The sequence below is a fragment of the Chryseobacterium piperi genome (genome assembly GCF_002285635.2).
GTDB lineage: Bacteria > Bacteroidota > Bacteroidia > Flavobacteriales > Weeksellaceae > Chryseobacterium > Chryseobacterium piperi.
On the sequence record NZ_CP023049.2, the window covers coordinates 519,043 to 576,713 of the forward strand.

Annotated in this window: 45 protein-coding genes (2 of these 45 only partly in view); 25 read left to right on the plus strand and 20 right to left on the minus strand. The window is 35.1% G+C overall.

Features of this window, described 5'->3' with window-relative positions; genetic code table 11:
* From CJF12_RS02305 to CJF12_RS02315, 3 genes are all read left to right on the plus strand, one after another.
* On the plus strand, positions 1–1,284 hold the 3' portion of the coding sequence (locus CJF12_RS02305; protein ID WP_034684058.1) for a M20 metallopeptidase family protein. Its footprint begins 24 nt before the window's first position; only the last 1,284 of its 1,308 coding nucleotides appear in the window; its start codon lies beyond the left edge, outside the window; it ends in the stop codon at positions 1,282–1,284.
* Positions 1,285–1,660: 376 nt separating this feature from the next.
* The gene (locus CJF12_RS02310) at positions 1,661–2,752 is read left to right on the plus strand and encodes a lactonase family protein (protein WP_034684061.1); all 1,092 of its coding nucleotides are present in this window, start codon (positions 1,661–1,663) and stop codon (positions 2,750–2,752) included.
* A gap of 104 nt (positions 2,753–2,856) precedes the next feature.
* Positions 2,857–4,893: a sulfatase-like hydrolase/transferase gene (locus tag CJF12_RS02315; RefSeq protein ID WP_034684063.1), complete on the plus strand. Its 2,037-nt coding sequence runs from the start codon at positions 2,857–2,859 to the stop codon at positions 4,891–4,893.
* Here CJF12_RS02315 and CJF12_RS02320 read toward each other — a convergent pair.
* From CJF12_RS02320 to CJF12_RS02330, 3 genes are all read right to left on the minus strand, one after another.
* Positions 4,890–5,981, minus strand: coding sequence for a formylglycine-generating enzyme family protein (locus tag CJF12_RS02320; protein ID WP_034684065.1), 1,092 nt, complete (start codon positions 5,979–5,981; stop codon positions 4,890–4,892). The genes CJF12_RS02315 and CJF12_RS02320 overlap by 4 nt on opposite strands.
* Positions 5,982–5,986: 5 nt before the next feature.
* Complete coding sequence (locus tag CJF12_RS02325) at positions 5,987–7,498, minus strand: sulfatase family protein (protein WP_034684068.1); 1,512 nt, start codon at positions 7,496–7,498, stop codon at positions 5,987–5,989.
* A 226-nt stretch (positions 7,499–7,724) separates the two neighbouring features.
* Positions 7,725–8,291, minus strand: coding sequence for a cysteine hydrolase family protein (locus tag CJF12_RS02330; protein WP_034684072.1), 567 nt, complete (start codon positions 8,289–8,291; stop codon positions 7,725–7,727).
* Positions 8,292–9,559: 1,268 nt separating this feature from the next.
* On the opposite strand from CJF12_RS02330, the gene CJF12_RS02335 reads away from it, so the two are divergent.
* The 4 genes from CJF12_RS02335 to CJF12_RS02350 all read left to right on the plus strand — a co-directional run bounded on the left by CJF12_RS02335 (position 9,560) and on the right by CJF12_RS02350 (position 14,178).
* Positions 9,560–11,224 carry an FAD-binding dehydrogenase gene (locus CJF12_RS02335; RefSeq protein WP_034684106.1) on the plus strand — a complete coding sequence of 555 codons (1,665 nt, stop codon included), beginning with the start codon at positions 9,560–9,562 and terminating at the stop codon, positions 11,222–11,224.
* A 13-nt stretch (positions 11,225–11,237) separates the two neighbouring features.
* A complete protein-coding gene (locus CJF12_RS02340; RefSeq protein ID WP_034684075.1) occupies positions 11,238–12,041 on the plus strand; it encodes an SDR family oxidoreductase in 804 nt (267 codons plus the stop codon).
* Positions 12,042–12,687: 646 nt separating this feature from the next.
* Positions 12,688–13,287: an NAD(P)H oxidoreductase gene (locus tag CJF12_RS02345; protein ID WP_034684077.1), complete on the plus strand. Its 600-nt coding sequence runs from the start codon at positions 12,688–12,690 to the stop codon at positions 13,285–13,287.
* 294 nt (positions 13,288–13,581) lie between these two features.
* The gene (locus CJF12_RS02350) at positions 13,582–14,178 is read left to right on the plus strand and encodes an NAD(P)H oxidoreductase (RefSeq protein ID WP_034684081.1); all 597 of its coding nucleotides are present in this window, start codon (positions 13,582–13,584) and stop codon (positions 14,176–14,178) included.
* Between the two features lie 85 nt (positions 14,179–14,263).
* Here CJF12_RS02350 and CJF12_RS02355 read toward each other — a convergent pair whose 3' ends face one another.
* Positions 14,264–14,794, minus strand: a complete 531-nt coding sequence (locus CJF12_RS02355; protein WP_034684108.1) for an SRPBCC family protein — start codon at positions 14,792–14,794, stop codon at positions 14,264–14,266.
* Positions 14,795–15,619: 825 nt separating this feature from the next.
* On the opposite strand from CJF12_RS02355, the gene CJF12_RS02360 reads away from it, so the two are divergent.
* Positions 15,620–17,167 carry a tetratricopeptide repeat protein gene (locus CJF12_RS02360; RefSeq protein ID WP_034684083.1) on the plus strand — a complete coding sequence of 516 codons (1,548 nt, stop codon included), beginning with the start codon at positions 15,620–15,622 and terminating at the stop codon, positions 17,165–17,167.
* A gap of 158 nt (positions 17,168–17,325) precedes the next feature.
* On the opposite strand, the gene CJF12_RS02365 is transcribed toward CJF12_RS02360, so the two are convergent.
* The 3 genes from CJF12_RS02365 to CJF12_RS02375 all read right to left on the minus strand — a co-directional run bounded on the left by CJF12_RS02365 (position 17,326) and on the right by CJF12_RS02375 (position 22,982).
* Complete coding sequence (locus CJF12_RS02365) at positions 17,326–18,531, minus strand: MFS transporter (protein WP_034684084.1); 1,206 nt, start codon at positions 18,529–18,531, stop codon at positions 17,326–17,328.
* Positions 18,532–18,621: 90 nt separating this feature from the next.
* The gene (locus CJF12_RS02370; RefSeq protein ID WP_034684085.1) at positions 18,622–19,536 is read right to left on the minus strand and encodes a helix-turn-helix domain-containing protein; all 915 of its coding nucleotides are present in this window, start codon (positions 19,534–19,536) and stop codon (positions 18,622–18,624) included.
* Between the two features lie 104 nt (positions 19,537–19,640).
* A complete protein-coding gene (locus CJF12_RS02375; RefSeq protein WP_034684087.1) occupies positions 19,641–22,982 on the minus strand; it encodes a DEAD/DEAH box helicase in 3,342 nt (1,113 codons plus the stop codon).
* A 306-nt stretch (positions 22,983–23,288) separates the two neighbouring features.
* Here CJF12_RS02375 and CJF12_RS02380 point away from each other — a divergent pair, with 306 nt between their 5' ends.
* Positions 23,289–23,465, plus strand: coding sequence for a histone H1 (locus tag CJF12_RS02380; RefSeq protein WP_034684091.1), 177 nt, complete (start codon positions 23,289–23,291; stop codon positions 23,463–23,465).
* Between the two features lie 123 nt (positions 23,466–23,588).
* Here the strand turns inward: CJF12_RS02380 and CJF12_RS02385 are convergent, their stop codons facing one another.
* On the minus strand, positions 23,589–24,926 hold the full coding sequence (locus CJF12_RS02385; protein ID WP_095591046.1) for an IS1182 family transposase: 1,338 nt from the start codon (positions 24,924–24,926) through the stop codon (positions 23,589–23,591).
* Positions 24,927–25,236: 310 nt separating this feature from the next.
* Here CJF12_RS02385 and CJF12_RS02390 point away from each other — a divergent pair, with 310 nt between their 5' ends.
* A complete protein-coding gene (locus CJF12_RS02390; RefSeq protein ID WP_034682001.1) occupies positions 25,237–26,808 on the plus strand; it encodes a M20/M25/M40 family metallo-hydrolase in 1,572 nt (523 codons plus the stop codon).
* 34 nt (positions 26,809–26,842) lie between these two features.
* Here the strand turns inward: CJF12_RS02390 and CJF12_RS02395 are convergent, their stop codons facing one another.
* The 5 genes from CJF12_RS02395 to CJF12_RS02415 all read right to left on the minus strand — a co-directional run bounded on the left by CJF12_RS02395 (position 26,843) and on the right by CJF12_RS02415 (position 32,354).
* On the minus strand, positions 26,843–27,424 hold the full coding sequence (locus CJF12_RS02395; protein WP_034681998.1) for an RDD family protein: 582 nt from the start codon (positions 27,422–27,424) through the stop codon (positions 26,843–26,845).
* A gap of 9 nt (positions 27,425–27,433) precedes the next feature.
* Positions 27,434–29,557 carry a Tex family protein gene (locus CJF12_RS02400; RefSeq protein ID WP_034681997.1) on the minus strand — a complete coding sequence of 708 codons (2,124 nt, stop codon included), beginning with the start codon at positions 29,555–29,557 and terminating at the stop codon, positions 27,434–27,436.
* A gap of 263 nt (positions 29,558–29,820) precedes the next feature.
* Positions 29,821–30,384, minus strand: coding sequence for a DUF6705 family protein (locus CJF12_RS02405; protein WP_316930821.1), 564 nt, complete (start codon positions 30,382–30,384; stop codon positions 29,821–29,823).
* A gap of 52 nt (positions 30,385–30,436) precedes the next feature.
* Positions 30,437–31,000, minus strand: coding sequence for a DUF6705 family protein (locus CJF12_RS02410; protein WP_131329489.1), 564 nt, complete (start codon positions 30,998–31,000; stop codon positions 30,437–30,439).
* Between the two features lie 19 nt (positions 31,001–31,019).
* A complete protein-coding gene (locus tag CJF12_RS02415) occupies positions 31,020–32,354 on the minus strand; it encodes a hypothetical protein (RefSeq protein WP_034681991.1) in 1,335 nt (444 codons plus the stop codon).
* 266 nt (positions 32,355–32,620) lie between these two features.
* On the opposite strand from CJF12_RS02415, the gene CJF12_RS02420 reads away from it, so the two are divergent.
* From CJF12_RS02420 to ychF, 7 genes are all read left to right on the plus strand, one after another.
* On the plus strand, positions 32,621–33,298 hold the full coding sequence (locus CJF12_RS02420) for a YceI family protein (RefSeq protein WP_034681989.1): 678 nt from the start codon (positions 32,621–32,623) through the stop codon (positions 33,296–33,298).
* A 166-nt stretch (positions 33,299–33,464) separates the two neighbouring features.
* Entirely contained in the window at positions 33,465–34,013 is a 549-nt protein-coding gene (locus CJF12_RS02425; RefSeq protein WP_034681988.1) for a type 1 glutamine amidotransferase domain-containing protein, read from the plus strand.
* A gap of 127 nt (positions 34,014–34,140) precedes the next feature.
* A complete protein-coding gene (locus CJF12_RS02430) occupies positions 34,141–34,398 on the plus strand; it encodes a DUF1294 domain-containing protein (protein ID WP_084675595.1) in 258 nt (85 codons plus the stop codon).
* A 189-nt stretch (positions 34,399–34,587) separates the two neighbouring features.
* Complete coding sequence (typA, locus tag CJF12_RS02435) at positions 34,588–36,393, plus strand: translational GTPase TypA (protein WP_034681986.1); 1,806 nt, start codon at positions 34,588–34,590, stop codon at positions 36,391–36,393.
* Between the two features lie 132 nt (positions 36,394–36,525).
* A complete protein-coding gene (locus CJF12_RS02440) occupies positions 36,526–38,133 on the plus strand; it encodes a glycoside hydrolase family 10 protein (protein WP_034681983.1) in 1,608 nt (535 codons plus the stop codon).
* Positions 38,134–38,380: 247 nt separating this feature from the next.
* Positions 38,381–38,932 carry a ferritin gene (locus tag CJF12_RS02450; protein WP_034681979.1) on the plus strand — a complete coding sequence of 184 codons (552 nt, stop codon included), beginning with the start codon at positions 38,381–38,383 and terminating at the stop codon, positions 38,930–38,932.
* Between the two features lie 114 nt (positions 38,933–39,046).
* Entirely contained in the window at positions 39,047–40,138 is a 1,092-nt protein-coding gene (gene ychF / locus CJF12_RS02455) for a redox-regulated ATPase YchF (RefSeq protein WP_034681976.1), read from the plus strand.
* A 93-nt stretch (positions 40,139–40,231) separates the two neighbouring features.
* Here ychF and CJF12_RS20010 read toward each other — a convergent pair whose 3' ends face one another.
* A complete protein-coding gene (locus tag CJF12_RS20010) occupies positions 40,232–40,393 on the minus strand; it encodes a hypothetical protein (protein WP_165569111.1) in 162 nt (53 codons plus the stop codon).
* Between the two features lie 120 nt (positions 40,394–40,513).
* Entirely contained in the window at positions 40,514–40,669 is a 156-nt protein-coding gene (locus CJF12_RS19830) for a bacteriocin (protein WP_117590852.1), read from the minus strand.
* Positions 40,670–40,827: 158 nt separating this feature from the next.
* On the opposite strand from CJF12_RS19830, the gene CJF12_RS02460 reads away from it, so the two are divergent.
* The 3 genes from CJF12_RS02460 (at position 40,828) to cls (ending at position 44,308) form a co-directional block, all read left to right on the plus strand.
* On the plus strand, positions 40,828–41,766 hold the full coding sequence (locus tag CJF12_RS02460) for a helix-turn-helix domain-containing protein (protein WP_034681975.1): 939 nt from the start codon (positions 40,828–40,830) through the stop codon (positions 41,764–41,766).
* 85 nt (positions 41,767–41,851) lie between these two features.
* On the plus strand, positions 41,852–42,616 hold the full coding sequence (locus tag CJF12_RS02465) for an SDR family NAD(P)-dependent oxidoreductase (protein WP_034682037.1): 765 nt from the start codon (positions 41,852–41,854) through the stop codon (positions 42,614–42,616).
* A 225-nt stretch (positions 42,617–42,841) separates the two neighbouring features.
* Positions 42,842–44,308 carry a cardiolipin synthase gene (gene cls, locus CJF12_RS02470; RefSeq protein ID WP_034681973.1) on the plus strand — a complete coding sequence of 489 codons (1,467 nt, stop codon included), beginning with the start codon at positions 42,842–42,844 and terminating at the stop codon, positions 44,306–44,308.
* Positions 44,309–44,323: 15 nt separating this feature from the next.
* Here the strand turns inward: cls and CJF12_RS02475 are convergent, their stop codons facing one another.
* From CJF12_RS02475 to CJF12_RS02495, 5 genes are all read right to left on the minus strand, one after another.
* Positions 44,324–45,472 carry a methionine aminotransferase gene (locus CJF12_RS02475; protein ID WP_034681970.1) on the minus strand — a complete coding sequence of 383 codons (1,149 nt, stop codon included), beginning with the start codon at positions 45,470–45,472 and terminating at the stop codon, positions 44,324–44,326.
* Positions 45,473–45,759: 287 nt separating this feature from the next.
* Positions 45,760–47,004 (minus strand): hypothetical protein, encoded by a 1,245-nt coding sequence (locus CJF12_RS02480; RefSeq protein WP_131329485.1) that lies wholly within the window; start codon positions 47,002–47,004, stop codon positions 45,760–45,762.
* A 143-nt stretch (positions 47,005–47,147) separates the two neighbouring features.
* Positions 47,148–47,876 (minus strand): LytR/AlgR family response regulator transcription factor, encoded by a 729-nt coding sequence (locus CJF12_RS02485; RefSeq protein ID WP_034681967.1) that lies wholly within the window; start codon positions 47,874–47,876, stop codon positions 47,148–47,150.
* Positions 47,845–50,298: a sensor histidine kinase gene (locus tag CJF12_RS02490; RefSeq protein WP_034681963.1), complete on the minus strand. Its 2,454-nt coding sequence runs from the start codon at positions 50,296–50,298 to the stop codon at positions 47,845–47,847. The genes CJF12_RS02485 and CJF12_RS02490 overlap by 32 nt, the downstream gene beginning before the upstream one ends.
* Positions 50,299–50,309: 11 nt before the next feature.
* Positions 50,310–50,777: a hypothetical protein gene (locus tag CJF12_RS02495; protein ID WP_034681960.1), complete on the minus strand. Its 468-nt coding sequence runs from the start codon at positions 50,775–50,777 to the stop codon at positions 50,310–50,312.
* A 141-nt stretch (positions 50,778–50,918) separates the two neighbouring features.
* Here CJF12_RS02495 and CJF12_RS02500 point away from each other — a divergent pair, with 141 nt between their 5' ends.
* The 5 genes from CJF12_RS02500 to CJF12_RS20110 form a co-directional block, all read left to right on the plus strand.
* Positions 50,919–52,802, plus strand: a complete 1,884-nt coding sequence (locus CJF12_RS02500; protein ID WP_034681957.1) for a DNA topoisomerase IV subunit B — start codon at positions 50,919–50,921, stop codon at positions 52,800–52,802.
* A 66-nt stretch (positions 52,803–52,868) separates the two neighbouring features.
* Positions 52,869–53,345 (plus strand): hypothetical protein, encoded by a 477-nt coding sequence (locus CJF12_RS02505; protein WP_034681954.1) that lies wholly within the window; start codon positions 52,869–52,871, stop codon positions 53,343–53,345.
* Between the two features lie 9 nt (positions 53,346–53,354).
* Entirely contained in the window at positions 53,355–55,937 is a 2,583-nt protein-coding gene (locus CJF12_RS02510; protein WP_034681951.1) for a DNA gyrase/topoisomerase IV subunit A, read from the plus strand.
* Between the two features lie 14 nt (positions 55,938–55,951).
* On the plus strand, positions 55,952–56,593 hold the full coding sequence (locus CJF12_RS02515) for a rhomboid family intramembrane serine protease (protein WP_034681949.1): 642 nt from the start codon (positions 55,952–55,954) through the stop codon (positions 56,591–56,593).
* Positions 56,594–56,624: 31 nt separating this feature from the next.
* Positions 56,625–57,671, plus strand: the 5' portion of a protein-coding gene (locus CJF12_RS20110) for an SDR family NAD(P)-dependent oxidoreductase (RefSeq protein ID WP_051887184.1). Its footprint extends 123 nt past the window's final position; only the first 1,047 of its 1,170 coding nucleotides appear in the window; it begins with the start codon at positions 56,625–56,627; its stop codon lies beyond the right edge, outside the window.

Sequence of the window (57,671 nt, forward strand, 5' to 3'; positions counted from 1 at the left end):
ATAGGGTTGGCTATTTCTGTTGTTTCTGCACAAGGTGTAAAAAACAAAGATCATATTCCCAAAAAGGTAAGAAAACACTCAGTATATACTGCTACTGAGCTTGAGGCAGATCGTATCTTTAATAAACTGGTAAAGGTCAGAAGAAATTTGCATGAGAACCCTGAACTGGCAGGTCATGAAGAACATACGCAGGGACTACTTAAGCAATATTTACTTGATTTAGGCCTTGAGGTTCAGACGGACATTGATGGCTATGGCGTTATCGGTATTTTAAAAGGAGATAAAAAAGGAAAAAAGATAGCATGGCGATCGGATATGGACGCTCTACCTAATGATTTCCCCGGCGAAACAGCCTTTCTCTCGAAGACCAAAGGAATAGGGCATGGTTGTGGTCATGATCTCCATATGGCCATAGGCTTGGGAATCGCTGAGGTTTTAGCCAAAAATAAAGACCTGTTAAAGGGAACAGTTTATTTCATATTCCAGCCGGAAGAAGAAACCTTTGTCGGAGCAAAAGAAATGATTAATAACGGACTGCTTTCCAGGATTCACCCTGATCAAATATATGGACTCCATGTAAGCGCTTTGCCAGTCGGTCAAATTATGGTAAGACCCAACGAAATGTTTGCTTATCAGAAAAGAATAAGAATCCAGTTAAAAAATGAATTATCAAAAGAGGATATCAAAGACTTAACAAAGAAAATCCGGAATTCTTTAGTTCGTACAGCTAAAGGTAGTAAACCTTGGGAAATACAGCAAATGAGTAATCCTGAAATGGGACTGACCAATCCTAATACGATGTTTAAAGATTACCTCATTATGGATGAGGAATTTAATGCTTATTCTAAAAATAATCAGTTTTATTTGGAGGCCTATTTGTATGAGACTGATTCATCCAGGGTAAAAGATATTATTCCTAAAGTGAAGAAAGAGGTGGAAAACAGTGGATACAAAGATCAGTTGCTTTCCGTTTCATTTTCACAAGAAAATCCAACCGTTATCAACGATGAAAAGCTAACAAATAGTGCCATAAAAGCACTTGAGAGTGTATATGGAAAAAATGTTATTACTCCTGATTACGGGCAGGTTCCCTATTTCAATGATGACTTTGCCTATTTTCAGCAAAAGATACCTGGTGTTTACTTTTTTCTTGGTGGATCCAATATCGAAAAAGGAATGAACGCGATGAATCATACACCTAATTTTCGGGCAGATGAGGAAAGCATCAGAACAGGAGTTAAATATTTTTCTTCGTTAATTCTGGAACAACTCAATAACCATTGATTTTATTGATAAAAAGGAAATGAAAATCATAAAAAATACATTTATGATTACGATCATAAATCAAAATAAAAACTGTTTTTATATTTGACATGACAACCTAATAATAATTCATTACTTACTATCTTAAAGCTTCCCTTTGTTGGGAAGCTTTTACCTGAAACACTTTTAATATTATACAGCCCCTGGAGTCCTTCGCTTTTTGAGGGGCTCCTTTTTGTGAAGCCATTTTGTTTATCTATATAGGATTGAGCGTAAAAAATAATATTATATTTTTTTCAATGTATGAAGACAAAGTGTAAATTTGTGTGTTATCAATATAAATACTTAAAACCTTTCCCTAAAACCTTAAAACCAATTGAAAAAAACATTAAGTTTAATGGTTATTCTATTAACCTGTACTCAATTATATTCCCAGAATACTTATGTCTTTTTTGGTTCCTTTAACTGGGATAAATCAACCGAAGGAATTTATGTTTATAAGTTGGATACGCTCTCGGGAAAACTATCTAAAATAACATCTGTTAAAGGGGTTGTTAATCCTTCATTTCTGACCCTATCTCCCAACGGGAAATATCTTTTTGCTTGTACCGAAAGTAAAACCCCCAATGCCGGAAGTGTCAGTAGCTTCGAGTTCAAAAATGAAAAACTGACTTTTATAAATACACAAAAGAGTGGTGGGGAAAATCCGGTTTACGTCACGGTTCATCAAAATGGGAAATGGCTGATTAACGGAAACTATACGGAAGGAAGTGTTTCGGTGTATCCATTGTCTGAAGATGGTGCCATACAACCGGCTGTCCAAAACTTTCAATTTTCAGAAGGAAGTATCAATAAAGCCAGACAGGATCGTTCGCATATTCATTCAACCGTATTTTCACCCGATTTTAACTATGTCTTTTTGCCTGATCTTGGAGCAGACAAAATAAGAGCCTATCAATTCAACAATGGGGAAAAAGAGCCTTTGGAAATTACTGAACAACCTTATCAATCTGTTTTAGGAAGTGGTCCCAGACATTTTACTTTTCATCCTAATGGCCACTTTGCGTATTGTATTGAAGAATTATCCGGAACTGTGAGTGCCTATACCTATGAAAATGGAAAATTAGAAAGCATTCAGAGAATTAATACCCATACTGACCGGTACAAGAAAGGTTTTGAAAGTTCTGACGTCCACATTTCACCGGATGGTCATTTTTTGTATGCATCTAATCGAGGAAAAGAAAATAATATAGCCATTTTCTCTATTCTTAAAGACGGAAGGTTGAAAAATGTAGGCTACCAAAAAACTTTTGGAAAACAGCTGAGAGTATTTGATATGGATGAAACAGGAAAGTTTCTGATCGTTGCCAATGCCTTTAGTGGAGATGCTTTTGTTTTTAAACGTGATCCGAATACGGGATTATTGAAAAGAGTGGGAAGAAAGGTGAAAATAGAAGGAGTCTCTAGTGTAAAAATTAAGAAATATTAGCCTTGAAATAGAAGGAACAGATGATACTTAATTTTATCTTTAAACACTTGGCCAATTGATTTGCTTTTTATATTTTGTGAGATGTATCTTAAATACAATCAAGTGTGAACAAGCTATTCCTCCGCCTTTTGTTGTTGATATTCCCTTGTCTGTTAGAAGCACAAGGGCAGAAAGTTCAACGGCCTCCGAATATTATTTTTATTCTGGTAGATGATCTGGGATATGGTGATGTCGGTATTTTGAATCAGAATAAAAGAAAAAAAGAAGGGAAACCTTATTTAGTGACACCTTCTTTAGATAAAATGGCAGCCCAAGGTGCTGTGCTTAACCAATCTTATTCTAATGCTCCGGTATGTGCACCATCGAGAGCTTCATTACTAACGGGTCGTACACAAGGCCATGCTGAAGTAAGAAATAATCAGTTTGATAAGGCACTGGAAGATAATTATACGATGGCTAATACTTTGCAAAAAGCAGGCTATACTACAGTTGCGATTGGAAAATGGGGATTACAGGGACTAGATGATTCATGGCCTTCTCATCCGCTCAAAAGGGGATTCGACGATTATTTTGGATATATACGTCATGCTGATGGACATGAACATTATCCGAAAGAAGGAAAATATAGGGGAAGAAAAGAAGTGTATGACGGTTATACCAATATAACAGAAGATCTGGACAGATGTTATACAGGGGATTTGTGGACAGCTCGGGCAAAAAAATGGATAATCGAGCAAAGTCAGGCTCAAAAAAAGCAACCGTTTTTTATGTATTTAGCCTATGATACGCCTCATGCTATTCTTGAGGTACCCACACAAGCCTACCCAAAGGGCAACGGTTTGCATGGAGGTCTACAATGGGTAGGTCAAAAAGGACGAATGATCAATACTGCTTCCGGAGAGATTGATTCATGGTATGCTCCGGAATTTATAGGAGCGACTTACAGAGATAAGGATGGGAGTGAACAACCATGGACAGATGTAAATAAAAGATATGCTACAATAGTACAACGTTTGGATGCTCAAATAGGAGATATACTTCAATTGTTAGAAGATCTGGCTATTGATGATGAAACATTAGTGGTGTTCTCTTCGGACAATGGTCCCCCTCTGGAATCTTATCTAAAAGAACGTTATACCCCTGAATTTTTTGAAGGTTATGGTCCTTTTGATGGGATCAAAAGAGATTTGTGGGAAGGAGGGGAACGTATGCCGGTATTGGTACAATGGAAAGGTACCGTGAAACCGGGACAGCAAATCAATTTGCCTAATATGCTTTCCGATTGGCTTCCTACATTTTTGGATGTTGCCGGTTTACCCGCACCTCTACGAGTAGATGGAATATCGATTTCACCCACGCTTACCGGAAAGACTAAACAGGTAATAAAACCTATGGTGTATGCTGAGTATTTTGAAGAAGGGTATACACCGGACTATCCCGATTTTGAAGCCAAAAGGAGAAAGAGATTACGACGCGAAATGCAATTGGTCCGTATAGGAAACTATAGTGGTGTACGTTATGATATAAAGAATGCTCAGGATAATTTTGAAATCTACGATGTCGTCAATGATCCCAAACAAAAATATGATCTTGCAGCCACTCTACCTGGGATGCAACGACAAATGAAGGCCAGAGCTTTGCAGATGCGTCGTCCGGATTCAACATCGATTCGCCCGTATGATGATGCTTATGTACCGGGTATTAATGATCAGCCTTCAGTCAAAGGTGTACAATGGAGTAGTTATAAAGGTGGCTATCCTTGGCTTCCGAATACAAATAATCTTAAATCTGTAGATAACGGGAAACTAAAGATTCCTATTGTAACTGAAAATATAGGTAAAGGGAACGTAGTTTCTATAAAAGGCTATATCAACATACTGAAAAATGGAGTCTATACATTTTATATTAATGCTCCGGGAAAGGCCTTTTTAAGGATACATGATGCAGCATTGATTGATGCAGATTATCATTATGTTTCAGGGACTGATAAAAGTGGAAGTATTCGTCTGGAAGCAGGGTTACATCCTTTCACACTTACCTATAGAAAACCTCTTAATCACAAAGGCGATAAGCCTCTTGTTTTTGAGTGGCGCAGTGAGCATTTTGAGAGAAAGGCTTTTACTCCAAAAGATTTTTACTAAAAAGGTTTTTCAATATCTTGTACGCAGCGAAATCCCGTGTGTTCCAGACTGGTATCCGGTGTGTTTTTCATACGTCTGGCAGCACGATAACCACTGCAATAGCTGTCATTACACAGAAAACTACCGCCACGTAAAACCCGTTTGGCCGTATGGGGATCATCAGGGTCATAGCTCTTTTGAGGACCTTGTGGATTTTCTGTAGAAGAGGATTTGTAATAAGCTGCATCATACCAATCACTGTTCCACTCCCATACATTTCCCGCCATATCATATAAGCCATACCCATTGGCTGGATAAGATTTTACAGGTGCTGAGGTTAGAAATCCGTCTTTTTTTTCGTTATAATAAGGAAACTTTCCTTCCCAGCTATTGGCTTTAGATTTTCCCATATTGATAGGTTCATTTCCCCAAGGGTAGATATTGTCTTTTAAACCTCCCCGTGCGGCAAATTCCCATTCAGCCTCTGTCGGAAGTCTTTTTCCTGCCCATTGACAATATGCTTTAGCATCATACCAACTCACATGTACAACTGGATAGTTTTCTTTACCCTCAATATTACTGTGAGGTCCTTGCGGGTGCTTCCAGTCAGCTCCTTTTACCCAGGTCCACCACTGGCTATAATCATTGAGCTCTACAGCACCTGTAGTAGGTTTGAATACCAACGATGAGGCTACCATAACACTATCTGGAGGTTTTGGGGTTCCAGGAGGTAAGGATTGTTTTAGTTCTTCCCAGTCCGGCTTTTTTTCCGCTGTAGTTATATAGCCTGTAGCTGTTACAAACTTTTTAAATTCTGCATTGGTAACTTCAGCTTCATCAATCCAAAAAGGATCTAGAGTGACCTTATGCTTTGGATATTCATCATCAGATGCCTGATCGTTGTCTCCTCCCATAGAGAATGTTCCCCCCGGGATATATTTCATGCCGGAGGTCGTTGAATTTTCACTTATTTTAATTTGATTAGTAGCCTGTGATTCTGTAAAGCGCTGAGGAGTATTTGCACAATGTGATTTTTTCTCTGTCGTTTTAGTACAAGCTATTAAAAGTAGAGCGAATAGAATAGCATTGCATTTTTTGAATGGACTCATCTCTATCAATTAGATTTTTCTTTTATTGTATTCAATAAGACTTCCATTTGTTTTACTTTTTCAGGGTATTTTTCTGCAAGATTATTGTTTTCGCTTATATCATCTTTTAAATAAAATAATTGAGGCTGCAATAAGTTTCCTGTTTCGATATTGGTGAGGGAGGACCCTGTATTAGCAGGACCTTTATTAGGAGGTATCATTTTCCAATCCCCTAAAACTATAGCTAATGTACTGCCTTGTTCTACATAACTGTCCCTGCCTTTATCGGTTTTCCCTAATAATGTATTTAAATGATTCTCACTGTCAATAGCTTCGTTGGGAGGAATAGCGATATGAAACATTGAAGCAAACGATGCGAGTAAATCCATCTGGCTAACTAATGCTCCTGAAATACGTGGAGAGGTCTTTCCTTTCCAGCTGATGATAAAAGGAACTCTTGTCCCGGCTTCTAAGGTACTGTATTTACCACCACGCAGGTTTCCGGAAGGGGTATGTCCATTCAGCTCGGTAACAGCACCGTCTTCATAGCCGTCATCGAGGACAGGGCCATTATCGCTGGTGAAGATAATAATCGTATTATTCTCAATTCCTGAAACTTTCACTTTTTGCATAATTTCACCTACGAGCCAGTCCAATTGCAAAATGGCATCTCCACGGTATCCGAGACCACTTTTTCCTTTGAATTGAGTGGCAGGCATACGGGGAACATGAGGTTCTGTAGCGCCGAAATAAAGAAAGAAGGGTTCTTTTTTATGATCCTCAATAAATCTTTTTGCCTTTTCTAGAAAAGTAAAAGAAATCTCTTCGTCTACCCATCTTGCTTTTTTTCCACCGGTCATATAACCGATACGACCAATCCCATTTACGATCGTTTGATCGTGTCCATGATTGGGCGTGGATTTCATTTTTAATAATTCAGGGTGTTCTTTTCCGGTAGGTTCGTTACCAATTTTTTTTAAGTAGTCTACAGCAATGGGATCTATATCATCTAATCCGACAACGAGTTGATTTTCCATAAAAATAGTGGGAACACGATCAGCCGTAGCAGGAAAGATAAATGAGTAATCAAAACCTGTTTCATTAGGACCGGGCTTTATTGGGGAATTCCAGTTTTTTTCTACTGTGTTTCCTAATCCAAGATGCCATTTTCCGACAATACCCGTACTGTAGCCAGCCTGTTTAAAAACTTTTGGAAGAGTTATTTTATCCACAGGAATTATTAATGCGGCATCGCCTGCTAAAATTGAGGTACCTTTTTGTCGCCATGGATAACGTCCGGTCATTAATGCATAGCGGGAAGGAGTACAGGTTGCCGATGTGGAATGTCCATTAGTAAAGCGGATACCCTGCTTTGCCAGTGCATCAATATTAGGTGTTTTTATTTTGGTAGCTCCATAAGAACTAACGTCACCATATCCGATGTCGTCAGCATAAATGTAAATAACATTAGGTTTTTCCTGTGCGTACCAGAATACTGGCAATAAAAATAGGAAGAGAAGGCAATAAAACTTTTTCATTTCAACTTTGTGTTTTTTGGATAGAGTGCTTTTATTCCTTACTGTGAATTAATAAAAGTTTTAATTATAATTAACCTGAATTCACATTAACTAATATAAGAAAAAAGGAATAATAATCGTGAATACAGTGTATCCCTCTAAAAATGGGGTGAATGCTGTCTGTGGACTATTCAAAAAGTATTATGCAATCACTGAAATAGAAAGCTAAAAGAAACAATTTTTTTATTTACAATTCCTTCAGTAATTTTTCAGAATTCCAAATAGTTGCAAATTCATCATTGAGATTGGCCAGTGTAGTATAATGTATTATTTCTGCATCGTATTTTTCTCCATTGATTCCAATTCTGTCAAAAGCTGCCGTTGCATCAGAAATCACATACGTTTCATATCCATAATTTCCGGACATTCTTGTTGTGGTTGAAACACAGTGATTGGTAGTAATTCCTACAATGACAAGGGTGTTAATGTTTTGATTATCAATTCGATCTTTTAAATCGGTTCCAATAAAAGCGCTATTTACGTTTTTTGTGATGATGACCTCATGGTTTAATGGTAGAACATTTTCATTAAATTCAAATCCCGGATTAGATTCATGAAGCTTTGAATTGGGATTGTCGGAACTGTGTCTTATATGGAAAATAGGTAAACCTAACGCTCTCCATTTTTCTAATATGTTTCTACAAATTTGTTCAGCATTTTTGTTGTTACGATTGCCTCCCCAATAATTTTCTTCAAGAAATCCTTTTTGAACATCGATAAGGATCAGAGCCGGTTTTTTATCTCTCAATTTCATTAATATATGATTTTTAAGAATGTTTAATCAACTATCAAATATACATAAAATGATTCCTTAATTCTGATGAATTAAGAATAAAAAACACTGATTCAATAGAAGTGAAGTTTTTTATTTTTTAATTGATTATAGTGACGTAAAAAGGCCTTCCGAAGAAGACCTTGAAAAAAACACAAATGCGATTATAAATCACAAGATACTCAAATGTAATAAAAAATATATAACCTCGAATGAAGACAGAAATATATTTTTATGACCTTCCTGAATTTTAGAATGACAAGCATAATGATCAGGTTGGTATAGTGCTACCTATTAAAATCTGGATGAAATCTGTTGAGCTTTATATATAATGATCTGCTCGATAGCCAAACCTTCCAGAGAGCAATAAATCTCGCCGATTAAGCAGATCAGGTAGATTAGATTTGTTGCAAAATAATCAGAAGTCAAAACCGAAAAACGCTCAGCATATTGGTTTTGGAGAGAGCTGTAAATGAAAAATCCTCAACCGAGGTTGAGGACAAAACTAATAACCATGAAAACTCAAATTAAACATGAGTCTTTGTGTATGATAAACGGAGTAAATACAATAATATTTTGTACAGGTTTAGATAAAAATAAAAATGTGTATAAGTACTGCAATCTTGTCCTTTGAAATGAACAATATTGCAGTTGGATATTTTTATTGGTTGAATAAATATTTCGATTCTTTTTCAGTATTATAATCCTTCATCTTTTACCATAATGTGCACCTAAAGTATCATTTTTCTCCTCGTAGAGAAATTATGTGACCATTTTTAGACGCTTTATTCATCCTTTTATTGGAAAATGGCTATTTAATAAATTGATGGTTTTTATTGATAAAAAAGAATGCTTTGAACTTTTGATCTAATTTTATTCTATCAATTTGAGATTTACTAGAATTAATTACAAAAAAAGCCTTCCGAAGAAGGCCTAAAAAAACACAAATGCGATTATAAATCACAAGATTCTCAAATGTAATAAAAAAACTTTAAAGTTGAGTAATCCTTGAACTTTAATATAAATACTTTTTCCTCCCAAGGTGATATTTCCCTTTGTACAGGGCGTTTTCACACAAAATAAAAATTATTTTTTTACAAATAATGGTGAGATGATTATCGTTTATTAAATGATATTTAATACATATTGAAAATAAAAGAAAATTGATAAATAATAAAGATGAATCAGGTGAGTATAATCCTAAAATCTGCTATATTAGTTTAAATAAATTAAGACTGATAAAAAATACAATGAACAACGAGTTTCAACCTGATGCGATTATAATAGGATCCGGATTGGCAGGTCTTACAGCAGCCATGGAAATTACCAATGCCGGGAAAAAAGTATTGCTTTTAGATCAGGAGACCGAGCAAAATATCGGAGGACAAGCGTTCTGGTCATTTGGAGGGCTATTTCTAATCAACTCACCTCAACAGCGAAGACTGGGAATTAAAGATTCTTATGAACTGGCAAGACAGGATTGGATGGGTACGGCAGGTTTTGATAGGGAAGAGGATTACTGGCCTAAACAATGGGCAGAGGCTTATCTTAAATTCGCGGCAGAAGAAAAGTATGAATATATTTCTAAAATGGGAATCAAGCTGATGTTTATGGTAGGTTGGGCAGAGCGGGGTGATGGGTCTGCTGATGGTCATGGAAATTCAGTTCCTCGCTTGCATGTAAGTTGGGGAACCGGAACAGGCGTAATAAAACCATTTGTAGAAAAAGCCTATGAAGCTATGCAAAAAGGACTTCTTCAGATGAAATTCAGACATCGGGTAACCCGTTTGACAACAAATAATGGAAGGATTACAGGAATCGAAGGAGATATTCTCGAAAATGATCATAAAGAAAGGGGGGAAGCAACCAACAGAAATGTTATTTCGCAGTTCGGATATCAAGCAGACCATATTGTCATTGCTTCCGGAGGGATTGGCGCTAATCATGAGCTGGTCCGTAAAAACTGGCCGGAAAGGCTAGGGAAAGCACCAGAAAGTATGGTGTGTGGAGTACCTGCATATGTAGATGGGAAAATGGTCGGAATTGCCGAGCAGGCAGGAGCTCACATCATCAACAGAGACAGGATGTGGCATTATACGGAAGGTTTGCAGAATTGGAACCCTATCTGGCCGGATCATGGAATAAGAATATTACCCGGTCCGTCTTCACTTTGGTTTGATGCTAAAGGAAATCGGCTTCCGGCTCCTTTTCTTCCAGGCTTTGATACATTGGGTACGCTGAAATATATTCAGGATACGGGCTTTTCGTATTCCTGGTTTATCCTGACACAGAAAATTATCAAAAAAGAATTTGCACTTTCCGGATCTGAGCAAAATCCGGATATTACAAATAAAGATTATGTGCTTTTTCTGAAAAGAATTTTTGGTAAAAAAGCACCTGGACCGGTAGAAGCATTCAAGGAGCATGGGGAAGATTTTATTGTGTCTGATAACCTCAAAGATCTGGTTCAGAAAATGAATGTACTATCAGGAGATCATCTTTTGGATTATGATACGATAAAATCTCAGATCGAAGCCAGAGACCGTGAACTGGATAATTCGTTTTCGAAAGATACTCAGATCAACTATATTCGAAGTACCAGAAAATATATAGGTGATCAACTTGGACGTGTGGCATCTCCACATAAAATACTGGACCCTAAAAACGGACCATTGATAGCTGTGAAGCTTAATATTCTGACACGTAAAACATTGGGTGGAATAAAAACCAATTTGAATGGGCAGGTTTTAAAAGAAGACGGATCTATACTTGAAGGATTATATGCAGCTGGAGAAATTGCAGGTTTTGGGGGTGGAGGTATGCATGGTTATCGTGCTCTGGAAGGCACTTTCCTTGGTGGTTGTATATTTTCCGGAATGAAAGCCGGAAAGTACATTGGAGGGTTAGAAAGATAAATATAAGGAAAACATGAGTAAGTATTTTAATGATAAAACAGTGTGGATCACAGGAGCATCATCCGGGATAGGAGAGGCATTGGTTATGGAGCTGGCAGCGAAAACTACTGCTACGATTATCCTTTCATCAAGAAACGAAGGAAAGCTTGAGGAGATTGCCCAAAAAGCAGGTCTTGGTAAGGATCGTTATGCTGTACTGCCTTTAGATCTTTCGGATTATAAGAGGATGCCGGAAGTCACAGCAAAGGCAATGGAGAAGTTTGGGCATATTGATATTCTGATCAATAATGCGGGCTTGTCTCAGAGGTCTCTGGCTATGGACACGGATATCGAAGTAGATAAGCATTTAATGGATGTGGATTATATAGGGACAGTTGCTCTTACTAAAGCCGTAATTCCTTACATGATCAGAAATGGAGGTGGGCAGATTGTTGTGGTTTCCAGTCTTATGGGAATATTCGGAGGACCGATGCGAAGTGGATATGCCGGAGCCAAACACGCATTGCACGGATTTTTTGATTCTCTTCGGGTAGAACTCTATAAGGAGAACATTTTGATAACCATCATTTGTCCCGGGTTTATACAAACCAATATTTCAATCAATGCGGTTACAGGAGATGGCTCATTACAGGGAACAATGGATGATGCTACAAACAAAGGAATGCCTGTCGGTATTTTTGCAGAAAAAATGCTCAGGGCTATTGAAAAAAAGAAATATCAGGTTGCTATAGGAGGACGTGAAGTTCTGGGGGTATATCTCAAGCGATTTTTCCCTTCATGGCTGGCTAAGATTACCCGTAAGGCAAAAGTGGTTTAAAACTCAGATCAGCTATTTCTGTATTGGGAGGTGCTGATTCCTGTGTATTGCTAAGGGTTCTGGGAAGATGACTTCTTTCATTTTTTGAGTGAAACGCTTTTGCATCTTAAAAGCGCATTGTTTTAAATTCCTTCGTGCCTTTGCGATTAACTAACTTCAGTTGTTTTTGAGTTTTGTTAAACTTAAACCATACAAGGGATTGAAGTATATTGGTAAAAAACCTCTCAGTTTGAGAGGTTCCAACTTTTCAGGTTGTGAAACTAACTAAGTTTTTTTAGTGGAATAAAAACCTCCCGTATTAAACGAGAGGTTAATAAACTGTTGTGATTGTAATAACACAGGTTATTAGATTATAAAGATATAAAGATTTTGACTAATTATTTTATAATTTTTATAATCAGTAGTGATCTTTTTTGTAAGAGGCAGTATATATTTACTTCTATCAACCGAAATGATTCTTTTTCTGCCAATCAAAAAGATTTATTTTTTAGAAATAAATAAATCTTTTGCCCATTATTCATTCATTAATTTTTCTCTATTAATCCAATACTTCCCTTATTGTTAGTATGTAACAATTGGTTTATTGCTTATTTTTTTAGGGTGTATTATATATCTTTGTAATTAATTATTAAAAATTATATTTACAATGAATAAAAAAATGTATTTAGTTTGGGCACATCCTAAAAAAGATTCCTTAACTGCTCAGATTGTTGATTCAATAAAGAAGCATAGTATAGAAAAAGGGTTTGAAGTTACTGAGTTAGATTTGTATCGTTCTGGTTTCAATCCTGTTTTACAAGCAAATGAAACACCTGATTGGAGTAATGAAACTCAGAATTTTTCGCAGGAAATATACGATTTATTTAATGAGTTAAAGGGAAATGATACTTTAATTTTGGTTTCTCCAATTTGGTGGTTTTCTTTTCCAGCTATCTTAAAAGGCTATATAGACAGAATTTGGAATTATGGATTAGCTTACGGAGACGGAGTTAAGTTACCTGTCAATAATGTTAGATGGATAGCTTTAGCTGGTGGAGCAGAAAAAGTATATATAAAAAAAGGAAATGATGTATATGTTAAACATTACTTTAACAATGGTATTTCTTCCTTTTGTGGTATTGAAGATTCTGAAGTTGAAATCCTTTATAATACAATTGGCTTTGATGAGGAAATTGAAAGTGATGAACATTATAAAAAATTATTTAAACAGGCGAATTCGGTAATAGATAATCTGGATTTATCATAACAAATACGATAAACACAAATCATAAGTCAAGCCATAACTATTATTGCTATGGCTCTTTTTTATATTTATGCAATTGCTTCATTTTGTTTTTTAAACTAACCGTTTTCTAGCCTTGAAAATCTAATCTTAATAATGGCTCACTATAAGTTGTTTGTACTTTCTATAACAATTTTTTCTTCTGTTGATCCAATACTTACAATTTTGTTAGTATCTAACATTAGGTAGGAAAGCTTTTTTTAAAATGTTAAATTGCTTATTTTTGTATTGCAAATGTTATAAAAAATTATATTCACAATGAAGAAAAAAATGTATTTCGTTTGGGCAAACCCCAAAAAGGAGTCATTAACAGCAAAGATTGTTAACTCAATGAAAAAGCAAGGTCTGGAAAATGGGTATGAAGTGAGCGAGTTAGATTTGTACCGTTCTGGTTTCGAGGGATCTTTAGAAGTGATGGACCATCCTGTGTGGGATAGCAAAGAACAAAACTATTCTCAGAAAGTATATGATTTATTTGATGAGGTAAAAGGAAGTGATACGGTAGTTTTCGTTTTCCCAATCTGGTGGTATTCTTTTCCTGCTATTTTAAAAGGATATATTGATAGAGTCTGGAATTATGGTTTGGCTTATGGCAATGGAAGTAAGATACCTGTCGAGAAAGTCCGTTGGGTTGCTTTGGCCGGAGATACGGAACAGTCTTTTAAAAAAAGAGATAATGATAAGTATCTTGAACATTTCACAATAAACAGCATATCCTCTTATTGCGGGATTACTGATGCTAAACTTGAAATTATCTACGATACGCTTATTTTTGATAAGGAACCAGCGGGGTCAGAGGCTTATAAAACATTATTTAAGCGAGTGAATACAATCATTGATGACCTCGATAAATAAGTAATAAAAACAAACCACAGCTATGCATACGGGCTGTGGTTTGTTTTTTATTATAATAATTATTGATTCAAAATAACAGATTCAATTATTTTTCAGCTTCTGTTTTTAAATTTCTCAACCATACCTGCAGAGATTGCTCCAATACTGTCTGAAATTTTTTATGCAGTAAGGAAACGAGCCATCCTTCCATACTTTCTTCTACGATTAATTGGGTATATCCGTTTTTTTCCGGGACAAATGTCCAGTTGTGGATAGCAAACGCTCCGAAAGCAGGGCCAGACCATCCTATTTTGTAGGGTGGTATTGCTGTGTGTAAAGTAGAGTGGACCGTTAATCCCCCGCTTTTCCAGTCAAAACTATTTCCTTTTTTGAAAGGTTCTTTCATGATTGGGTCTTGAACGTCCTTATGCCATACAGACCAATGATTAACATCACTCATGATATGGTATAGTTTTTCAGGAGAAGCGTGAATGGTAATTTGCTGTCTGGTTTGTACCGGTACGTTTCGATTGATGTTTTCCGAGGTTTTATAAGAACTGGTGAGCTCAAGTATACCAACGGTAAAAAGTACTATAATAATAATGACGGTGATAATGCTTAAAAGGATCTTTTTCATAATGACAATAGTATTATTTTGTTCTCCAAAATTATGATATCCCGGCTCATTCAAATTGTAAGAAAACGAAAATAAGCTACATGATTATATGAATAATTTCTTCTTTCTAAAAATAGAAGTTAAGTATTTTTTCAAGTGAAAAAAAATGATTAATTTCCGCTGCAGAAAAAAGTCCGAAACCATTTGGTTTCGGACTAAAAAAAACAGTTTAAAACTATTAACACTAATAAACGACTATTTTAAAGTTGTAAAAATTGTAATCAATCTGAAATCGAAAATTCTTACGCCCTTTTCTTGGATTTAATTTTTTTCTCCATTTGTGTTTTTTATATAAAAAGAAATTGAATTTTGGGCTTTTTAACATTGAAGACAGTGATCAAAAATGTTTCTATCAAAATAGTCTGTTATTCCTTTTTGTTTGTGTTTTTTTAGGATATGATCATACGATCATGTTGTCAATAGATTATTTTATCTGATCTGTTTTTTTGTTATTCCTTTTATCTTGCATTATCTGTTTGGAACTTAATGTTTATCCTCCTGATTTTGTTTTATGATTTAATATTTTCGTACTGCAAAACTACCATGAAAAATTATACGAACAAATAGTGGGAGGTTTATTGTGAAGAGATGTGTTTATTTATGTATGTTTGTGTATGTGTAATTCTTTTATTGTGCTTGTTGTAAAAGAAAAATAAGGTTTTGTGTGCCAAAAAACTCATAAATACACAAAGTGGAAATAGGGTGAATCAGAGTAGTAAAAATCAAAATATATACCTTTAAAGTAATTCCCAATTTGTATATATTTGTTAAAATAATTAAAAGACAATGCATAACGACAAAATATTAAAAACATCTATATTCTTTATTGTTTTTTTTATTTTTTATCTGGATGTCAGAGCACAGAATTCTAGTAGAGAGATAGACAGTATAAGCCAATTATTGGAGAAAAACTACAGAAATGGGGATACCAATCCGGGGCATACTCTTAAAAATGCTACGATTCTTTATTATTTATCCCGGGAAAAAAAATTCTATCCGGGTCAGATTAATTCTATTTTTGAAGAAGTTAAACTCAGTCAGTTGAATGGTGATTTTGACTCGGCGCTTACAAAAATTAATGAAGGGATAGACTTAGCCAGATCTCAAAATGACTATAATATGGTCTGCCGTATTTTGCTTTTGTATCAAAAAGTACTTTTACAATTAGATCATTTAAGTACAGCAAAACATATTTTAGAGAGAGCTGAGAGTTATAATCACCTTGTGAAAAACAAAGAGGATAAACTAATCAACGGTATTTACATTACACTGGCAAAAGCAGATTTGTTGACGATTAACGAAAGTTTTGATGAAAACAGAGTAAAAGAAGTTATAAAATTAAAAAAACAAGCTTATTCAGAATGTTTGAAAATCAGTGATACCCATAAGTTTAAAAAAGCAACGGTGATCTATACCCTTGGTTCTTTGGCTGATTCTCTTGCTTGTTTCAACAAAATTGATGAAGCTAAATCGTACTTGGATATTATCGACCGGTTCCTGATCTCATTTCCAGATGATACCTTTATTATACAGAATCTAATCACAAAAGGAGTTGTTGAAAAAGCATTAGGAAACTATCCTACCGCTATTGGTTATTTTTCAAAGGCTATTGCAGATTCAGAACATGATCATAATCGGTCCAGACAAAATGAACTCTATTCAATGCTTGCTGATACGTATGACAAAATGAAAGATTTTGAAAAAGCGACTTCTTATTCAAAAAAATATATGCGTCTCGTAGATAGTGTTGATTTGGTAAAGAAAAAATCCGGAGATGTTAACTTTATTAATAAAATAAATCTCAAGGTCTCTGATAATAAAGAGACAAGGAATATAGGGATACTGAATGTAGCTGTAGGGGTAGGTCTTGTTATTCTTGCGGGACTTGCAATATTCTTTTATCGTAGAAAATCCAAGAATAAAAAAAATGAAGATGTTGCTGAATATAAAGTGAAAGATGAGATTCAGGATGATATTCGTCCCGAAAAATATGAACCGGAAATCAATATGAATGAAAATAATTCTCTAAATACAAAATCTGAGAATACGAAAGAATTAATCCTTTTGGCCAAAGAAGATATTAATGCTTTTTATATAGAATTCCAAAAAGTCTATCCTCACTTTTATACATCACTCAAAAATAAATATCCTGATCTCAATATTTCTGATATTAATTTCTGTTCGCTTGTGAAAATGAATTTTGGGATTAAGGAAATATCCCAGTATACCAATTCTACAATTCGGGCAGCTGAAGCCAGACGATATAGAATTAACAAGAAAATGGAATTGAAAAATCAGAATGAATTGTATATGGTGTTGTCATCGTTCAACTGATGCATAATTTTCATATAATGAAAATATAGCCTTAGCTTTAAAAGAGAGATTACTTCTTTTTTTGTTGGAGCCACGAATGCACGAATAGAAAAATTCGCGCATTCGTGGCTAAAAATGTATTGAATGAACCATTTAAGGTTTCCTATTATTAAGCTGGATCAGTCCTGAGCTTTCTCTCTTTTTAAAGTTTGATTCATTGTCATGATGATCCCTAAAAGAATAATGGCGATAATAAGATAGCGCCATGCTAAATCCTTTTGTTCGGCCACTGTTCCGCTTACTGAAATAATGAAGCTGGTGATAGAGGTAATAATATAGACCAGGCCTCCCATCAACCCACCTGCCGTACCTGCATTTTTAGGAAAATACAACATGCTGGTAGTAAAGAATGATGTAAATAAAATCCCAGAGCATATATGAATAAAAAAAGCAAAAGGGATCATAATAAACAGGCTTTGCGAAAAGTAACTTACCACTATTAAAGATACAATGAGCGTTAATTGTAAGATAATAGGCTGAAGAATGCGGGCTTTAAATCCTAAGGAAACTCTTTTCTTTCCTATAAATCCTCCAATCATCCAGGAAAATCCTAAAATCAAAGTACAGTATCCGATGACAACCGGAGTGAAATGAAAGGTATTCTCAATGATGAATGGACCTGTAATATTGAATAGCATAACGATAGAGTAGCTAAGTCCCAGAATGATAATCCCCAACATAAAAATCCTGTTTTTCAGCATCATGGTGTACAAACTTATATTTTCTGAAAAGTTCAGCTTCTTTTTTTCAGGCAGGCTTTCTCCACTGAAAAACCATTCAAACAGGAATATAGCTCCTGCATAGAAAGCCAGGAAATAAAAATTAGCATGCCAGTTAAATAACTTTTCCAGATAGCCGCCAAGAAAAGGAGCTAAAATAGGACCAAGGGACCATACGATGGTAAAATAACTCAAATAATGTTTTACTCTATCTGCATCGTAAATATCCACAAAAATAGCACGGGTAGCTACTACCAGAACAGACACGGCTATTCCCTGAAGGATACGGAGTAGACATATCAGTAAAATATTGTTGGTCATCGTGATTAAAATACTCGTCACTACCAGAAGGAGTAAGGCTGCCAATTTCGGACGATAACGTCCTATGCTATCCAGGATGCCTCCCACAAATAACTGTGAAATTCCATAACTCAACAGATAGGAAGTCAATGTAATCTGGATGTCTTTTTCTGATACCTGCATTCCTTTGGCCATTGAAGGAAATGAGGGCAAATAGATGTCGGTAACGAACCCTGAAAGAGGGATCGAGATAAAGGCCATAATGGTAATTAATCTGATGCGTTGTTCAGATGCTGCGCTCAACATAATTCATTCTTTTTTAACGATACAAAAATAGAACAAGAATCCGTATGATGTATTTTAAAAGACAAAGTAAAAATTACAAAATTCAAAGATTTAAAAAGTGTGTTTGAATTTAAGAGGGGAGGTGTTAGCATATTTTTTAAAGAAATTATTGAAATGAGAAGGCTGATCAAAGCCTAATGTATAACCGATTTCAGCAATATCCCAGTTTGTATATTTCAGAAGGTTTTTAGATTCTTCAAACATTCTTTCCTTAATAATTTGCGTTGTGGTAAGATTCGTTACAGATTTTACCGAAGAGTTCAGATGGTTAACATGTACATTGAGGTGCTCTGCAAAGTCGGATGCTGTTTTTAAAGCCAAAGGATATGCCGGGGAATCCAATGGAAACTGTTTATTGAGCAGTTCATCGAAAAGCCTGTAAAGACGTACGTTGGCAGAGAGCTCGTCCAGATCTACATCTTCTACCCGGTTTTCAAGAGCCAGATGTAAAACGGAGGCCAGATGGCTTTTTATGCTGCCACAGCGAAAAGGATAAGCCGAATTATTTAACTTATACATCTGTTCAAAATAGACGGTAACAAGCTGGGTCTGCTCTTCTGTCAGAAAAATAACAGGCATGCTCCATTCTTTGAAAAGGGATGTTTTTTTGAATAGTTTAAATTCTGAATTTCCATTAAAAAACTCCTGATTGAAAAGACAGAAATATCCTTCCTGTAAATCACCGTCACACTCCCATGAATAAGGAATATTGGGTGAAGGAAAAAACAGGGCCGGACGATCTATATATAACTTCTGCTGACCATACTGAAAAGTTCCTTTTCCTATAATGAAGCTGATTTTATAGTAATCACGACGATTGTATGGGCTTTTGAAACTGCAGTATCGGCGCATAGATATATTGAAATGCGATTTTCCGATTTCAAACTCATCAGAGTCAAACATCCTTAATTGGCTTTCCCTAATTCGTTTATAATAATCTCCGATAGTTTCTAGCTGATCACTCATGACATGAAAATTATAAAAATCAAAGATACGGAAAAGCTATTATTTTTCTATGTTAATTGTTTTTAGATTTTTTCCGCTGGTTAGGCTTTTTGTAAAATATGATTTTAGGCAAGAAGATCCAGTAGGTCAGTCTTGGTCAGTTTTTGTAATTTCGTTTCTTCTGTCCGGATTAAAATCTGGGCGAGTTTGCTCTTTTTCTTTTGAAGATTGATTATTTTTTCTTCGATGGTACCAGAACAAACCATTCGGACCGCAACAACATTTTTGGTCTGTCCGATTCTGTAGCTTCGGTCAATGGCTTGATTTTCGGCTGCCGGATTCCACCAAGGATCTACCAGATAGACATAATCAGCTTCTGTAAGATTAAGCCCTACACCACCGGCCTTTAAGCTGATGAGAAATACTCTTATATTTTCATCGGTTTGAAATTGTTGGACTTTTGTTCCCCGGTTTTTGGTTTGTCCTGTAAGATATTCGAAAGGGATATTTTTACGCTCGAGTTCAGTCTTGATGAGATCCAGCATGCCTACAAATTGAGAAAATACAAGAATTTTATGCTCTTTTGATTGAGTTTCAATTTGTTCGGTTAAAATTTCGATCTTCACGGAATGATCCCCGGAATGGCCTTCCTTTAATAATACCGGTGAATTACAAATCTGGCGAAGCTTGGTGAGTCCGGTTAAAACATGCATGCTGTTTTTTAATGTTTCATCGTCTGTGGAAGCAGAAATGAAATCACGTAGTTCACGTTCATAAGCATCATAGATCTTTCGTTGTTCTGCGTTCATTTCACAATAGATGACCATTTCTGTCTTTTCAGGAAGTTCCTTGGCTACCTGCTTTTTGGTTCTGCGTAGAATAAAAGGTTTTATTTTCTGCTGAAGTTCCAGCGTTCGTTTGGTATATTCAAATTTATCAATAGGGATTGCATAGGTATCCTTAAAATATTGTTTACTTCCCAATAATCCGGGACATGCAAATGAAAGCTGCCCGTACAGATCAAATGTGTTATTCTCAACAGGAGTTCCTGTTAATACAATTTTGTTTCGTGATTGCAGAAGACGGGCTACCTTATATTTTTCCGAATTGGGATTTTTTACTGTTTGTGATTCGTCAAGTAAAACGTAATTAAAACGAAAAGTCTTAAGAAAACGAATATCTGAAAGTAGCATTCCATAGCTGGTAAGCACGACTTCATAGGAAGACATGAGATCTATGTTTTTCTGCCGGTCTGGACCATAATGAAGCAATACCTTGATCGAAGGTGCAAATTTTGCAATTTCTTCCTGCCAGTTAAACAGTAGGGAAGTGGGAACGACGATCAGGTTGGTGGTATGCCCGTACTTTTCTCTTTGATATAGAAGAAAAGCAATAATTTGTATTGTTTTACCAAGTCCCATATCATCAGCGAGACATCCTCCGAAATTCAGGCTGTCCAGAAGTCCCAGCCAGTTCAGTCCTTCCTGCTGGTAATCTCTAAGCTCCGTTTTTAATTCGGCAGAGACAGAGATTTCAGGAGCTTTTTTAAGGGTTGAAAAACGATGGGAATATGAGCTGATTTCTGATTGCACTTCTTTGCTGAGTACCTCTTTTTCAAAAAGAGAAGAGATTTCCGTAAAATTAATTTTAGGAATTTTCAATAACTCTTCATCGATATCACCTGCCTGAAAGTATCGTGTGATTTTGTTGATCCATTCATCAGGAAGAATACCCTGTGTTCCATCATCCAGCTGAACAAATTTGGTCTTGTTACGAAGGGCACGATGTACCTGTTTTAGAGAGGCTTCCTTTTTTCCGAAACGGACACTGAGCTTGGCATTAAACCAATCGATTCCACTCGTCACCTGGATATTGATTTTTGCCCGATGAGGATTAAGTTTGTTATTCTTGAGCTCATTAAAGCCCAGGATGATAATACCTTCATGTCTCCAGGCTTCAAAAGCTTTTAAAAACCAGTCTGCATCAAGAAATTTATCTTTATGTAAATAGAAGTATTCGTGTGCTTCCAGTTGGTCTTTAAATTCCGGATGTTGCTGCATGACGACGGAAGTTAGGGCTGTTTCGGCATTATAATTTCGCTCTATTTTAAACAAGTTTCCATTCTGATCCGTATCATACAATTGTTTACGTGAATAGACGGCTACCTCTACAGGACCGTACTTCATTACCGGAGTAATGGAGATATAGTTGCCCTCCTGGTGGAGATAAATGATCTTTTCTATCCCTGAACTCTTCTCTTCAAGCTGTACAGGAGTAGCAGGATGGATATAACTGTAATTGATATGAATATACTGCTCCAGTGAAGATAAGGCGGTTTTTAAAAAATGGTCATATTTGGAACTGTGTATCAGAAGTATTTCATTATTGGATTTAAAAAACCTGATGACCCTGAGCATATCAGGATTGTCAATAAGGCTTAATGTATTTTGATGATATATAAAATGATCGTAGCGTAAAACAATATGTTTAAAGGCTAATGAAAGATCATTAAACAATAGCTCGCCTGTGATTTCATAAAACGGATCCTTTCTAAATACAGTTAATTGTATTTCCGGTTTCAGGATATTCAGAGTTACAGGAACCAGTGATTTTGAAGAAATAGTTTCAGAGAGATTCCGGTCATGGTAATATATATCGAGCTCCAAAGGATTCCGGGCAATTAATTTTAAAGCTTCCAGTTCTGCCGGACTTTGCTCTTCATGATATCTGTTTTGAAAACTGGTAATAGCCGTATAGAATTTAATCTCTGCAGGCTGATCAGCTTTCCAGATCAATTGCATAGGGTCAATCCTGGTTACTGGGTTTTTGACTTTGCCGGTCCGGGTAGTCTCAGCTTCCATGATGGAAAAATTCAGGTAGTTGTAATAACGATGCAAGCCTATAACGAGTAGTTGTCTTTTGCCGGTGTCCTGTGAGGCGAGTTCGGAAACAATAGATTGACGCTGAGGAAGAAGGTTTTGCCTAAAGGCTTCTTCATTGATAGGAAGCAGTTCTTTTATTTTGGGTTGGATATTCAATTGGCCATCCTGATAATTTAACTCGAAATAAGTGTCCAGATTAGATTCATTTTCTAATCCGAAATTTTTCGCAAAAGCTACCAATGATCTTTGCCGTAGAGCAGTATCAAAGAATAACCTGAAGTTTTTTTGTTCCAGGATAGAATAGATAATTTCAGCCTGATGTTCACATAATTTGGGAGACAAGGACTGGCATGAGCAGGAGGTAATGACGGAAGAGCCTATCTGATGAACAGTAACCTCCGGGAAGTCTATTACGGAACTTGTCTTGGTAAATATACCGGCATTACACTCCAGAGCAATGGGACTGATATCCCGAAAATCGGAGTTTTCTATAAAAGAAGCGGTCTGGGTATGTTTTAAAAGCTCATAAACAGAAAGCGTACTGATATTGGTATCCGGTAAAATATATTCTTTAGGGAGCTCCATTATGACTTACAAACCTGGTTTTGATTAAAAAACGAAGGTACATAAAAACTCATAAAAGAATAAAATGATTATTTAGAATAAGTAAAGGAAAGATATAGTGAATGTTTTGCTGTTATAACATATTATATAAAAACAAAGAATGGGAAAAAAATGATTTTGAGATATAAATTTTATTTTTTTTCATCCGGGTACATTTTATAGGTGATAAAACACCTTGTATTTTTGAATATTTCTAAAATTTTTTTTCGTCACAGTTAGGCTGGAATCACCATAAAACCTATATTTGCACCCTAAATTTTAAAATAAATGAAAGAACTAATTGAAAAAATCAACGCGGAATTTGAAGCATTCACAACTGAAGCTAACCAACAAGCAGAAAAAGGAAACAAAGCAGCGGGTACAAGAGCTCGTAAATCAGCTTTAGAACTTAGCAAATTGTTCAAAGACTTCAGAAAAGTTTCTGTTGAAGAATCAAAAAAATAAAAATAAGAGGCTGTCTCAAAAGGACAGTCTCTTTTTAGTATTTCATTGAAAAAAGATTTCGATATTTTGAATAAAAAAAATATCTTGGAAAAAAGAAGATATAAGTCAAAAAAGCAGTCTGTTTTAGGCTGCTTTTGACATTTTCTTTAGATTGTGGGCAATTGCGAGTATGCCGATTTCTACCTCGACTTTATTTTTTCCCCGAAGCATGAATCGTTTAAAATTTTTGTTGTGTTTGAGCTCTGCAAAAACAGGTTCAACATCATGGGATCTTTGTTTTCTGAGTTTGATGCCCTTGCTGGTATTAAGAAGTTTGAAAACCTTTTCTCTGATTTTTGCCAATTTAGGATTGTTTTGTGAAGTGGTTATTTGTCCCGATTTCTGATCTTTTCTGAAGTAATTATATTTAACATAAGCTTTTATTTTCTTAGATTTTAACAAGTTGTAATTTTCTTCTGAGCCATAACCAGCATCAGCAACAAGCTCTTTGGGAGCTTTATGATAGCTTTCTTCAAAACCCAGTAAATGAGTCGCTAATGTTTTGGTGTCTGTTGGGTTGGGATGAATTGAATAATGTAAAATGAATTGTCTATGGGTAGAAATTTGTAGATTGTAAGCGGGTTTTAGTTGTCCGTTTCGCATATGATCCTCCTTCATTCGCATAAAAGTAGCGTCTGTATCGGTTTTGGAATAGTAATTTCTATCTTCTAATAATTCTTGCTGTTTTTTATATTTCTCTAAATTATCTGCCCAGTTTTTCTTAGCATAATTCAGTTTCTGACGAACTTTTGAAGCTACTTTTTTATCTTTCAAAACTTCATTGATCTTTTCGATGGTTTGAGTTACTTTTTCAGAATCTACTTCTTTAAAATCAATACTTTCTGTATTTTCAAGCTCGTCTTTGGCAACTGTTTCTGCATAGTTCCAAAGCTCTTCTAATTGCTCTGCAATCCTTTCTTTGTGTTTTTTGACAGCTCTTCCCCAAACAAAAGTATAGCGATTGGCATTGGCTTCTATCTTGGTGCCATCTACAAAAGTGGTTTTCAGACTTACCAAACCTTCCTTTTCCAAAAGAAGAACAATTTGTGTGAAAATAGCTTTAATCTCACCTTTCAATCGTTCACTACGGAACCTGTTTAAGGTGTTATGATCGGGACGGCTCATTGCAGAGAGCCACATAAAATGGATGTTTTCTTTCAAGGCCTGCTCCATTTTGCGGCTTGAATAGATATTGCTTAAATAGCCATAAATCAAAACTTTCAAAAGCATTTTCGGGTGGTAGCAAGATGTTCCGCCAGGTTTGTAGGTTTTAATTAAGCTTTTGATATCCAAGCCATCAATAATGTTTGAAACAATTTTCACAGGATGTCGCTCATCAATCAACTCCGATAAATTGGGAGGAAAAAGCAGATTTTCTTTGGGGGTGTAATCTTTAAAGACTACTTTTGACGTACTTAACACAATGCAAATTAATCAATTTGCAACTATTAGGAAAGCGAAAGCTTTCCTTTTTGCATAAAAAAGGCTATCTCTTTTGAGACAGCCTCTTGTTTTTTTATAAAAGAGTATCAGGCAATTATGCTGGATATTCTTTTTGTTTTTCATATAAATCTATGATGTTTTTTTAATCCTGCTTTTAGATTATAATGTGTTTTTTAGCGTGGGTTAGTTTATTTTATTTAGTGATTCTAGTTATATAACGTAGATAATTCTTATTATTCTCTTTTAGTTTCCCCCGAATTCTATTATCTTTAGTCCAATCAATAGAATTATGAAGATAAAGACTTTTTTTGCAATGCCGGTTGTGGTATTGGCAGCACAGTTTTCATGGGCTCAGGGACCTGTGAAATCACAAGAACAACTCAATCCTGTTGTCGCCAATTTTGTTAATGAAGTGAATACCAATTCTCAATTGGAAAACATGGCATCCGAACTTCTTGATGGGGTCGGACCTCGATTGGTAGGGACTCCTGAAATGTTAGCCGCTAATGAATGGACTGCAAATACACTTCGTTCATGGGGAGTAGAAGCCAACCTTCAGCAGTTTGGAACCTGGAAAGGATGGCAAAGGGGAATTACGCATGTAGATATGGTTTATCCACGTGTAAAATCATTATCAGCAACACAGTTGGCCTGGAGTCCGGCCACTAAAAAAGCTATAGAAGCGGAAGTAGTTATTCTTCCAAAAGTTTCTTCCAAAGCTGAATTTGATCGATGGTTACCTTCCGTAAAAGGAAAAATCGTATTGATGGCCCAATATCAGAAAATTGGACGTTCTGATGAGCAGATCAAAGAGTTTGCAACCCCGGAGCTTTATGAAAAGTTAAAAGCTGAAAAAGAGCAGGCATCCAAAGATTTTCGTGATTATGTAAAGAATATAGGGTATGATAACAATACACTTCCTGAAGCTTTAGAAAAAGCAGGGGCGGCAGGAATTGCCATTTCCAATTGGACAGGCATTATGGGAGCTAACAGGATTTTTGGAGCTAAAACAAGTAAAATCCCCATGTTTGATATCGATGTAGAAGATTACGGTATGCTTTTCAGAATGGCTGAAAAAGGGAAGAAGCCTAAAATTAAAGTAGAAGCACAATCCAAAATACTTCCTGATACTAAAACATTCAATACCATAGGAATGATTAAAGGGAAAGAAAAGCCCAATGAATATGTGGTTCTTTCTGCACACCTTGATTCGTGGGATGGAGCTCAGGGAGCCACAGATAACGGAACGGGAGTTTTGACCATGCTCGAAACGATGAGAGTCCTTAAAAAATATTACCCCAATAACAAAAGAACCATTATTATCGGACTTTGGGGAAGTGAAGAGCAGGGCTTGAACGGCTCAAGAGGGTTTGTGGCAGATAATCCTGAAATTATGAAAGGAATTCAGGCGGTATTTAATCAGGATAATGGGACTGGTCGGGTGGTCAATATCAGTGGACAGGGGTTTGTGAAATCATATGATTATATTGGAAAATGGCTGAGTGCAGCTCCGAAAATGGTAAGAGATAACATCAAAACGGATTTTCCCGGTATGCCGGGTGGAGGTGGATCTGATCATGCTTCATTTGTTGCAGCCGGGATACCTGGATTTTCTTTAGGTTCATTGAATTGGGGATACTTTGGATACACATGGCATACTACAAAAGATACCTATGATAAAATTGTTTTCGATGAAGTGAAAAATAATGTTATTCTTACCGCTACATTAGCATATATGGCATCAGAAGATCCTGAGTTTACGAATAGGGAAAGAAGAGTAATGCCACAAGATGATAAAGGGGAAACCATAAAATGGCCTGAGGCAAAACAACCCAAAAGAAATTCTAAAGATTATAAGTAAAAATAAAAAACCGTCCCAGTAATGAGACGGTTTTTTATTTTGAAATACGATCAATTAGATTTTGATTTCCCTGGTATTTCAGAAGTTCTTTGATTTCTGGGATTTTATTCTCTTTTACGATATAAGTCTTACAGATTGTATTGTTCATGTGCATGCTGAAATTCATTCGTGTACCTGTTCGTCTTCCCATTGCAATAGTTCTAGTGGTATATTCTGAAAAAACAGGAGAGAAGTTGGCAAGACATAAAACATTTCTTTGTAATGATTTTAAAAAGCGAGGGTAATTTCCATAATCGTCGAGGACTTTAATTTTGAATATCTTTTTCCCTAAAGTCGTTCCCCGATAGAACTCGGTAATTGTTCCTAAAATCAAAACGCACGGAATAGAAAGTACAATGCTTATAAAAACCATTTTATGAAATAGAAAATAAAAGAGTAAACAGAAGGGGAGCATATCTATCCATTTTGCAAAAAGCCTTTCTGTCTCATTTCCTTTGTAAGTAGGATTATAAGGAAGATAATATTCATAAGCATGATATATTCTATAGCCCAACTCATCAAAATATGGAGTAGGTCTGTTAATGATTTTTCTTTCCTTAATTTCTGATATTTTCAAATCAATTTTTTACAAGATCATACTAAGTTGAATTCTTTTTCTTACCTCGTCCACTTCTGTCACTTTTACCTGAACATGCTGATGTAATTTCACCACCTCATTTACATCGGAGACAAAGCCATCTTTTAGCTGTGAGATATGTACTAATCCGCTTTCCTTAATTCCGAGATCAACGAAACATCCGAATGCTGTAATATTATTGACAATTCCTGGGAGAATCATACCTACTCTCAGATCTTTTACACTTTTTACTTTAGGATCAAATTCAAAAACTTTAGCAGCTTTTCTAGGATCCAATCCTGGCTTCTCAAGTTCCTTTAAAATATCCCTGATCCCCAGAATACCAATTTCGTCTGTTATATATTTCTCAGGTTGAATTAAAGCGATTTTTTCTTTATTAGCAATTAACTCATTGGATTTAATTCCTAAGTCTTTTGCCATTTTCTCTACAATGCCGTAAGCTTCCGGATGTACAGCAGAATTGTCCAATGAATTTTTTCCATTAGTAATTCTTATAAATGCTGCTGCCTGCTGAAAAGCTTTTTCACCTAATCTAGGTACTTTTTTCAATTGTTTTCGGTCTTCAAAAGCTCCATTTTCAGCACGGTAATTAACAATGTTTTCTGCCATCTTCTCACCAATTCCTGAAACATAGCTCAGGAGTGATTTGCTGGCTGTATTAAGATTGATTCCTACTGAGTTGACACACTTCATAACGGTCGAATCCAATTCATTTTTTAGCTGGGTCTGGTCTACATCATGCTGATACTGTCCGACACCAATAGATTTAGCGTCAATTTTAACCAATTCTGCCAATGGATCTGCTAATCTTCTTCCAATGGAAACAGCTCCTCGAACTGTGACATCATAACTCGGAAATTCTTCTCTTGCAATTTTGCTTGCAGAATAGACGGAAGCACCTGCTTCGGAAACCACGAAAACCTGTAAAGGCTTGTCAAAAGCAATTTTTTTGATGAAGAATTCCGTTTCACGGCTCGCTGTTCCATTTCCGATAGAAATTGCTTCAATATTGTAAGCATTAACCATAGAACGGATTTTTTTCATCGCCATTCCTGTTTCGTTTTGCGGAGCATGAGGGTAGATGGTTTCGTTATGGAGCAGATCTCCTTTTTCATCTAAGCATACAATTTTACATCCGCTTTTATATCCGGGATCGATGGCTAAAATTCTTTTTTCACCCAATGGCGGAGCCAGTAATAGCTGGCTTAAATTTTCAGAGAAAATTTCAATTGCCTTTTTATCTGCTTTTTCTTTAGCTTCCTGTAATGTTTCGTTAGAAATGGCAGGCTCCAGTAATCTTTTGTAACTATCCTTTATAGCTAACGCGATTTGCTCAGAACTGTCATTATTGGATTTGATTACAGCATTTTCTATAAACTCTACAGCTTCTCCTTTGTCAATATCTACGCTAACTTTTACAAAACCTTCAGCTTCTGCTCTTAACATGGCTAAAAGCCTGTGAGAAGGTGTTCTGTTGAGACTTTCATCCCATTCAAAATACTGGGAGTACTTTTGAGCTCCTTCTTCCTCTTTTTTGGCTTTTACAACTTTAGAAGAAATGACAGCCTTACGCTGAAATAGTCGACGAAGGTTTTTACGGACATACATATTTTCATTAATCCATTCGGCCATAATATCCCGGGCACCCTGAAGCGCTTCGTCTTCAGAAGAAACCTGATCATTTACATATTTTGAAGCAAGAAAGGATAGGTCATTGCTTTTCTGACTCATAATGATTTTTGCCAGTGGTTCCAATCCTTTTTCTTTTGCAGCATCTGCCTTGGTCTTTTTACGCTTTTTAAAGGGTAAATATAAATCTTCAAGCTCCTGCAGATCGAAACTTTCTTCGATCCTATGCTTTAGCTCAGGTGTTAAAGCATTTTGTTCTTCAATTGATTTTAGAATAGTTTCCTTTCTTTTTACTATTTCATCAAACTGCTTACTGATTTTGGCAATCTGCTCGATTTGTATTTCGTCCAGGTTTCCGGTGAAATCTTTCCGATAGCGGGATATAAAAGGAATGGTACAATCTTCAGATAATAATTGAAGGGTATTATTGATGCTCTTTTCAGAAATATTGAGCTGCTTCTGTATAAATTCTACGGTCGTCATTGTTCTGTTTTCGGAGAGCTAAAATAAGGTTTTTAAAAAGAAAAAAGGCGAGTTGCCCCGCCTTAAATGTTTTCACAACTTCACTGATATAATCTTCATAACAAGTTATGCTGTAAATAATCATTAAGATATTAAAATTTGAAAGCAGCTCATAAGCACGAATAATCTGCTAAAATTTTCCAAACAAATGTAGTACGACAGAACTTGGCGCAATAAAAAAGCCTTCCAAAAGAAGGCTATATAAATAAGTATGGTAATATTATTTATTGTTTTGTGAATATTAGATTTTGTGATTCAGGAATATAAACCGTTAAATCTGGATTACCCGGACATCTTGCTTTATCAATTACTCTACTATTAGGGCGGTAGTCCCAAGACAACTGAGTAGAATTAATTTTTTTTAAATTAACTTTCCCCCAGCCTACACCACAATTGGTGCCATAATAGCTTAAAACGACCTGATTAAATTGAGGTTTAGTACCTATACTGTATAAACTATTAATTTCTGTATTATTATTTCTGGTATCCTGAAGAATAGTTCCTGAATTATTCTTAATCAAATACTTTACTATTAAAGCATCCATATAATAATTTACTTTAGAGCTTTTTTCTAATTTTTTTTCTTTTTTAGTAATGTATAAAGTAATTTGATTTCCTTCAAAATTAGCAGTATACGTTCCTATATAAGGGTTTAATTCATTATTTAAATCTTTAAGATAGGCATTATTAGGTAAATCCATACTAAAAGAATTTAAAGGAAGAATTTGTTGTGCTTTACAAGATGTAAAAGTGATAATTAAGCTTAGTATTAAGGTTATATTTTTCACAATTTATTTTCAATAGTTAGATGTCTATTTTAGACATTCTTTTTATTATTTATTATTGTTTAGTAAATATGAGGTTTTGTGATTCAGGAATATAAACCGTTAAATCTGGATTACCCGGACATCTTGCTTTATCAATTACTCTACTATTAGGACGGTACTCCCACGAGAGCTGGGTAGAATTAATCTTTTTTAAATTGATTTTTCCCCAGCCTACACCACAGTTGGTACCAGAATAACTTAAAGAGACAATATTTCTAATAGAATTTGTGTTCATACTATATATAGTATTTATCTGAGAACTATTGTTTTTTGTATCTTGAAGAGTTATTCCTGCAGAATTCTTTATAATAAATTTTACATTTAAAATATCTTTATAATAATTTTTATTTAAATTCTTTGTAGGCTTTTTTTCCTCTTTAGTAATATAAAGCGTAATTTGATTTCCTTCAAAATTAGCTTTATAAGTTCCTATATAAGGGTTTAATTCATTATTTAAATCTTTTACATATGCATTCTGTGTAATATTATCCATGAAAGTATTCAAAGGAAGTACTTGTTGCGCTTTACAAGAAATAAAAGTGATGATTAAGCTTAGTATTAAGGTTATATTTTTCATAATATTATTTATATTTTAATTAAGGACAAGGAGTCGGGGTTGTAGGATTTCCTTGCGCATCATAGTTAATAGTATTTACATTATTATTAGGATCTACTTTTTGAAGTTTTACTTTTCCATCCAATCCCATATTTTTTAAAGTATCAGAGAATAGTTTTTCCAACCCTTTATTATTTAATGTAGCTCCACTATCGTTAGTATATTCAGATAATTTTAAAAGTTCAGACTCTCTAGTGTTATAATCATTTTCAAATACATTAATTTGCTCTTGCGAGAAGTTTTTAATCGCATCGTCGTATGAACCATTGAACCAACCAACGTACTGTCCTCCATCAGGTCCTACCATTCCCAGAAAAGCGTTTTGAACATTAGTTCCCTGGTTTCCTTGTCCCCTGGCAAAAGCTAAAAGTAAATCAATATCTGAAGGAGAGAGTATTTTAATTCCTAATTTTGTATGATTATGAAAGGCTCCCTGATACCCTGATTTATCTCCTAAATCAACACTATGCTTTCCTCCATCTAACATTTCTGATGTTGAGCCATCGGCTTTTACTTTGAATCCTTTTTCGCCTTCTCCAGTTTGCGCTTGGCTTTTCAGGTCTTTAACTTTGTTTTTTACTTGCTCACTGTTTTGTACTTTCTTTCCTTTTGTACAGGGGTCTGTATTAGGAGTGTCGGGAGTATTACCTCCTCCAGAGCTCCCACCGCTTCCACCGCTTGAGCCTCCATTGTTATTACACTGTCCATACATTGAACATGCATCAGGTCCTACAACATCTATGCCTTCTGAAGGTTTGGAGGGACCGGTAATTACAACTTCTTCAATATCATGGTATCCTCCACTTTTAGAAAGCATCTTGTCATTAGAAGGATTAAATACTTTTTCAAATGATGAAAATATATTATTATACTGAGAAGTTTCATTTTTTAGTTTGTATAATGCTAAAAGAGTGTTTTCTTTATTAATCTTTGAATAATAAATATCAATAACTTTTTGTTCTTTCATTAGTGGAAAATACATATAGATATTGCCTTCTTTATCTTCTATTACTTGAGAATGTACTTTAAAGTTAACGTAAGATTCAGAATCTGAAACCTTTGTATTCAATCCTGTATGGTTAGTATTATTTATTACATCATAAGAATTAAAGGCTTTTGAAAAGTCCAAAGCATAATATTTGCTTAAGGAGAAATTCTTTTCAGTACTTTTATTCTGCATATAACTTGCTTTATTGAAAAGACTAAACGTCTTTTGTTCGTTTTTGCTTTCCGAAGCAAAGTCTTCTTGCCTACAAGAAATAATTCCTATTACAAGAAATAAAAAGTAAATAATTTTTTTCAAATTGTAATTCATGTTTTTAAAATTAAAGGTGTAAATATATATAATTAACTCAAAGCTCTGGGATTTTTTTTATAAAAAGCCCCTACAGAAAGGAGTTTGGTCAATAAAAAAACTTTATAAAAAGGTTATATAATATAGAATAAAATGCTCACCCCTTATTTCTTGATGTATGTTAAGGTCATAAGCAATAAGGTTTTTCTACTTTTGGGATCTCGAGATTACAAAAAATAAAGTATTATTTTTTTTGATTTGAAAATCAACTTTAAACATTTTAAAATATGAAAAAAATTAGTGTTATCGCGTTAGTAGCTGTAGGATTGTTAGTAGCATCTTGTAATAAAGAAAAAACGGCAGAAACAGCTGTTTCCGGTCAGGAGCAGACTGTAGCAGAGAGCATTGGAGAAGTATTGTCTATAGATACAGTAGCTTCAGTTGTTAACTGGAAGGCTTTTCACAAAGGAGGTTTTGCACCTCGTTGGGGAACGCTTCATATAAAATCTGGCGACTTAAGCGTTGCAGGGAATCAGATTTCTGCAGGAAATTTTGTGATTGATATGACATCGATCAAAGTTGATCCTGCTTCAGTAACGGAAAAAGATAAAAAACCGGAAGATCTGGAAGCTCACTTGAAAAATCCTGATTTCTTTAATGTAGAAAAAAATCCGGTTTCTGATTTCAAAATTACAAGTGTGTCGGATTTAAAAGAAACACCTAAGGATGCTGTTACAGGAGCTAATAAAACAGTAAGTGGAAATCTTACTTTATTAGGGAAAACAATGAATGTAACCTTTCCTGCTAAAATAGATGCAACAGATAATTCAGCTTCTATTCAGGCTAAATTTACTGTAAACAGAGCAGACTGGGGAATCAAATTTGGAACTTCAGAAGCTGATCCTGCTGAATGGATGGTGAGTAAAGACATCGAAATTACTGTAGATGTAACAGCTAAAAAATAAATTGTTAGATATATCCTAAATAGTAGAGCTGCTTTTCTTAAGGCGGCTCTTTTTGATTATCAACTGTTAAACTTTCCATCTTTAACTTTTTTTAGGAATTGATAACATAGGGACGGCATCATTTTTTCTCTTTATTGATCTATTAACACCAATAAATCTTACTATTATGTCGAAAAAAATTGCAATTCTTGCCACCAACGGTTTTGAAGAAAGTGAATTACAATCTCCAAAAGAATATCTGGAACAACAAGGATGGACTGCGCATATCGTCAGTCCTGAATCCGGTACTATTAAGGCTTGGGCAGAAAAAGATTGGGGAAAGGACTATCAAGTAGATAAATCCCTGAATGAAGTGAACGCTTCGGAATATGATGCGCTGGTACTGCCTGGAGGAGTTATTAATCCAGATCATTTAAGAACGAATGAAAAAGCATTATCATTTGTGAGAGATTTTTTCCAGCAACATAAGCCTGTAGCCGCTATTTGTCATGGTCCTCAGGTTTTAATTAATGCAGGAGTAGTAGAGGGGAGAAATATGACTTCAGTAAACTCCATTAGTGAGGATTTGAAAAATGCAGGAGCAAGATGGGAAGATCGTGAAGTTATTGTAGATCAAGGGTTGGTAACCAGCAGGACTCCTAAAGATTTACCGGCTTTTAATGCCAAGATGGTAGAGGAAATAAAAGAAGGAAAGCATCAAGAGCAAACCTTATAAATTTTAACCGATTTATTCATTTTCAAACAGCAGGAATAACAACTTAAAAGTGTTTATTCCTGCTGTTTTTTTTGAGCTTAATGTAATCGTTTAATGTTTTGTTACTCACAACAACTAATTTTGTGGGATGTGTTATTACTTGTTTTTAATCAATATATTGACATTAATCTGTTTCGGATATGATAAGTTTTTAGCGAAAAATTATAAAAAGCGAATATCAGAAAACAGGCTGTTGATATTCAGTTTTATAGGTGGAACTATAGGAGCTTTTTTAGGAATTGTCATTTTCAGACATAAGATATCGAAAAAGGCTTTTTTGCTGAAATTGGGAATCGTGACCAGGGTTCAAGTGATACTCATTTACTTTTTTAGAAAATATTTTTAAAAATTATTTGTTAAATCTTATCTGAAATTAGCTTTGGTATTCCTACTTAAACCGGTATAATGAGTTCTGATATAAAGGCTTAGCTGATTGATTTATTTTAAGCCTCTCATTATGAATTTGTTAAATAATAGATATTGTTGCTAAGTATTTCATTTAAAAACACTATTTTTGCACCCGTAAAAATCATTCATGCAAAACATTAGAAATATTGCGATTATCGCACACGTTGACCACGGAAAGACGACTTTGGTTGACAAGATTATTCATGCTACAAACATTTTCAGAGAAAATCAGGAAAGTGGAGAATTAATAATGGATAATAACGATCTTGAAAGAGAAAGAGGGATTACCATTTTATCTAAAAATATTTCTGTTACTTATAAAGACGTTAAAATTAACGTAATTGATACTCCTGGTCACGCCGATTTTGGTGGTGAGGTAGAGAGAGTTCTTAAAATGGCAGATGGTGTAATTTTGTTAGTAGATGCTTTCGAAGGTCCAATGCCACAAACCAGATTCGTATTGCAAAAAGCTTTAGAATTAGGTTTAAGACCATTAGTGGTTATTAATAAAGTAGATAAACCAAACTGTCGTCCTGACGAAGTTCATGACCAGGTATTTGATTTATTCTTTAACCTGGAAGCGACTGAAGAGCAATTGGATTTCCCAACGTTCTACGGTTCTTCTAAACAAGGTTGGTTCAATACTTCTTTGGAGCAGACTGAAGATATTTTCCCATTATTGGATGGTATTTTAGAATATGTTCCTGAGCCGAAAGTATCAGAAGGAAACTTACAGATGCAGATTGTTTCTTTAGATTACTCTTCATTCTTAGGAAGAATAGCTATTGGAAAAGTAATAAGAGGAGAGATTAAAGAATCTCAGTGGATCGGTTTAGCACAGGCAGACGGTAAAATTGTAAAAGGAAAAGTAAAAGAACTTTACATTTTTGAAGGTTTAGGAAAGAAAAAAGTAAGTGAAGTAAAAGCTGGAGATATCTGTGCTGTTGTAGGCTTCGATGCTTTCCAGATTGGTGATTCTTTCGTAGATATGGAGAATCCTGAACCATTACCTAGAACTGCAATTGATGAGCCTACGTTGAACATGACGTTCTCAATTAACAATTCACCTTTCTTCGGAAAAGATGGTAAATATGTAACTTCTAACCACCTGAAAGAAAGATTAACAAAAGAATTAGAGAAAAACTTAGCATTAAGAGTTCAGCAGACTGATGATGCCAACACTTTCTTAGTATTCGGTAGAGGTATTCTTCACTTGTCAGTTTTAATTGAAACAATGAGAAGAGAAGGGTATGAAATGACAATTGGTCAGCCACAGGTTATCCTGAGAGAAATCGATGGAGAGAAATGTGAGCCTTATGAATCTTTAGTGGTTGATGTTCCTGAAGAGTATGCTTCAAGAGTAATCGATTTAGCTACTCAAAGAAAAGGGGACCTTCATATTATGGAAACTAAAGGTGAGATGCAGCATATGGAATTCGAAATTCCTTCAAGAGGTTTGATCGGATTGCGTTCTCAAATGTTAACAGCTACTGCTGGTGAAGCTATTATGGCACACCGTTTCACAGAATACAAGCCTTTCAAAGGTGCAATTCCTGGAAGAAATAACGGGGTATTGATCAGCAAGACTCAAGGACCAGCTACAGAATATTCAATTGCTAAACTACAGGATAGAGGTAAATTCTTCGTTGATCCGGGTGAGGAAATCTATGCAGGTATGATCATTGGTGAGCAAAACAAGCCAGGAGATCTAGTTGTAAATATCGTGGAAGCAAAGCAGTTGAACAACATGAGAGCTTCTGGAAAAGATAAAGATACTGGTGTTGCTCCAAAAATCTTATTCTCATTGGAAGAATGTATGGAATATATTCAAAGTGATGAAGCAATTGAAGTAACTCCAAACTTCATCAGAATGAGAAAGAAAGTTCTTTCTGAAGAAGAAAGAAAAAGAATGGAAAGATCAGGAAAAGCTTAATAATAATCCTGTATTTATAGATATAAGCCTCGGTTTTTCGAGGCTTTTTTATTAAAAAAAATACAAGGAATTGAATTTATTATAATATTTTTAAAAAAGGTAAAAAAATAATTTAATGTAGTTTTGCACCCTATGAAAGTTAGTAATTTAAAATTGATCGTATTACTGGGAGTACTGGCTTCTTGTGGAAGTTCCCGTACCGTTACTAATACGACAAAGCCTGTCAGGAATAGTAACACAACAAACAATCCTGTTAAAAATCATCCAAAAGAGCCAGTTGCAGTGAAAAAGCCGAATACGGCGCAACAGCCTGCTGACGAGATTTTAAAAGTCAACCTTCCTGCTATTAACAGAGAATTTCGAGGTGCCTGGATTGCTAGTGTAGCTAATATCAACTGGCCTTCAAGAAATAATTTATCCATTGATCAACAGAAAGCTGAAGCGATCAGTATGCTGGATATGTTGAAAGATAATAATTTCAATGCGGTTATTTTTCAGGTGCGCCCATCGGCGGATGCTTTATATACAAGTTCATTAGAACCCTGGTCTTATTTCCTTACCGGAGAAACAGGAAAATCTCCCTACCCGAATTATGACCCTTTGCAGTTTTGGGTTGAAGAGTCTCATAAAAGAGGTTTAGAGCTTCATGTATGGCTTAATCCTTACAGAGCACACCATACGAATGGAGGATCGGTTAACAACCTTTCAATGGCGAATAAACTTTCTGATATAGTAGTAAGGTTAAAAAATGGAATGTACTGGTTTGATCCTGCAAATCCTAAAACACAAGGGCATGTTTCTAATGTGGTAAAAGATATTGTACAGAGATATGATATTGATGCGGTTCATTTTGATGATTATTTTTATCCTTATGCCACTTACAATAAAGGAGCTGATTTTCCGGATAATGCAAGCTGGAATGCCTACGTAAGTAAAGGCGGAACACTATCAAGAGCAGACTGGAGAAGAGATAATGTGAATAAGTTTGTAGAACGTATCTATAAAGAAATCCATGCAGAAAAAAGCTATGTGAAATTCGGGATCAGTCCATTCGGGATCTGGAAGCCAGGATATCCTGCAGGTATTACAGGATCATCTCAATATGATGAGTTGTATGCTGATGCCAAGTTATGGCTGAATAAAGGTTGGGTAGATTATTTTTCGCCTCAGTTATATTGGCCGATTGAGTCCAGAGGACAGGGATTTGGAGCGCTATTAAACTGGTGGCAGTCAGAAAATACGCAGAACCGTCATTTATGGCCAGGGTTAAATACAGTTGAAATTAAAACTTCGGATCGTCCTACGGAAATAAAAAATCAGATTGAGCTTTCGAGACAGATTTTAAAAAGTGATGCTGGAGAAGTTCACTGGAGTATCGCTGGACTGACAAGGAATCCGGGTATGTTAAGTACATTGAGAAACGGACCTTATAAAGAAAAAGCATTAGTTCCAAAAAGTCCATGGATTAAAGCAGCGCCATTAATGACCCCAACATTGTTTGTTACAGATAACGGAAGCTTTGCACGGGCGAACTGGAGCAGTAAAAATCTTAAAGATGTTTTCCAGTGGGTATTGTTTAAACAATATAATGGAATTTGGGAAACAGAAATTTTAACGTTGGAAACTCTTTCCAAAGATATTCCGAAATATAAAGATGGGAAAACATTGAATGCAGTTGCCATAAAAGCTGTAGACAGACTAGGAAATGAGAGTGATTATATGGCTAAAAAAATAAAGTAGTCCTGGAGTAATAAAACTTTGGAATTTCAGATTTACTAAAACAACAGGATCTGTCATTGGCTAAAAATAAAATAAAAGCAATTCTATTTAGAATTGCTTTTATTTTAGAATAACTATAAATTATTAGTTTAAGTCGTTGTATTTCATTTTGTTGTAGCGTTAATTCAGTTGGATTTAAGAAAATTTTAAACTTTAGCGGAATCATTTTTGCATCATTTTATTCATAATCACTAAAAAATAAAATATTATGAATACGAACAGACTTTCCCCTGCAATTGAAAAAGCGTTAAGTGACCAAATGAATAAAGAGATTCATGCGGCACATACATTCTTGTCTTATGGAATTTGGGCTGATGATAAAGGATATCAGGGTATTGCGAATTTCCTGTACAGACACGCGCAGGAAGAGAGGAATCATTCTATTAAATTTATGGAATATGTATTAAACAGAGGTGGAAAACCAAAAGTAAATGCGATCCCTGAACCACCTGCTGATCCTAAATCTTTAACCGCTTGTTTCGATGGGATTTTCCAGCATGAAGTAGATAATACGACTGCTATTTATAAAATTGTGGATTTATCACTTCAGGAAAAAGACTGGGCTACCTGGAATTTTATGCAATGGTTTGTACAGGAGCAGATAGAAGAGGAAACACTGGCGCAGAACTTAATTGATAAATTGAAAATTGCCGGTGGCGATCGCGCTACAGATGAATCTTTATTTACTCTGGATAAAACATTAGAAAAAACACCTGACGATGCTCCATTAGCACAAAACGCTACAGGAGCCAATCCATAAGGGTAAAATAAAAATGATAAAAAAATCTGTCAGATTCCTGACAGATTTTTTTATTATGAAACTCACCCTAAAATCACTATCTTTGCAGACCTTTAAAAATAAAATAGTTTCATTATGAAATGTGGAATCGTAGGATTGCCGAACGTTGGTAAATCAACTCTTTTTAACTGTTTGAGTAATGCGAAAGCTCAATCAGCCAATTATCCTTTCTGTACCATTGAACCTAACTTAGGGACGGTATCAGTACCGGATCAAAGATTGTTTGAGTTAGAGAAATTAGTAAATCCAGAAAGAGTTTTACCAGCTGTTGTGGAGATCGTAGATATCGCAGGTTTGGTAAAAGGAGCGAGCAAAGGAGAAGGTTTAGGAAACCAGTTCCTGGCTAATATCCGCGAATGTGAAGCTATTATTCATGTTTTAAGATGTTTTGATAATGGAAATATCATTCACGTTGAAGGATCTGTAGATCCGATGAGAGATAAAGAAATTATCGATATCGAGCTTCAGCTGAAAGATCTTGAAACAGTAGGAAAGGCTGTAGATAAAGCTAAGAAATTTATCAAATCAGGAAAAAAAGAAGATATTCTGACTTTTGAAACACTTCAGAATCTTCAGAAATTTTTAGAGGATGGTAAAAATGCAAGAGAATTTCCTGTGAATGATCTTACCAAACCAATCATTGATGAGGTTCAGTTGTTAACAAAAAAGCCTGTTCTTTACGTATGTAACGTAGATGAAAATTCTATAAAAAATGGAAATGAATGGGTAGCCAAAATTGATGAAATGGCTCAGAAGGAAGGATCTGAAATCGTTGTATTAGCAGCTCAGATTGAAGCTGATATCAATGAATTGGAGACATTTGAAGAAAGAGAGATTTTCCTTGACGAATTAGGTTTGAAAGAACCTGGTGTTAACCGTTTGATCAGAAAAGCTTATGACTTATTAAAACTTCAGACATATTTTACAGCTGGAGTAAAAGAAGTAAGAGCATGGACGATCGGGCAGGGATGGACAGCACCTCAGGCAGCTGGAGTGATCCATACCGATTTCGAAAAAGGATTTATCCGTGCTGAAGTTATTAAGTATAATGACTATATGACTTACGGTTCTGAAGCTAAGGTAAAAGAAGCTGGAAAGCTATCTGTAGAAGGAAAGGAATATATCGTTCAGGATGGGGATATCATGCATTTCAGATTTAATGTATAAAGAATATTAAAGTTATAGTAATTAAAAAACGCTTCCATGAATTTGGAAGCGTTTTTTTATGTTCAAAAAATTTTGATAACACAATCTTGTTGTTTATGGAATCAGTTCCGGACGGCACTGAGGTTCTGCGCAGCCCATGGAAAAAATTCTGCAGGCATTGGTCTTAGGATCAAGACATTGTTTTAAACCGCCCATAATTACTTTTAATTCTTTTGAATCAAGCTTTTTTCCTTTTTGTAAATTTTGATTTTTCATTGTAATGATTTTTAATGAGTTAATGAGAATTTGAATTGTGTGAAAGAATATTAATACCTAATGCATTTAAAATAAAAATCCCACTTTGATAGAAAGCGGGATTCATAAAAAAATATCAATTTAAGGAATATATCTGCATTGTAATTCAGCACATGTTCTTCCATAGGCGATGCACTGATTGGTATCCGGATCAATACACATTTGGAGTCCTCCGGTAATAGTTCTCAATTCTTTTTTGTTGAGTTTTTTACCTTTTTGTAGATTTTGATTATTCATGATAATAATTTTAAATGATTAGTTTAAGACGAAGTTATAAAAATAATTCATTGTGTATCGATTTATATTGAAAAATATTCACAAATATCAATTAATTATTGTATTTAAATAATTATGTAATTTTGTATGTTTGATTTTTACAAATACTTTAATAAATAATGGAAAAAATATTTCACGCTTCTTTAGAGGATTTCTATAAAGAGATGACTGTAAAGTTGGGAAAAGATCTTGAAAGCATTTTTCCCAAAGGACTGCATAAAGATATAGGACACTTTAATGTATTTGATATTGCCCAAACTATCGAGAAGGTTAAAGCAACTTCAGAAATGCCTTATAACCGAAGGAAATATTATAAGATAAGTTTAATCAGAGGACGTAACAGGGCAGAATATGCAGATAAGGTCATTGCCATACAAAAGAATGCCCTGCTTTTTGCAACTCCTAAGGTCCCTTACCACTGGGTTCCTGAAGATCCTAAGCAATCGGGAAGTTTTTGTGTATTTACTGAAGATTTTTTCATTAAGGATAAATCACACAACTCTCTTGAAGACCTTCCTATATTTCAGCCGGGAGGTATTCCATTATTTGAGATTGAAGATGCGTTGGCTGACGAAATAGAAGTACTTTTCCGTAAAATGAAAAATGAAATTGAATCTGATTATATTTTTAAATATGATTTAATAAGGAATTACGTTCTGGAACTTATTCATTATGGGCAGAAATTGCAGCCTGCTACCAAATTGTCGACCTCTAATGATGCTTCCTTAAGGGTAGTGTCATTATTCATAGAACTGTTGGAAAGACAATTTCCGATCGAATCCTATGACCAGAGATTGCAGCTTAAAACAGCAAAAGATTATGCAGGCAGGTTAGCAGTACACGTCAACTATTTAAATAAAAAATTAAAAGAAAATACAGGTAAAACAACCACCGAATTTATTGCAGACCGATTGATTCAGGAAGCTAAAATATTATTGAAACAAACTACATGGAACGTATCAGAAATATCCTATGCATTAGGGTTTGAGGAGATTGCTCATTTTTCAAATTTCTTCAAAAGAAAAACATCATACAATCCATTACAATTTCGTTCCTGATTTGAATTTTGCAAATTTCCGATTGATTGAAGCAAACAGCCAACCTCTTTAATGTTGCAACTTTGTCCTATAAAAAATGACCAAAATGAGTACAAAAACAAAAATCGCATTAGTAACCGGTGGAAGTCGTGGAATAGGAAGAAATTCAGCGCTTAAAATTGCTGAAAAAGGTCTGGATATAATAATTACCTATAAAAGCAGTAAAGAAGAAGCTGATGAAGTTGTAAAAGAAATACAGGCATTAGGAAGAAAAGCTGCTGCCTTCCAGCTAGACACAAAAGATGTGAAAAGCTTTGATCCATTTATAGAAAATGTGACTACCCATTTACAGAAAAATACGGGCAGTCCTAATATTGATTATCTGATTAATAATGCGGGTACGGCTTTATATGCTCCCATTGCAGAAACTACAGAAGAGCAGGTAGATGATATTGTTGATATCCATTTTAAAGGAGTATTCTTTCTTACTCAGAAGTTCTTACCTTTTATCAATAATGGTGGCGGGATTGTTAATATTTCATCAGGATTGGCAAGAGTAGCATTGCCGGGTTCTTCAGTGTATGGATCGATAAAGGCAGGTGTTGAGATGCTAACCCGGTATATGGCAAAAGAATTAGGTGGCAGAAAGATAAAAGCTAATGTTATTGCACCTGGAGCTATAGAAACAGATTTTGGCGGCGGAAGAACACGCGATAATAAAGAAGTGAATGCAATGGTTTCTAATAACACAGCATTAGGGAGAGCCGGACTTCCGGAAGATGTAGGTGGAGTAGTAGCCTTCTTGTGTACCGAAGATGCTGCATGGATCAGCGGCCAGCGAATAGAGGTTTCAGGAGGAATGATTTTGTAGAATTAGCTACAAATTCTTATAAAAAGTTTTGAATTGATTCGTGCATTCGTGGCTTAAAAAAATATGGCTACGAATGCACGAATATTTTTATAGGTAGCTATTAGCTGCTTTTTGTTCTTAGTTAAAAAGCGGTGAGCTTATTCATGGCTAAAAAAGAAGTATCCAGCTTTTGAGACAATTTCTTTATCTTTAAAATATAATAACCTGTGTTTATTCAGATGAGCTATGATTAAAGATATTATAAACCAGTTTCCCTATATATTGCCAATCATTGAGATTCTATATCTTTTAGGAATCTTTTTTCTTGCGGTCAGAATTATTATGGATACCAGAAATACCAGTAAGACTCTGGCTTATCTGCTTCTCATTGTTTTTTTACCCGTTATTGGAATCATTATTTATTTTGTTTTTGGAGTGAATTACCGAAAGAATAAATTCTACACATTCAAAATTGAGCGGAATGAAAAGATTTACAATGAGATTCAGAAATATATCAGGGAAACCCACCATAAGACGCTTAAAAACAGAGGTGATGAATTGGATTGTTTTGTCTCCACCATTAATTTTCTTTATCATGCAGGGCACTCACCGCTAACGGAAGAAAATCAGGTTGAAGTATTGGTGAATGGAGAAGAGAAGTTTGCAAAAGTTTTTAAAGTTCTGCAAAAAGCAAAACACCATATTCATCTGGAATATTATATTTATGATAACGACAAAATAGGAAATGAACTGGCTGATATATTAATACAAAAAGCCTCAGAAGGTGTTGTTGTGAGATTTCTTTACGATGATCTGGGAAGCGGAAATATTGGTAGAAAGTTATTGAAAAGACTGAAAGAGGGCGAAGTAGAGTTATCTCCTGTAAATAAAATCACTTTCAGGTTGTTGGCTAACAGAGTTAATTACAGGGATCACCGGAAAATTATTATTGTCGATGGAAATGAGGTCTTTACAGGAGGTATTAATGTTTCTGATAAATATATCAACCCAAATCCCAAGCAGTATTGGCGGGATATGCATTTATATATTAAAGGAAACGGGGCTTTTTATTTTCAATTCCTATTCCTGAGCAACTGGATTTTTGCAACGGAAAAGATTCCGCAGATTTCACAGGATTATTTTAATTATAAACATGATACTCCCGGCAGTACGATAGTACAGGTGGCAGCCAGTGGACCTGATACCAAACCCTCTATCATGTTGAGCACAGCATCTGCTATTCTTTCGGCTAAAGAAAAAGTATATATTGTCACTCCTTATTTCATTCCGGTTGAAACCGTATTGAATGCGATCAAGCAGGCAGCTATTGCCGGTTTGGATGTACGGCTTATGGTTCCCAAATCCGGGGATTCGCTGATTGTAAATGCTGCGGCATACTCTTATTATGAGGAACTGCTAGAAAGTAATGTCCGTATTTTCTTTTATAAAAAGGGATTTCTTCATGCAAAAACGATGATCGTTGATGATCTTTTAGCTTCTGTTGGGACTGCCAATATGGATGTGAGAAGCCAGGAACTCAATTTCGAAGTGAATACCCTTGTTTTTGACAAGGTTGTGAATCAGAAACTTCAGGATGTATTTCTTAATGATACAAAGGATTGTGTAGAAGTGGTATTGGATGAATGGAGAAAAAGACCTAAATACAAATCATTTTTTGAACACCTGGCCAGATTGTTTTCTCCACTCATATAGTATTAGTATATATTTTTATAATTTGGATAAATTTTCAATTGCTTTTTCCAGGGTTTCCTCTTTTTTAGCAAAGCATAACCGAATCACATGTTCATTCAGCTTATTTTTATAAAAGGAAGAAAAAGGGACGCTCGCTACCTTATGGGTAACTGTTAGTTCATGGGCGAATTCAAAATCATTTTTATCCGATATTTTACTGTATTTAAGCGCCTGGAAATAGGTTCCTTCACAATCGAGGAGTTCAAATGATGTGTTTTTGAGCCCTTCTCTTAGAAAATCTCTTTTTTTCTGAAAAAATTCGTTCAAGTGGTTATAATGATCTTCGTTTTTCATGTATTCACCTAATGCAAGCTGGATAGGAGTATTAACACAAAATACATTGAACTGATGTACCTTTCTGAATTCATCTGTGAGTGCTTTTGGTGCTGCACAATAACCCACCTTCCAGCCGGTAACATGGAAAAGCTTTCCGAATGAAGCGACAAGAAGGGTTCTTTCTTTCAGCTCAGGATATTTACACAGGCTTAAATGCTGTTTTCCGTCAAATACAATATTTTCATACACTTCATCACTAAGAATCAGAATAGGTGTGTCTTTAACAAGTTTAATCAACTCCTGTATATCATTTTCTTTTAAAATTTTTCCGGATGGGTTGTTGGGGTTGTTCAGGATAATCATTTTTGTCTTATCAGTAACCAATCCTTTAACAGTATTCCAGTCAATATTATAATCGGGAGCTTTCATTTCAAAACGCTTGACAATCCCTCCGAAAAGCTCTACGGTAGGCTCGTAACAGTCATAAGCGGGCTCGAAAATAATGACTTCATCATCTTTTTTTATAAAGGTAGCAATGGCTGTAAAAATTGCTTGTGTTCCTCCTGCTGTTACTGTAATTTCTGATTCGGGATGATAGATAGCCTGATGGCTGTTTTCAATTTTTCTTGCGATCTCTTCTTTCAAACTGATTATACCGCCCAACGGCGCATATTGATTAACCCCCTTTTTAATGAAATCTCCTGCATAATCGAGTAACTCTGTATCAGCCATAAAGTCAGGGAACCCCTGAGATAAATTAATGGCTTGGTTTTCATTGGCCAGTTGAGTCATCTGACTGAAAATGGTAGTTCCAATATCAGAAAGCTTGGAAAGAGGAAGTTGTATCATGGAGGTGAATTTTTACGTTTATCGAATTTAATTTATTTTTTACAATCTGAAGATAGAAATAACATAAAAAAGATATTCTAAAAGGGATGGTTGTTTTGCTTTTATTTTTTGCAGATTTATTGGATTGCAAATAATGGTCAATGATCTGTTGTTGATTTTGTAACCTTGTCTGCAGTATTATTATATAAAAATAAATCGCTGAATACTATTCTATTCAGCGATTGGGGTTAGGATTTATAATGTAGTAAACGTACAATTACAATCAAATAATGCTTTCTTTTTATTAGTTATTGTGCATAGAAATTAGCTTCAAACTTATTCCATTCACCCTGTACATATGTATTATTGGTGCCATTATTTACGATAGGTGCTTTTAAAGGCCCCATAGATTTATTGTTGGACAGGTTATTGCTTGAAGGGATCAGCGCGTACCACTCATCAGCAAAGGTCATAGGAGCACCGCTCTGTTGATACGTTGTGGCTCCGTTTAAGTTGCTTACAGGTTTAAAACCGGCATACCAGTCCCGCTCAAAAGTATTCCAGACCGTTGTAATGGTATTAGGAAATAAATACTGTCCTTTATCAACAGTTACCCATTGATTGGTGCTTTTTGTGCTGGTTAAATGTTTAGAATAGTCATTGGCTGGCCAGTTGCTCCCGAATGTTCCATTCCAATTATTACCTCCGGTATTTTTCAAAGCATGCATGTATACTTCGGATTTGCCACTCTTTTCATATCGGTAATGGATATTTACCTGGCGGATGTATATGTTTTTGATAACAGGAGTAGGATTAATCGGAGTTGTTCCACCGCCCGGACCAAGTACAATCCCGGGGATCAAATCTATGGAAGTAAACGTCCCTAAAGTTGCATATGTTTTAGCTTCTACCTCGGAGATTTTTATTGGAGAAATTGAAGTAGCAGGGTCTTTATACCATCCCATAACCTGGTCTTCAGCATTGGCTTCATCCTCCAGTTCTGTTCCCGGGGTAAGGATAAATGAATTGACACCAGGATTGTTGTCAAGATTGTAAATATATAACCCTAGACCATAGTCGATTCCATTTCTGCTCATAATACTCTGGATGTTATCGTAATTGGAGAAATCATATGGACAGTTGGGTAGATTTTGAGAAGCCAGTTTTTCATTGATCTGATCCTTTAAGCTCGGAACCATATTGAATATCTTTTCGAAAGAAACCGTTTTTTCTCCGGTATTCTTGGCGTAGTTGACCACAATGCTTAGGATATTTTCATCAATCAGGTCTTTTAAAACTTTCCCTAAAGCATACCGTCCCATATCAATCATTTCATAGTTCTTATCTTCAGGATAGAGATATATCTTCTCTTCCGGAAGATCCAGTTGTCTTGCCTGAAAAAAGGCATTTTTTGATACAGTTAGATTCTTTAGTGAAGAATGGTCAAGGTCGCTTTCTAATGTGTTGTCGGTTTGACAAGCGGATAAAAACAACAGAGAACCCGCAATGACAGTGGAGTACCCTTTCATTGAGATGTTTGGTTTCGTTTTCATGGTTAAATGATTATGGATTAATAAATTTTTAATATTCATTTTGAATGCTCAAATATATCAGGCGAGTGCCTATTATAATACCATGAAAAAGTAAGTGTAGCATTTTTTCCAATAAGTGTTGTTTAATATCTCATAAGTGTGATTTAATCCATGTGTTCAATTTTATATAAAAAATCATTTTTCTTACGTACAGAAACGTCCAGAATAGAATTATCCGTCATAATTACTTGTCCGCCTTTTCCTTTGATATACTCTTTTAAATGGCTGAGATTGATCAGATGCTTATGGTGAATTCTGAAAAAGTTGTAGTCTGACAGGTATTCTTCAAACTCATGCAGTGTTTTAGAAACAATAATTTTGGTTTTATCATTCATATAAAAAGTGGTGTAGCTGGAATCGGCTTCACAACGGACAATATCATTAATGTTGGTTAGTTTAAATCCCTGTAAAGTAGGGAGACTGATTTTATTCTGACTGGATGGGGAAGAAGAGCTTTTATTTTTCTTATTAATCTCCAAAGCTTTGTTTACTGCCATAATAAAATCGATTCTTTTGATTGGCTTTAAAAGATAATCTGTCGCCCCATTCTTAATAGCCTGAATGGCAAAATGTTCAAAAGCTGTAATAAAAATAATCAGGGAATTCATTTCTCTGAATTTTGAAAGCAAGTCAAATGCGGTTCCGTCTTTTAGCTGAATGTCCAAAAACAGGATATCAGGAGTATTTTTTATCAGATTGATATAAGCTTCTTCTATGCTTGAAGCCTGAAATGAGATCTCAATATCGGGAAATTCATTTTTCATTAAAAGGGAGATGTAATCCCTTCCGTCTTGTTCATCATCAATGATGGAGGCTTGTATTCTGGTTCTCATAAGGTGTCATGTATAGTTTTATTTGTGTACCTGGTTTTTGTTGTTTTTCATAAAGATCAGTGATCTCTAGCGTAATATCAGTCTCAAAAAGCTGTTTAAATGTTTCAATTCTTTTCTGGGATAATTTCACTCCAAAAGAATGAGCTTTGGTAGTAGACTCTCCCCAGCTTCCTATCCCCGTACCATTGTCTTCAATAGTTATGCATAACAATGAATCAACATAATCAAATAAGATCTGAACATTTCCTTTTCTTTCTTTTAAGTTAGAAATTCCGTGTTTAATAGCATTTTCAACAAAAGGTTGTATCAGAAGGGAAGGGATAATCCAATTTTCTTTTACAGTTTCAGAAACGCTTATTGTATAATCAAACTGCTCTTTAAGCCTTAGTTTCTCCATGTTTAAGTAGAGAGAAAGGTATTCTATTTCTTCTTTAATAGGCATGAATGTTTTTTCAGAATAGTAAAGCGTTTTCCTGATCATTTGTGAAAAAATATCCAAATAGTTTTCAGTTTCAGAATAATCTTTTTTGTAGAGCAGAAACTGAATGGAGTTTAAGCAATTATAAATAAAATGTGGATTTATCTGAGCTTTGATCGCTTGTAATTCAAGTTCTGCTATTTTCTTTTCATAGTACAAAGTTTCCAGTTTTTTATTTCGTTTTTTTTGAAAATATAAAGTGATCAGAGAAAAAATGAAAGAGGCAACAATAGTAATTAGCAAAAGTTTAAACCACCATGTCTGCCAGAATTTAGGTTTAATTTCAAAACTAAGATTGGAAGAGGTATAGGATTGTTTTCCATTGTATCCAAGCCCGAAAACCTTAAAGACATATGTTCCGGGTGGGAGAGCATTGTATGTGATTTTGGGAGAGCTGCTGATTTGCCACTCATCACTCAGTCCTTCTATTTTATATTTGAATTTAATCTTTCCCTGAGATGTGTAATCAGGAAAACTTACATCAAAAGTAACTGTATTGTCAGGAGTCTGGCCTGTAATTTCTTTGCTGAGATCAAGGATTTCATGGTCTCCGATTGTAACGGAATTAATAATAACTTTCTTGTTGATGAACTTCTGCTGTGCCAGTAAATTACTAATCGGAAGAATACCCAGGCCTTTGGAAGTGGCTGCATAAATGGTGTCCTCCTGTATAACGCATCCGGCAACTACATTCGATGGGAGCCCATCAGTCTGGGTGAAATTGTTGATTTTAATTTCAGCTCCTCTGACTTCTATTCTGCTTAATCCGGAATTAGTGCTAGCCCAGAACACCTTTTCGTTCTCTACTTCAATCTTTTTAATCTGATCAGTGGATAACCCATCTTTTTCTGTAATCCGCTTGATGATCCCTGTATTGTTAAAAAATAGAATGCCATTAAGATTCGTTGCTCCGATGTATATGTTAGGTTTGAGTTTTTTGATATCTGTGAAATAATAGCCTTCAAGGAATAGGGTTTTCTTTTTTGTTTTGACATTCAGTTTGTATAAATTCTTAAAATCTCCGACAAATATATTGTCCTTGTCATATGGTAACGCATTATAGGTTCTGTCATTAAGTAGTTGGAAAGAATTGTGGGTAATGAAATTATAGACAGTTAAACCTTGGGAAGTACAAAGAAATACAGAATTATCGGTGTAAGGTAAAACGTTTTTTAAGCTGTAATCACCTACAGGAGCAATTTTATGAGTGCTTATGTCGTATTGGATAGCGTTGAGGGAGAGTCCGAATATAATAGTATTTCCTTTTGAAAATATGGCTTTGGTTTCTATCTTTCTATTCTTTTCAAGGATAATATCTGATATGGTATTGGCTTTTAAAATACCGCTTTTTGCCTCGTTGTATCCTAAAATAATTGTTTTTCCATTTTTTGCAATTGCTGTTATAAACGAGGAATTATTCTTTACCGGTAAATGGATGTAGTTTTTAAAAAATTTATCGGTGATAAAATAAACCCCATTATTTCTTGTCGAAAACCAGATATTATGATCGCGATCTACCATGATATGGTTCATGATGAAAGTATCCATGAGTTTGATGGGATTGGAAAGATTTCCATCGAACAAAGTCTGTCTGTAATAGAAAACCCCACCTTTATCCAGACAAACCCATAGCCTGTAATCATTATCGATAACCAGCTGGTGAATTTTCTCACCAACAGAAAATGACTGGATCTTTTTAAAATAATGATGGCTGCTTCTTTTGTAAATATTTACCTTATTATTTTTTTGTGAGATAAAAAAATCTCCTTTCCTGTAGATGGTGCTTTTAGGCATAGAAATATTACAGAGGATCTTCTTTCTCCTTTGAATATCATAAGCGACTATCTTGTCATGATCGTCACTCATATACAAGAGCTGGTTGGCAACATCCAATGAAAAAACATAATAATTGTCCAGTAATGGAAGACCTTGATTCAGGAACAAAGGAATTGACTTTACTTTGCCATGTCTGTATATAAAAAGTTCTTTAGGATTATTGATGTTATAGATAAAAAGTGATCTCCACTGCTGTAGCTTGCGGAGTTATGATTAAACTTAAGTTTTCTCAGCTCTTTATTGTGATCTGAATTAATCACTTTTCCATTTTTCAGATAAGCAAAATCGCTTAGGTAAGGCATGATGAAGTTTTCACCGTTAGACAGAGGATTGCAGCCAAGAACATCAATGTTTTTTAACCCGTTCTTTTTATTATATTGTTTGAATTCTTTTCCGTCGAACCTGAATAAACCATTGTCGCTGCCGATCCAGATAAACCCGTTGTCATCCTGATTAATAGTGTAAGTGTATGAGCTGTTCAGGCCATCTTCTTCACTGTAATTAACAAGCCCGGGTATCTGAGCAATGGATAAAAACGGGAAGAATAGTATTAATAAAAATGAAGGAAAATCATACAGGTTTTTCACTTAATATTGAATAATGATGTAAATATAAAATTTGCTTAACAATAATGCAATACATATAAAGAAGTATTATTAAAAATGAATTAGAAAAATTCGGATAATTTTGATCAATTTTGTACTTTTGTATGTTTGCTGAAATAATATATGTCACAAGAAATAAATCCAATCTATTCCGAAGATAATATCAGAACCCTCGATTGGCAGGAGCATATCCGTTTGCGTCCCGGAATGTACATCGGGAAGCTGGGAGATGGGTCATCTGCTGATGACGGTATTTATATTTTGCTTAAGGAAATTCTCGATAACTCAATTGATGAGTTTAGAATGAAATCGGGTAAAAGAATTGAAATAAAAGTAGACGATGGTAAAGTTACCATTCGTGATTTCGGCCGTGGAATTCCGTTAGGGAAAGTAGTTGATGCGGTATCTAAAATGAATACCGGTGGTAAGTATGATAGCAAGGCTTTCAAAAAATCGGTAGGTTTAAATGGGGTCGGTACAAAAGCCGTTAATGCTCTTTCTGATTATTTCCGGGTACGGTCTTTCCGTGAAGGAAGGATGAAAGTTGCCGAATTTTCGCGCGGAATGATATCCGAAGACCATGAAGAAAAAGATACCTCAGATAGAAACGGAACGGAAATCTCTTTTATTCCGGATGCTGATATCTTTCTTCATTTCAAATACCGAAAGGAGTATATCGAAAGAATGCTTCGTAATTATGCATATCTGAATCCGGGACTGAAAATTTTATTTAACGGAGAAACCTATTATTCTGAAAACGGTCTTAAAGATTTGTTGGAAGAAGAATTGGAAAGCGAAATCCTTTACCCGATCGTCCATTTAATGGATAACGATATTGAAGTGGCCATTACCCATTCTGATAAATCACAGACTGAAACTTATTTTTCATTCGTTAATGGTCAGAATACAACACAAGGGGGAACCCATTTAAATGCGTTCAGGGAGGCTTATGTAAAAACAATACGTGAGTTTTTCAATAAAAATTTCGATGCTTCGGATATCAGAAAATCCATCATTGCAGCTATTTCCATTAATGTGGAAGAACCTGTTTTTGAATCGCAGACCAAGACCAAATTAGGATCTAATGATATGGGACCTAACGGCCCTACAGTGCGTACTTTCATTATTGATTTTCTAAAAAGTAAGCTGGATAATTTCCTGCACAGAAATCCTGAAATTGCAGAAGCTATTCAGAGAAAAATTTTAATTTCAGAAAGAGAAAGAAAAGAGCTTTCAGGAATTCAGAAGTTAGCCAGAGAAAGAGCGAAAAAAGTATCCCTTCATAATAAAAAACTCCGCGACTGCAGACAGCATTATAATGACCAGAAAGCAGAAAGAAAAGGAGATACACAGATCTTTATTACCGAGGGGGATTCAGCATCCGGATCGATTACAAAATCCAGAGATGTGGAAACTCAGGCTGTATTTTCATTAAAGGGAAAACCTTTGAACTGCTATGGGCTTACCAAAAAAGTAGTATATGAGAATGAAGAATTCAATTTATTGCAGGCTGCTTTAAATATCGAAGAAAGTCTTGAAGATTTAAGATATAATCAGGTGATTATTGCTACAGATGCCGATGTCGATGGAATGCACATCCGCCTTTTAATGATTACATTCTTTTTACAGTTTTTCCCTGATCTGATTAAGAATGGACATCTTTATATTCTTCAGACTCCATTATTTAGAGTAAGGAATAAAAAAGAAACACGATACTGTTACAGTGAAATGGAAAGGATCAAAGCTTTGAATGAGCTGGGCAAAAACCCTGAAATTACCCGATTTAAAGGATTGGGAGAAATCTCTCCTGATGAATTTAAACATTTCATAGGTAAGGATATTCGCCTTGAACCTGTAGTAGTAGGTAAAGATCAGACCATAGAACAACTTTTAGAGTTTTATATGGGTAAGAATACTCCGGACAGACAGACTTTCATTCTTGAAAATCTTGTAGTGGAAGACGCGGACATTGATAAAAAAGAAATTTTAAACGAAGCAGAAAGTTAGTATTCCCCCATCATTACTTTCTCTTCATCCAGGTAGAAAAAAAACTAAATACAAACACAAATAATAATGAGACTAAGCAACCGAAATAAAGCTCCGGGCTATAACTTTATTAACACCCTATTGCTAATGATTTTAGTGGGTGGAATTGCCTCCTTTTTTTTGGAAGAGTATAAGTTTAATGTTTTAGGACCGGAAAGCTATTTGCTGATTATTATTCCTATTATCATGCTCTGTTTTTTTTATTTGGCAGGCAGGCAGATTTTTGAATATGACAGTGATGGAGAAGCACTTAATTTCAAAAACAGGAATGTTTTCCCGTTTTTGGATAAACCTTTAAGTGACGAATTTCCGAAATACAAACTCATGCATTATGAAATAGTAAATTTATTTTTTGTTAAAAGATTATACATCACCATATCAAGTAAGAATAGCGGTTCAACAATGTTGAAATATGAGATCTCTTATTTGACAAAAAAAGAAATCAACGATTTAAAATTTTCTTTAAATAAAGTAGTAAAAACTAATAAAGAAAGAAAACGTTAATAACAAATAATGACAGAAGAACATTCACATGAAGGTGAGAGCCTAAAAAAAGTTTCCGGACTTTATAAAGACTGGTTTCTTGATTATGCTTCTTACGTGATTTTAGATAGAGCAATTCCATCGGTTTATGATGGATTGAAACCTGTTCAACGAAGAATCATGCATTCCATGCGAGAGCTGGAAGACGGACGTTATAATAAAGTTGCCAATATTGTAGGTAACACCATGAAGTATCACCCTCACGGAGATGCTTCTATCACCGATGCAATGGTACAGATCGGGCAGAAAGAACTCTTGATCGATACTCAAGGAAACTGGGGAAATGTCTATACAGGAGATTCTGCTGCAGCTGCAAGATATATTGAAGCACGATTGACACCCTTCGCTCTGGAGGTAGTCTTTAATCCCAAAACGACAGAATGGGCGAAATCATATGACGGAAGAAATAATGAGCCTATTGACCTGCCGGTAAAGTTCCCTTTGCTTTTAGCGCAGGGAGTAGAAGGAATTGGTGTTGGACTTTCAACTAAAATTCTTCCCCATAACTTTAATGAATTGGTTAATGCTTCAGTTGCTTATCTGAAGGGAAAAAAGTTTGAGCTATTCCCGGATTTCCTGACTGCCGGATATCTGGATGTTTCCGAATATAATGATGGGCATAGAGGAGGAAAGGTAAGAGCAAGAGCAAGAATTACACAGACGGATAAGCATACCCTGGTTATTTCTGAGCTTCCTTTTTCCAAAACGACAAGTGATCTTATAGACTCGATCTTAAAGGCAAATGAGAAAGGAAAGATCAAGATTAAGAAAATTGAAGATAATACTTCAGATACGGTAGAAATTCTGATTCATTTGCATAATGATGTTTCTCCGGATAAAACAATTGATGCATTATATGCCTTTACGGATTGTCAGGTAACTATATCTCCTAACGCTTGTGTGATTGTAGGTGATAAACCGATGTTCCTGAATGTTTCTGAAATCTTAAGAATGAATACAGATCATACTGTTTCATTATTAAAGAAAGAGTTGGAGATTGAACTTCATGAATTACAGGAAAGCTGGCATTTCTCTTCATTGGAAAGAATTTTCATTGAAAACAGAATTTACCATGATATTGAAGAAGTAAAAACCTGGGAGGATGTCATAAAAACAATTGATGCAGGCTTGAAGCCTCATACTAAACATCTTTTGAGAGCTGTCACTGAAGAGGATATCTTAAAACTGACCGAGATCAGAATTAAAAGAATTTCCAGGTTTGATTTAGATAAATTTAAAGAAAATATTGCTGCTCTTGAAGGTAAGATAGAACAGGTGAAACATCATTTGGCCAATCTTATTGCGTATGCTATTGAATATTATTTAAATATTCAGAAGAAATATGGTAAAGACAGACAACGAAAAACCGAGCTCAGAATTTTCGATACCATTGATGCTACAAAAGTAGCGGTAGCTAATGAGAAATTCTATGTAAACCGTGAAGAAGGATTCATCGGAACTTCATTGAGAAAAGATGAATATCTTTTTGACTGCTCTGATATTGATGATATCATTACTTTCAGAAAAGACGGAAGTATGAAAGTAGTTAAAGTAGAAGCTAAAACATTCATCGGAAAAGATCTGCTCCATGTGGCCATTTGGAAAAAGAATGACAAAAGAACCGTGTATAATATGATCTACCGCGAAGGTAAAGAAGGTCCATATTATATGAAACGTTTTTCTGTGACAGGGGTGACACGGAGTACAGATTACCCGCTGGCTTCTGATAAAAAAGGTTCTGAAGTGCTTTATTTCTCTGCGAATCCAAATGGTGAAGCAGAGACGGTAACTGTCCTTTTAAAACCTAATCCTAGGATCAGGAAAAATAAGATGGATGTGGATTTTTCAGAACTGGGTATCAAAGGACGTGATTCCAAAGGGAATCTAGTAACCAAATATTCAGTGAAAAAAGTCGATCTGAAAGAAGAAGGAATTTCCACTCTTGCTCCAAGAAGGATATGGTTTGATGATACGGTAAGAAGACTGAATGCTGACGGAAGAGGAACTTTATTGGGAAGCTTTAAAGGGGATGATAAAATTCTGACCATCAACTCTAACGGTGAAGCAAAACTGGTGAGTTTTGATCTTGGAAACCGCTTTGATGATGAATACCTTATCCTTGAAAAATGGCGCCCACAGCAGCCTGTAACCTGTATTTACTATGATGGTGAAAAGGAAATCTATTTTATCAAGAGATTCTTATTGGAAAATAATACCAATCTGCAAAGCTTTATGCCTACCGAACATAGTAAATCATTTGTTGAAAATGTAATCGTAGGTAATAATTCCACAGCTGAAATTATTTTTGCAAAAGATAAAGGAAAAGAGCGTGAGCCTGAAACGATAAATATCGACGAATTTATTACCATAAAAGGAATAAAGGCTATTGGAAATCAATTTACCAAATTTAAAGTAAAAGCGATTAACGTAACGGTTCCTGAACCGGAGGAAGAAGAACCTGAAGTATATGAAGAGCCTGAACCTACAGAAGGAATTGATGATGAAGGAGGAATTATCGGTGATTTGTTTCAGGGAGATGACAGTGAAAATTAAATATTGAATTTATTATGAATATAATTGTTTTAATTATAATAGCGGTTACGTGTATCATTAGTTACATAGGATTTAATAATACAAGTCTATTTGAAAAGTATAAATTCAATGTTGGAGCAATTAATAATCGAAAAGAATATATTAGATTAGTTAGTTCCGCATTTTTACATGCTGATTTTATGCATTTATTTTTTAATATGCTTTCTCTATACTTTTTTCAAGGAGCAGTAATAAGTTTTTTTGGAGAAATAGGATTTTTAATAGTCTATTTTGGCTCGATGATCCTGGGTAATCTATTTAGTCTATTAATTTATAAAAAACAACCATGGTATTCTGCTATAGGAGCTTCAGGTGCTGTGTCAGGAGTTATTTTTGCAGCAATTGCGATGGCTCCTAATGAAATTAGTGTGAATTTTTTACCAGGTTGGCTTTTTGGAACACTGTACTTTGGGTATTCTGTTTATATGATGCTAAATCCTAAGCAATGGGATAATCTGGGACATTCAGCCCATTTAGGAGGTGCTTTTTTTGGATTAGTTTATTCTATTGCACTACATCCTCAATTGGCAATGAGTAATTTATTATTTCTAGGGGTTATGTCACTTCCTTTAATTTATTTAAGCTATGAAATTTTTGTACGAAAAAGAATAGGATAAATAGGTATCTTTAACTAAAATATCAAAACCAATGAACACATTAGAGTTAAACCGTTTCGTCGTTATACTTATCTATGGTTCATTGGTTTTGCTTTCTATACTCACACTGGCCAATCCACTCAAGGTTAATAAAAAGGCTAATATATGGTTTGGATTATTCCTCTTTCTATGGTCCAGTTTTTGGCTGGATGAGGTCTGGTCACTGATTAAAAGCTCTGATATAGAAATCCATTCTATTCTTTTAGTTCAGTTTATTCAGTTTCTGACTCCGATTATGTTTTATTTCAGTGTTTTATTTTTTTCCAATCCTTCTTTTAAATTTAAAGTTTCGGATATAAAATATGCTCTGCTTCCGGGTGTTTTTCTGGCTAATTTATTATTGCAGCGCTTTGGCAATTTTGAAGATACAAGCATATTCGGATATGTATTTATCGGCTTGATTTTGTTTCAGGCTTTATTCTATACGGGACTTTCTTATTTAACCATCAGAAAGCACCAAAAGAGAATTCAGCAGTTCTCCTCAAATACGGAGGGCATTAATCTTAATTGGCTGGAGTACATTATCCTCATTATTTTTATCATTAATATCGTTTATGTTATTTACAACCTCTCTTACGATTCTACTTCACTGAATGCTTTTATTAATATTGCTTTTTTTGATATTCATATTTTGATAAACAATGCAGGATTAGGTGGAACCCGTAAATTTGTTGATGCTACACCACATTATATCAATACAATTTTGCAGGTCAATGTAATGGCAACTTCTCTAATGACTCATCAGCTTTTGCCCAATCTGATGAAACAACCTAAAGCTTATATTCTGAATGTTTCCAGTATGGCAGCTTTCTCGCCAATTGGTTTTAAAACAGTGTATCCGGCTTCAAAGACTTTTATTCATTCCTTTTCAAGAGGCTTACATGAAGAGCTGAAAGGGACCAACGTATTTGTAAGTGTTGTAAACCCAGGAGCGATGAAAACCAACCAGGATGTCTGCAAAAGAATTGAAAAGCAAGGTTTTCTTGGGAAGCTCACTCTTTTGGATCCCAATAAAGTTGCAGGGTATTGTATCAATCAG

Bases quoted from the DNA above. Each gene is read 5' to 3' on its own strand.
- typA (WP_034681986.1), top strand. From the start codon at position 34,588: ATGCAAAACATTAGAAATATTGCGATTATCGCACACGTTGACCACGGA.
- CJF12_RS19830 (WP_117590852.1), bottom strand. From the start codon at position 40,669: ATGAATAATCAAAATCTACAAAAAGGTAAAAAACTCAACAAAAAAGAA.
- CJF12_RS02425 (WP_034681988.1), top strand. From the start codon at position 33,465: ATGTCGAAAAAAATTGCAATTCTTGCCACCAACGGTTTTGAAGAAAGT.
- CJF12_RS02480 (WP_131329485.1), bottom strand. From the start codon at position 47,004: ATGAAAACGAAACCAAACATCTCAATGAAAGGGTACTCCACTGTCATT.
- CJF12_RS02430 (WP_084675595.1), top strand. From the start codon at position 34,141: ATGTGTTATTACTTGTTTTTAATCAATATATTGACATTAATCTGTTTC.
- CJF12_RS02340 (WP_034684075.1), top strand. From the start codon at position 11,238: ATGAGTAAGTATTTTAATGATAAAACAGTGTGGATCACAGGAGCATCA.
- CJF12_RS02515 (WP_034681949.1), top strand. From the start codon at position 55,952: ATGAATATAATTGTTTTAATTATAATAGCGGTTACGTGTATCATTAGT.
- CJF12_RS02505 (WP_034681954.1), top strand. From the start codon at position 52,869: ATGAGACTAAGCAACCGAAATAAAGCTCCGGGCTATAACTTTATTAAC.
- CJF12_RS02410 (WP_131329489.1), bottom strand. From the start codon at position 31,000: ATGAAAAATATAACCTTAATACTAAGCTTAATCATCACTTTTATTTCT.
- CJF12_RS02365 (WP_034684084.1), bottom strand. From the start codon at position 18,531: ATGTTGAGCGCAGCATCTGAACAACGCATCAGATTAATTACCATTATG.
- CJF12_RS02510 (WP_034681951.1), top strand. From the start codon at position 53,355: ATGACAGAAGAACATTCACATGAAGGTGAGAGCCTAAAAAAAGTTTCC.
- CJF12_RS02390 (WP_034682001.1), top strand. From the start codon at position 25,237: ATGAAGATAAAGACTTTTTTTGCAATGCCGGTTGTGGTATTGGCAGCA.
- CJF12_RS02310 (WP_034684061.1), top strand. From the start codon at position 1,661: ATGGTTATTCTATTAACCTGTACTCAATTATATTCCCAGAATACTTAT.
- CJF12_RS02450 (WP_034681979.1), top strand. From the start codon at position 38,381: ATGAATACGAACAGACTTTCCCCTGCAATTGAAAAAGCGTTAAGTGAC.
- CJF12_RS02420 (WP_034681989.1), top strand. From the start codon at position 32,621: ATGAAAAAAATTAGTGTTATCGCGTTAGTAGCTGTAGGATTGTTAGTA.
- CJF12_RS02485 (WP_034681967.1), bottom strand. From the start codon at position 47,876: ATGAGAACCAGAATACAAGCCTCCATCATTGATGATGAACAAGACGGA.
- CJF12_RS02460 (WP_034681975.1), top strand. From the start codon at position 40,828: ATGGAAAAAATATTTCACGCTTCTTTAGAGGATTTCTATAAAGAGATG.
- CJF12_RS02345 (WP_034684077.1), top strand. From the start codon at position 12,688: ATGAATAAAAAAATGTATTTAGTTTGGGCACATCCTAAAAAAGATTCC.
- CJF12_RS02380 (WP_034684091.1), top strand. From the start codon at position 23,289: ATGAAAGAACTAATTGAAAAAATCAACGCGGAATTTGAAGCATTCACA.
- CJF12_RS02400 (WP_034681997.1), bottom strand. From the start codon at position 29,557: ATGACGACCGTAGAATTTATACAGAAGCAGCTCAATATTTCTGAAAAG.
- CJF12_RS02370 (WP_034684085.1), bottom strand. From the start codon at position 19,536: ATGAGTGATCAGCTAGAAACTATCGGAGATTATTATAAACGAATTAGG.
- ychF (WP_034681976.1), top strand. From the start codon at position 39,047: ATGAAATGTGGAATCGTAGGATTGCCGAACGTTGGTAAATCAACTCTT.
- CJF12_RS02375 (WP_034684087.1), bottom strand. From the start codon at position 22,982: ATGGAGCTCCCTAAAGAATATATTTTACCGGATACCAATATCAGTACG.
- CJF12_RS02465 (WP_034682037.1), top strand. From the start codon at position 41,852: ATGAGTACAAAAACAAAAATCGCATTAGTAACCGGTGGAAGTCGTGGA.
- CJF12_RS20010 (WP_165569111.1), bottom strand. From the start codon at position 40,393: ATGAAAAATCAAAATTTACAAAAAGGAAAAAAGCTTGATTCAAAAGAA.
- CJF12_RS02335 (WP_034684106.1), top strand. From the start codon at position 9,560: ATGAACAACGAGTTTCAACCTGATGCGATTATAATAGGATCCGGATTG.
- CJF12_RS02475 (WP_034681970.1), bottom strand. From the start codon at position 45,472: ATGATACAACTTCCTCTTTCCAAGCTTTCTGATATTGGAACTACCATT.
- CJF12_RS02500 (WP_034681957.1), top strand. From the start codon at position 50,919: ATGTCACAAGAAATAAATCCAATCTATTCCGAAGATAATATCAGAACC.
- CJF12_RS02440 (WP_034681983.1), top strand. From the start codon at position 36,526: ATGAAAGTTAGTAATTTAAAATTGATCGTATTACTGGGAGTACTGGCT.
- CJF12_RS02330 (WP_034684072.1), bottom strand. From the start codon at position 8,291: ATGAAATTGAGAGATAAAAAACCGGCTCTGATCCTTATCGATGTTCAA.
- cls (WP_034681973.1), top strand. From the start codon at position 42,842: ATGATTAAAGATATTATAAACCAGTTTCCCTATATATTGCCAATCATT.
- CJF12_RS02325 (WP_034684068.1), bottom strand. From the start codon at position 7,498: ATGAAAAAGTTTTATTGCCTTCTCTTCCTATTTTTATTGCCAGTATTC.
- CJF12_RS02360 (WP_034684083.1), top strand. From the start codon at position 15,620: ATGCATAACGACAAAATATTAAAAACATCTATATTCTTTATTGTTTTT.
- CJF12_RS02320 (WP_034684065.1), bottom strand. From the start codon at position 5,981: ATGAGTCCATTCAAAAAATGCAATGCTATTCTATTCGCTCTACTTTTA.
- CJF12_RS02350 (WP_034684081.1), top strand. From the start codon at position 13,582: ATGAAGAAAAAAATGTATTTCGTTTGGGCAAACCCCAAAAAGGAGTCA.
- CJF12_RS02355 (WP_034684108.1), bottom strand. From the start codon at position 14,794: ATGAAAAAGATCCTTTTAAGCATTATCACCGTCATTATTATTATAGTA.
- CJF12_RS02415 (WP_034681991.1), bottom strand. From the start codon at position 32,354: ATGAATTACAATTTGAAAAAAATTATTTACTTTTTATTTCTTGTAATA.